Raw genomic sequence first — 57671 nt, forward strand, 5'->3', positions numbered from 1 at the left:
TCTATAATGGCGATGTGTTATGTTAACATGAATGTGCTGGTGCCCAGGATTTTTTTTAAGGGACGGTACGTAAGATACCTGATAGTGCTTTTTTTGCTGGTATCGGTGTTTGTAGTACTGATGGCTAATCTATTGAGTGCATTCTCCTCATCCGGGCGACTGCCGGCGCACCTGGTTATGCCCGACAGGAAAATGGGGTTTTATGAAGGAACGGTTATATTAGTCCCCATCATCCTGGTCACCACCATGATAAAGCTCTTCCAGCGATGGATGCGGGATAATGAAAGGATCGCCGAGTTAAAGAGCATCACCCTGACAATGGAACTGAACGAATTGCGGAACCAGATCAATCCGCATTTCCTCTTTAATATGCTCAATGGGATCAGGGCGCTGCTGCACAGCGATCCGGAGAAAGCAGACATGGTTATCATGAAACTATCCGAATTTCTTCGTTACCAGCTCTATGAGAACAACGAGACAAGAACATTACTCAGGTCTGAGATAAATTTTCTGTCCAATTTCCTTGACCTGGAAAAACTCAGGAGAGATAACCTAACCGTTAGTGTAGAAAGCCCTACAGCAGCCACGGTACTCAATCATATCTTTCTGCCGCCTAATCTTTTCACTACCTTTGTTGAAAATGCGGTGAAGCATAGTGTGAGTATAAGTGAGGCTGCGTCTTACATCAGGGTCAGCATAGCTGTTGACGTGAATAGGCTTTATTTCAGTTGTGTTAATTCCACAGATCCGGGATATATACCTTCTGATGAAAAGAACAGCGGATTGGGATTAGCGAATATTAAGAGGCGGCTTGAACTTTTATATGGCGCTGATTATGGTCTTGAGATCACTTCTTCCGGGAATGAATATAATGTAAAACTAACAATACCGTTATGAACTGTATTATTGTAGATGATGAGCCATTGGCAAGAGAACAAATGCAGTCAATGATCAAAGAAGTATCCCAGCTGGAGATATTGGGGAAATTCTCCAATGCCCCCACCGCACTGGACTTCTTAAAAGAAAATGAGGTAGATCTTATTTTCCTCGATATTCAAATGCCGATGGTAACGGGATTACAGTTTGCCGCACAATTGCCCAGGCAAACGCTTACCATTTTCACCACGGCCTATCCACAGTACGCTTTAAAGAGTTACGAGCTGGACGTTATCGACTACCTGCTTAAACCTATTGAAAAATCAAGGCTGGCGAAAGCGATTCATAAAGCGGAGACATACCGGAAGCTGCTTTCAGATGATACCGAGAAAAGCACTATTGAGTCCAACACCGTTGACTTCTTACTGATCAAATCAGAGCGGAAATTCCACAGGATTAGTTTTGCGGATATCAAATTCATTGAGGGGCTGAAAGACTATGTAGTCATGTATGTCGGTAACCAGAAACTGATTACTGCCATGAACTTAAAAACCATCCACCAGAAACTACCACAACAGCTTTTCCTGCGGGTTAGCAAATCCTACGTAGTGAATTCGAAGTATATAGATTCATTTGATCACCGAAGTATATTTCTCGGAGATGTAGAGATCCCAATAGGGGAGGTGTATAAAAGAGATTTCTTTTCCGTCTTTTCAGGCGGCTCGCTTAACCCGGAAGAGTAAACGGGGTTGCCGTGGAAACGGTGAATATTATACGAGGTTTTCCAGGCCGTAGGATGCCAGTTTATCAACGATGGGCAGTGCCTTTAAGCCTGTCTTAGTTAAACTGTATTCAACCCTTGGCGGAATTTCAGGATAAGCCGTTTTGGACACCAGTTTGTTTTTAACCAAAGCATTTAATTCCTGGATCAGCATTTTTTCGCTGATGCCGGGAATCGTTCTTTTTAGATCTCCATATCTTATTACCCTGTCATTGATCTGATACAATATTAGTAAAGTCCATTTACCACCTAGCAGTCCAAGGGTTCTCCTTACGGGGCAGTTTTCGTCGCTAGGATTAATTTTTGATTTTTTCTCCATTGATTTTCAATATTTCTTACCACAAAGTAAGTACCCTACCAGTTGGTAGGTATTTTCCTAAAGGTAAGCAATACATACCTTTACGCAATGCCTGCGATAAAAATGCCGGATTTTAAGCATCCGGCAAATACTCCTGGGATAGATAGAAATTATACACTTTTAAAACCGGTAAGAAATGACATCAAAAGAAATAATTGAAGGCTACTTTAAAGCGCTTGAAACAGGAGACGTTCCTAAAGCCTTTTCGGTTTTTGCGCCGGATGCCAGGTGGCATCAACCAGGAAACCATAAATTTTCGGGTGTTAAAAGCGGCCTGGAAGAAATAGGCAATATGCTTGGAACAATGATGGAGGATGTAGCAGGAAGTTTGGTTGTTAAACCGAATGGCGCATTGATGGCAAGCGACAATTTGGTAGCCTGCCCGGTTCGATTCACTGCCACGAAAGGAAGCAAAAGCATAGACATGAATGGGGTCGATTTATTTGAAGTTAAAGAAGGGAAAATTACGCAGGTCTGGCTATTTTCAGACGACCAGCAGCAGGAAGATATGTTCTGGCAGGACTGAGTAAACAGAGCCTATTTTGACTGGAAGTCCGCTATGGTAGCGGACTTTTTGTTTTTCTAAAGCCCTTTTAACAAATTAAATGGGCTGATGTTTTGGATACTTGAAGAAATAGAAGTAAGTTGGAAATCCGTTTATCCTGGCGAGTTTATTGCCTGGGCGCGCTTGTATCTATAAATAATAATAAAAGAAAGAATTATGGTAATTGTAAACAGTTTCGCAGAATATCAAGCGTATGAGGGTAAAGAAATAGGTAGCTCTGAGTGGCATAAAATAGACCAGGAACAGATCAACAAATTTGCGGATGCAACACTGGATCATCAATGGATCCATTGCAATGAGGAAAGAGCGAAAAATGAAGGGCCATTCAAAACGACTATTGCCCATGGTTATCTGACGCTGGCGCTGATTCCTTATTTATGGAAGCAGATTGCAGACATCCGGAATGTTAAAATGGAAATTAACTACGGCATAGAGCGGTTTAAGTTTGGTCAGGCGGTGTTTGTAAACGATGAAGTACAATTGAAAGCGAAACTCAATTCCATCGTCGATTTAAGAGGAGTTACCAAAGTAGTAATTGGCGCTACGCTTAGTATTAAAGGCAAGGCGAAGCCGGCTTATACAGGTGATGTGGTGTTTTTATACCATTTTTAATGGTAGTTTATCAAATCAAAATAATATGACGCAATGTGCCAGTGCCGGAAGCGGTGCCAAAAGATAATAATAGCGTAATATTCAGCCGTTATATTTGCATTTATGCAAATGGATGACTGGAATGATCAGGACTTATGGCAACGTATCCAGCAAGATGACAAGGCGGCGTTTGAATCCGTGTACCGTTGTTTCGTTGACGTAATCTTTGCCCTGGTATTTAAGCATATAGATAACCGCAATGATGCAGAAGATGTAACCCAGGACGTTTTTTTAAGCGTATGGGAACAACGGAAACAAATTGTATTGCAGAAAAAGATCTTCTCCTACCTGTATAGTGTAGCCCGTTATAAAACATTCCGTTACAACCGCGATAAGGGACGGACAGACCAGTACCAGCGGCAATGGGAACATTTCCTGAACCTGGACCAGTCGCCCGGCGCCACCCCCGAAGTTTTCGTGAAAGCAGAAATGCTCCGGCTGGAAGCCAATATGAGCAGGGAAATAGAGAAGCTGCCCCCTCAAATGAAAAAGATTTACCAGCTTAATTATGAAGAAGGAATGGATACAGCGCAAATAGCCACACAACTTATTATTTCAGAACATACTGTAAAAAAGCACCTCGTAAATATCAAAAAACGCCTGCATAGCATGGCGCTCCGTTTGTTCTGATCCTGCCTTGCCGCGTGCAATATTAACTTAATGTTAAGCCCGTTTCACCAACTACTTCAATTTCTTCTTTTCTACACTATTCTTTCAGGAAGGCACTTAATGTAATGAGCTTTTTCTGACACAGATAGTATGTATCAAAAAACCAGTTTTAAAACGCTGTTAGACCGTTACCTGGAAGGCAGCTGCACACCGGAGGAAGAGGCTTTGCTGGCCCGTTTCTTTGAGCAAAGCGGCGAGCAACAGAAACCGGCGCACCTTTCCGAGCAGGACCAGGCCCGCATGTTTATGGCCTTCCGGGACTCCCCACGTTTCAGCGGACAGCCTGTAAAAAGAAGCTTACTGGTAAGCATGTTCCGTTACCGGGTATGGAAGGTAGCTGTATGGCAGGCTGCGGCTGTCCTGCTGCTATTGCTGGGTTTCTGGGGCTGGGATAAGGTATCCCGTTCCGGGAAAATGATTGCCTATAAGCAGATCAGCAATCCCAAAGGAACCGTATCCAAAGTGATGTTGCCGGATAGTACTGAAGTGATATTGAACGCTAATTCCAGCCTCAGTTATGCGGTTGATTTCAGTGAGAACAGGGAGCTGCAGTTAACCGGTGAAGCCCTTTTTAATGTAAGTAAGGACGAGACGCATCCTTTTATTATACATACCGCCGGGGGAATACATACAAAAGTACTGGGTACCTCTTTTACTATACGCAGTTATGATAATTTGCCGGAAACAAGGATCACGGTTATAAGCGGCCGTATCCAGGTGCAACATGCAGATACGGTGCTGGGAATACTGAGTAGTAATGAGCGGGTTGTATACAACCGGCAGGGTGGCGGCAGTCGGCATGATATAGTAGCAGATGCCAATAAACAAGCGGGCTGGATCCGTGGGCAATGGGAGTACGAAAACATGTCGCTGCAGGAGCTGCAGGCTTTGCTGTTTAACTACTACAATATTCATGTAATTGCGCATGGGCCTGCCCAGCAGTATTTGATAGCTAATGCCAATATGAACTTTACGAGCCGCCAGTCAGCGGAAGACATCATTAATATTTTTTGTAACACAGCTAATTGCCATTACAAGTGGCTGAATCATGCCACCGTAGAAGTTTATTGACCATACTGATCTAAAATAGCAAAGCCCTGCTGTAACAGGGCGGTTGCTCTTCAATTAAAGGAAATAAAAAACAAATGTATGAAGAAGAGACGTTTACTCCAATACGTCAGGCTACGCTATGCGCGTTATTTATCCCTATGCTTATGGTTGCTGCTAATGCAGTTGTATCCGTTATTTTCCCAATCACAGGACAAACAGTTCAGCCTACGGGTTGAGAAAGGACCGCTGGAACAGGCCATCAGCAAAGTAAGAAGTGTATCCGGCGCCAGTATCGTTTTTCATAAAGAAGATGTAAGTGGCATTAATATTCCGGCACAGGATATTCGCCAGCAGCCGGTAGAAAATATTCTGAGAATGCTGCTGCGGGACCTGCCGTTTACCGTGGAAAAAAAAGGAGCTGGCTGGTTTATTGAAAAAGCAGTAAACAGTGGTAAAAAAGTACGTATTACCGGTCACGTTAGTGATGCACAATCCGGGCAGGCTATACCTGGCGCCAGCATTGCGGTGAAGGGTACTCCCGGCGGTACACAAACAGATAATGAAGGCAACTTTGCTTTGTATGCAGATGATAACGCTGTAATAACAGCATCTTTTGTGGGGTACGCTGTGCAGATGATTGCTTTAAGCGGTAAAACCCGGCTGGCCATCCGCCTGAAACAGGACACAAAAACACTGGGAGCTGTTACCGTGGAAGCCAGGCGCAGGGCTGGTACAGAAATGGCCTTACTGACGGAAAGAAAAAACAGCAGTGTGGTTTCTGACGCCATCTCTGCCCAGCAGATTGAAAAAACAGCCAGCTTAACTACAACACAGGCTTTGCAACGCGTTACAGGGGTTACCATTACGGATGAAAAATATGTAGCCGTGAGAGGATTAGGTGACCGTAGCGTGGTGGCAGAACTAAATGGCGCCCGCCTCTCTTCCTCCAACCCAGACCGCAGCGCTGTGCCGTTAGACCTGGTGCCGGCCGGCTTGCTCGAAAACCTCACCATTTATAAAACGCTCACACCCGACCGTCCTGCCGATGCCTCTGCCGGACTGATAGAGCTGAAAACAAAAGCAGTACCGGAAACACAGGTATTGGAATTTACTGCCCAGGTGGGATTCAATTCCAATGTAGGCATGAACGGACAATACAACGGTTTCTATAATAATGACCTCGGCTTCTTCGGACAAAAGGTAAGCAAGCATAACCTGCGCCCGGATTTTATTGACCTGGGTAAACAATATCCTGGCGGTTTACCGCAGATACAGAAAATGTTCATTCAGAGCCGTAACAGCCCGGAGCTGGCTGCAGAAGCCATGCGGGTAAGCAGGATTATGCAGAGCTTTGACCCGGTGCTTACTACCAAATACCAAAAGGCCAGTCCCAACCAGGTATATACTGTATCCTATGGCAATACTTTCAGGGTATTTCACGGGCACGTACTGGGGTTGATAGCCAGCGCCAATTACTACCAGCGCACCAACGATATTTATAATGCACAACGTAACCAGTACAGCCTTTTCCAGGGAGTAGTAACCGGTTCGCCCAGCATATTTAACCCGCTTTACATACCTGCTTTCGTTACACCCAACTATCGCCGGCTGAATAATTACTTAAGGTATACCGAAAATACGGGTACGCATACACTGAGCTATGGTGGACTGCTGGGACTTACCTACCAGTTCAATAAACGCAACGAAATTCAGGCTCAATACATAGGCAGCAGGGGTGCAGAATCCGAGGCCAATAATCTTACCGGCGCCTGGCAGAACACCGGCCTTAACTTTCCGGTGTACAACATCATCAACCAGCTCCGTATCACTTACCGCACTTTTGATACTTATAATTTTCAGGGGGAGCACCAATTCGTGGATAAGCCATGGTCGCCGCGTTTAAGCTACAACCTCAGTTCCTCCAGGAGTACACAAACGGACCCCGACTTCCGTTCCACCGACGTGGCGGACCTGCGTACTACCCGTTTCCAGGATCCTAACGGAGTAGGAGTAGGGCAGGATACCTATGCTTTCGTGAGTGGCCTGGTGCATGGAGTGGATAACGATAACAGCAACATTATTGTGGCAGACCCCAACGGCCGCCAGTACCGCAAGCTGAATGAAACCAACTACAACGTTAAAGCAGACCTGAGCTTTCCTTTTAAAACCCGCGGGCTTGATCAGCTATTGAAATTTGGCGCTAACTACCTCAGAAGACAAAGGGACTTCACCGAAAATATATTAGGTATCCCAGGTTCTACCCTGGGAGGTGGCGGTATACAACTGTTGAATGACGCCAGGGGAAATATAGATCAACTGGTATCTCCTGCCAACATAGGCTTGCAGAATCCCTCCCGGTATGATGGTGCAGGCGAGCCAAGAGTAGGTGGTTTCCTGTACCAGGTAAAGAAAGCACCAAATAACTATAAAGGATATTATGAAACACGCGCTTTTTATGGTATGCTGGATGCTCATGTGCAGAAGGACATCCGCATTACAGGCGGGGTGCGTTTTGAATCTACCGATATTGAAGCCAATGTAGATACGGCGGATGTATTTGTTCCGCAGAACCTGAATGCACTTACCGGTTTACCCAATGCCTCGGTGAGTTACAGCACCCAAACGCCGCATACCCGTTATGTGAGTACCTATAAACCTTATTATTCCGCCAACCTGGTATACTCCGGTATCCGGGATATGAATTTCAGGCTGGGCTACAGCACTTCGCTGGCAAGGCCGGAGCTGCGGGAGCTTACTAACGTATACGAGTTTGATCCTTTCCAGTTTGCCGTCATCGGCGGTAATCCGGGGTTGAAAAACCAAACCACCAGGAGTGCCGATTTCCGGTGGGAATGGTTCACGGCACCAGGCGAAGTATTATCCGCATCCCTGTTCACCAAAACCATTCTTAATCCTTTGCAGCGCGTATTCATTTACCAGTCACAAGGTAACCAGTCTACCGCTCCGGAGTTTCCGCTCATCATCTACCAGAACGATCCTAATAACGGTAAAGTATATGGTTTAGAGTTAGAGGCGAGGAGAGACCTGGGCAAATTATGGAGGCCATTGAAATACCTGTTTATCGGCACTAATATATTGCTGGATGTGAGCACGATTGATAAGAACCCCGAACGCCTGGATGCTTCGCGCATCAATGATCGGCGCTCCCCGGCCACCAGCCCTGTATTTGAACAGGCGCCCTATGCGGTGAATGTTTACCTGGATTATGCCAATACGCAGTCGGGCACCAACATCACCGGCAGCTTTAATATGGTTGGCGCAAGACTGATACAGGTGCAGCTCGATGGTACACCCGACTTGTATGACAGGCCCGCTCCGGTGCTCGACCTGGTGTTCAGCCAACGCCTGGGTAAAAAGTGGCTGGCCAAAGGTTTTGCCAAGAACATTTTTGATCCCGCATTTAAGCAGGTGTATACAAACCCGGGTAACTACGGGAAGTATTATGGCACTGAATATATCTATCGTCAATATCACAAAGGAGCAGAGTTTTCACTGGGCCTTACCTATAAATTATTCTGATGTATATGAAGAAGAATTTTACGCTTGTATCACTGCTACTGGTTGGTATGCTGGCAGGAGGGTGTATGAAAATAAAAGAAGATAGTAAGATACCCCTGCTGGATGTTACCAACAGCTCCGCTTCGAGTATCCGCATGTTCAACTTTGCCAGCGCAGCGATTGAAGGAACCGAAGTAGCCATCAATAATGTGCCGTTAACGGCTTTCAGACAAACCGGCGGCAGCGCCGGTGGCGGTACCACGCTGGGGTTATTGCTTTTTCCCTCCGGCATCTGGACCAGTGGCGATAACGGCAATCCCTTCTCAGTGCCTGTCAGCTTGCTGGATAAAGAAGGGAAAGCACACATCGTGTTGAGTAGTTTAGCCGGTACTCCCATTCTGGATACCGTTATTGCAGGCGATGTGGTGCATCCGAAGGATTACTACCTGATGAGAGACAACAGCCTGAAAGTGCTGGAACGGGATAACATACCGCCTGCCCGTGCAGGATATTTTAAAGTACGGATTATTAACCTGGGCAATCCGGCAAGCAATGTAACGGGACTTAATGGCGCGGTTTCTTTAACCTATGCGGATGGCACTGAGGTAAATCCCTTGTTGAACAATGTAGCCTCCGGCAAAATTACCGCCTATGCAGAGCTGCCTTATGGTGCCTACCAGTTTAAAGTATTTCTGGCCAGGGGCGCTGGTATAGATGTAACAAAGCAGCTGGCGGAAAGGCCGCTGCAGCCTTATTACAACTCCTGCAATCCTTCGGACAATATACAGCAGGGTATTATGCCGCAGCTGCGTACGTTTAAGGCCGGTGGTGTATACAGCATTGTTATTACGGAGAACTTCTACAAAACGCTTACCTGCGACCTGCAGAACGGTAGTTTAATCACAAACGGTTACCGGCTGATAACAGAGCTGAATCCGGGAGTAAATTATGTATATGCCCGTATGCAGGCTGTGAATGCAATCCCTGGTAAACAGGTAACAATATTGGTGGATGGCAAGCCGCTTGGCGGGCAGCTGGACTATATCGGGCAAACGACCCCTGAAAAAGCGGTACAGCCTCCGGGGGATATGTATGTACAAGGTAATCACCAGGTGCAGGTAATGGATGCATCCGGCAGGGAACTGGTTAGGAAAAGTATTAACCTCTACCCCGGAGATCATTACACCGTATGGGCTTACGAGCAGCCAAACGGTGAGCCGGGGTTGCTATTTGAAGCCAATGAAATGACAGGCACCGTCTATACCGCCACTTATCATCCCAACGGCGCTGGAGGCGGTGTTATTCCGGACGACGGTACCAATGGTACACCGCGCAGAACACGGTATCCATACGCCTGGGAGTCCAGATTCCTTAACCTGAGCCCTGATCTGCCTTATGCTACGTTCACCAACGATTACCAGCTTTTTTTACCCGTTGATGGCGTCAGCTTCCGGGATACCATGCGTTATCCCGCTGCTTATGTGAACCTGCCTTCCTGCGTGCAACCGCTTCAGGATGTGTCAATGATTTACTCCCTGCCATTCATTGCGCCTTATCAGCCCGATAATCCCAATGGCAATTCAGAGCTCGGCTATTTCCCGCGGCAGATCCGGGTTTACCGGTCGGTAGCTGGTCCGCTGCCGGAAGTACCCGGCACTGTGTTGCCGGATATAATGCCGCTGGACACCAGGCAGGCCTTTATTGCCAATGATCACTTGTATACCGACCCCCGCTTTAAACAACCGGAAACAGGTGTATACACGGTGGCTGTGGTGGGAAGAACGTCTAAAACTGCTCCTGCAGCTGAAAAGGCCAGGATCATCGTCATTAAACATAACAAGTAGTGTATATGAAAAGATATATCTCCATACTCTTCGCGGGCTTATGCGCAACCGCCTGGCCGGGGTGTAAGAAATATGAGATTGAACCGCAGGTAAAGGATCCTGCCTTTATACGGGTATTCAATAATCTTACACCAACCCTGGACTTTGCACATGGGCAGCAGGTGACGCCATTCCTTACGTTTTTAATGGATCCAAAAACAGATGCTGCCGGCATACCAACAGATGCTACTGTAGTAGGCGATTTCCTCGGTACCCGGCAATTGTTCAGCTTATCCTATGCCGCCAATGAAGCTAACAGCTCAGTGGGCAACAATACCACTGGCGGACCGCTTCCTCATCCTGACGCGCCTAATCTTACGCCGGTTAAGTATGAGTATCCGGGCAATGCGCACATACTTACCGCCCCGGTAATCAATGGCTTTGATTTATCGGCGTGGGCACAGGTGCCTTCCGGTAAACACAGGATCATGTTTGTGATAAGACCGCAGAACGGTATTGTATTTAAAGATTTGTCTGCTTCCATCCGCAGTGGTATCCTGCTGGATACAACCATCATGCTGGAGAAAGGAGAAGTATATACGCTGGAAGTGATTTCCCGGGATCTGGACAATGGCAAATATGGCCTTTATATCAGGAAGGAGCAGTTTATTCACCAGGCATTTGAACCCAATAAGCTCTATGTGGGCTTTGTGAATCTTTCCGGCGAAAAAACGGAAGATGCACGCAATGGTTTTATGAACGTTTTTCCGGAGAGGGTAAAAGTAACAGGATCCTACCTGCGTTATAATGACCCTGCGTCGCAGGCTTCAGGCAACGTGTTTTACACGCCGGTACCGGGGTACGATAATACCTATTTAACCACACTCAGTACCCGTATGGATACCACAATTTCCTATCACCCGCTGCCTATGTTGCCACAAAGCGACTTTTTTTACCAGGGTTTGCTGCGTACGTACGTTGACGTTATGACACCAGAGCCTGCCAGGCAGGGCACTTTGCCTTACTTCAGATTCCAGTACCTGGATGCTGATGTGCCGGCATATGGAAGCCTGTTTAAAACGAACTGCTCTGCAAATCCTGCTGTATATAATAACTATAACGTGGTTACTACGAACGTAAAGAATTATCTGCCTAATCTAAACCTGGTGGTAAATAACAAGGGGACTTACCATGTGTATCCCACGGTGAATATCATGGAAATTGTTTACGACCGCGTGTATATGATGCAGATAGTGCGGGGATTTGAACAGATACCTTAAAATGAATGATCATGAAGTACTTATATTTTTTATTCTTATTTTTTTTGATAACGGCCTGTGTAAAAGAACCGGCGGATGCGCCGCAGGCGACTGGTGGCGACAGGCCACTGCTCACCATTCTGAAGAACAACTATAACTTCAGCATGTTCTTTAGTGCCCTGCAACGAACGGGGCTGGACAAAACACTGGAGGGTGACGGGCCGTTTACTTTGCTGGTACCGGATAACAATGCATTTGCAGCTTCCGGCATCAGTGCCGATAGTCTCGCTGGTATAGATACGGCATCACTGGCAAAACTGCTGCGTTATCATATTATCCCTGCCCGGGTTAATTATACAGCCATACCTCAGGCCATTAACTTCCCATATGAAACATTGGCAGGGCTGCCGGTATATATGGGGGTGCCCATACCAGGCCCCAGGCAATTTCAAAGTCTTACCGCCAATATCCTGCACATTAATGGCGTAGCCGTCAGTAAAACCGATATACTGGCCAGGAATGGGCTTATGCATGCGCTTAGCCGTGTTTTATACTACCCGGCTGCTTCCGTGCAGGAAGTGTTGGATAAAGATCCGCAATACAGCTATTTCGTACATGCCCTGAAGGAATTTGGTATGTGGGAACAGATGGGAAAACCAGGGGCGCTTACTATAATGGCCCCGGCCAATGAGCTGTTTGATCAGTATGGTATTATTGAGGAAGAATTGAATCCTGCCCATTATAGGCAGACAATGGTGACTGCTTACATAGTAAAAGACCATCGCTTCTTTACTACTGACCTGCTGGATGCACCGCTCAGTAATTCACAGCCAGGTATTCTCACACCGGAGTTTCTTCAGGCAATAAACGCCGGCTCCTTTGGCATCTGGCCTCTTAGTTACAAACGGATACTGGACATTGTAGGACCGCCTTACTGGGGAGACCCTTATATCTATGGCCCTCCTGCAGGTTTCATTAACAGTGATCATCTCGCCGGCAATGGAGTAGTGCATGGCCTGAATGGTTTGATAATGATGCCGGACAGCGCAAGAATTAATCCTTAAACAATCAGAAAAAATACCATGACATCTTCATCTATTTATATAAAAATAAAACTGGTATTGCTGGCATGCTGTGTTGTTACTGCATTGAACGCCTGTTTAAAGGCTTCGGATGCACCGGTAACACCCGCCGTTTCCATTCCTTTTAAGGGAACAGACCTGGCAGGCACCCTGGCACAGGAAAACTCGCTTCAGCTGTTTAACCGGGCATTCAAACGCCTTTCCCTGGAGCAGGAAATAAATAACGGAAGCGGTTATACGATATTTGCGCCTACAGATGCAGCCATGAAAGCAGCGGGCCTGGATGAAACGGCGATTGATAAAATGAATATCGACAGCCTGCGCAGGTTGGTCAGCTACCAGGTAGTCTCCGGCTCATTGGACGATCAATCCCTTTCCCAGCCGGTAACAGCCACCTATTTGCTTACACTGAGAAAAACATTGATCACAAAACCTGGCGGGGCAGCGACTTACCAGTATGCGCCGCTGTATGTGAAGGAAGATGATCAGCTGTACTTTAATGGTATGCCGGTAAAAAAAGAAGGGACAGCGATACCGGCTACCAACGGTTATATTTATCCCGTGAACGCCCTGGCAACTGAGATTACAGGCAGCATTACCCTGCTGGATATCATTAAAAATGATCCGGATCTTAGCATGTATTACCAGGCGCTGTTATTGGAAGACAGTATACTAGCTGTCAATTACCTTTCGGGGGATATCGCTTTTTTTGGAGATAAGACGCTGACCGGCATGTATCCCACTATTTTGGCGCCTACCAACAAGGCGTTTGAAGATGCTGGCTTTCATACCACGGATGACATCCGCACCTATGCAAACAGCACTTTTGTGGGGCTTGATCCCAACGATTTTATCACCTTCTATTTTTCACCGCTGGATTCTGTCCTTAAAAGGCATATCATTTTTAACGGACCACTTGCCAGCAGCTTCTATTACACCCAAAGTACAGTAAGGATTTTTTACAACGACCTGTTGAATCCTGTATTCAATAACGGCAAACTGAACACCTACACAGGCGGAACAGGTGAAGTGCTGGATGCTGTTGTGCGATACAGGCTGCCGCTTACTTTTTCAAATGTTAATGGGGAAGCGCATGTGAAATACAGTACTGATCCTGCTGATCCTTCCTGGCCTTTGCCGCGCAATGGAGTCTACACGGTTGCCAACGGTTCATTGTGCAAGATCAATAAACTTTTTTATCCCATCATAAATTAAGCAGCATATGACTATTACAAACTGTTTACGCCGCCAGGTGTTTTTTATCCTGCTGCTGGCACTGGGGATCGCTGGCTGTGGTAAAGAAGATGCGCCTGCTCCCGGTACGGAGCAGGATGGCAGCACCATCAAATATATATTGAAAGATAACTTCAGCTTCGGGGTATTATACGCCGCCTTAAGCGCTACCGGAATGCTGGACACCGTGGCTAAGCCCGGTCCTTATACGGTACTGGCGCCCGATAATACGGCCTTTAGCCGGCAGGGAGTTAACTACCCTGTAAATCCCTATAGCTTTCAATTTTTTACACCCGGTTGGTTACAGCAGGCCATGCGTTATTCCATTCTTCCGGAACCTGTTGCCTTCGGCAGTCTTCCGTTGAATACAGTACAGGTATATAAAACAACCGGCGGCGGCAACGTATACGTGAAAACGTTCGAAGAAGCCGGCGATACAGTAGTAACCGTAAATGGTTTCCGGTTGGTAAGCCGGGATAATGCCGCTTCAAACGGTTTTATACAGGTGCTGCCGCAGCTGTTAAACCCTGAGCTATATGCTACCACCGCTGCTGCAATACGCAGTGATACTACTACCGCCTTATTCGCCGCTGCCATGCAACGTGCCGGTCTTACAGCGCTGCTTTCAGGCAGCGATGAATATACAGTGCTGGTGCCATCGAACACCGCTTTCCAGCAGGCTGTCATCGCAGGTATGAATATTAATACCCTGGATGGTATACTGAGCGCAGACCCGGTAAAGTTGTCCGCATTGCTGCAATATCACATTATCAAAGGACGGTATTTTGAAGGAGACCTTTACCGGCATGCCACTGTTCACCCGGATGGTATCAGTACGCTGAACGGAGGTAAAGTACAGATTGGAGGTAATCCCCCGGGGTTCAAAGCCGTTACCTTCCTGGGCGCCGGCAATAACGGCCAGCCCGCAGCAATAGCAATACCTCCGCAATATTCACCCGCTTCAAACAATGCCAACATGCCCTGCGGCAACGGGGTTATCCATATTATTAACCAGGTGCTTATTCCCTAAAATTTGCTTATTCATGAAAATGAAATACATACCACTGTTGCTGTGCTGCCTGTCTTTCCTGCTGGCGGTATCCTGCACCAAAGATAAGCCGGTATATACCAATGGCGCCGGCGCCTCCCTGTTTAAAGCGCTCCTGGAAAAAAAAGAGCTCAGTCTCTATCAGGCAGCCCTGAAACGTGCAGGTATGCTGGATGCTGCAACATTTGCTGATGGAGGACCTTATACGGTATTTGCACCCGTGGATTCCGCCTTTATCAATGCCGGGCTTACGCTCGACAGCATTAATAAATACAACCCCGATTCGCTGGCCCTGGTGCTGAAATACGGTATGTTGTACGGGCGCATTAGCAGCAGCACATTGATAGGGTTTTATTCACAGGATATGCTGACCAGGCATCCTTCATTAAGGCCGAGGCTCAATAAAAACTATTATGGCATTTTCTTCAATGGTATACCATTACTGCCACAAGGCAGCAGCACCCTGGCAGATGGCGTTTTACACGAGCTGGCAAGGGTACCTTTTCCCCAATCCACTAACCTGATGGATTGGATACGGCAGCAACCGGACCTCACTTTCTTTGCAGCCGTTCTGGACCGCACTGGTTATGCAACTCAGGTGGCTACAGCCGGTGATCAGCGGGGTCGCCTGGTGTTTGCCCCTGTAAATGATGCTTACCGGAAAATAGGATATGTGGACCTGGATGCCATTTATAACGCAGACCTTTCCCTGCTGCAGGCGCCACTGCAGAACATGGTGCGCAGCCCCCGGTTGTTTACCGCCGATTTCATAGGTGGATATTCATTCTGGTATGATGGTTTTTATGTGAATGCGGATGGATTTACCATGTTCGCCTCCGGCAACGTAGCACCTATACATATCATACAGCCGGATGTTATGGGTACCAATGGCGTATTACATGTAGTGGACCAGGTTATTTTACTCAGATAATAATTGATTGCAATGAAACACAACTACACTATAAAATATTTTATATGCAGCTGCCTTTGTTTGCTGTTTTGTTTTTACAGTAGCCGGGTGGCCGCGCAGGAAACCAGCGCAGGTTTACGCGGGCAGATAAAGGATGCTTCCGGGCAGCCGTTGCCCGGTGCTACTGTAAAAGCGGTGCATACCGCTTCAGGCACAAAATATGGCACCGTTACCAGCACCGATGGCCGTTATAACCTGCCCGGCATGCGGGTAGGAGGACCCTATGTCATTGAAGTAACCTTCCTCGGCATGAATAAGGAAACCAGTAACATTGCGCAAATTGCCCTTGGCGAAACGATGATGGTAAACTTTGTATTAACAGATAATGCCCGCAATTTATCCGGTGTAACCATCAAAGGGCAAAAGACGGGACCAAAGGCCAATAACTTTGGCGCAGGGCAGAATATCGGCCGCGACCAGGTTCGCAATCAACCCACCATTTCACGCAGCATTACAGATATTACAAAGGCAGTACCGCAAAGCACAAAGGACAACTCTTTTGCCGGCACCAGTTTCCGTTATAACAATGTAACAATTGACGGTGCTGTTAACAATGACGCTATTGGCTTTAGCCCTTCTATTGGCGGACAAACCGGTTCTTCCGGTATGCCTGGTTCATCCACCCGCACCAATGCTATTTCCCTGGATGCTATTGAAGATATGCAGGTATACCTGGCGCCCTATGATGTGAAGATTGGTAACTTCACCGGCGGCAGCATCAACGCCGTTAGCCGCTCCGGCAGCAATGAAGTGCATGGTTCCGTATACGCTTATGGCAGGAATGCCACGCTGGTAGGACCAGACCATACCGGCTCTGAACTTAATACAAAAATGCCATCAGATTTTCATGACTACCAGGCAGGGTTCAGGGTAGGTTTCCCCATCATTAAAAACAAACTGTTCTTTTTTACCAATGAAGAAATTACCCGCCGGCAAGACCCCATACAACAGGTAGCCGGCAGCCCGTCTGCCAACGGCATTCTCAGCATGGCGGATGCACAAAGCATTATCGACTATAGTGTTCATCACTATAACTTTGATCCCGGTACGGCAGGTATTTACAATGCATACGCCAACTCAGAGAAGTACTTTAACCGCCTTGACTGGAACATTAATGACCGGAACCAGCTGGCGATCCGCAACAATACTATACGCTCCAAAGCCATTAATATGGAACGCGACCAGTTTGATTTTCGCTTTGGCAGCATTGCGTATGAGCAGTTCAATAATCAGACCTCTACGGTAGCGGAGCTGAAGACACGGTTTAACAACAATTTCTCCAACAATGCCATCGTAGGATTTACCAGTATTCATGACTATCGTACACCGCTAAGTGATGCTTCGTTTCCGCAGGTACAGATCGTGGGCCGTACACCGGGAACCACTATTTTCTTTGGCACAGACAGGGAAGCTTCTATATTCAACCAGCGCCAGCGCACTATAGAGATCACAGACAACCTGGTATGGAACCTGGGTAAACACACCCTTACCATCGGTACGCACAATGAATTGTACCGGATTAATTATGGTTTTGTAAACTCATGGAATGGCAGGGTTACCTACCAAAGCATAGACGACTTTTTGAACAACAACCCTGAACGCGTACAAGGCAGCTACAACTATGTAAATAACAGCCGCGATTATATAATGGCAAACCCGGTCGCAGTGTTTAACGTTAATTTCTACAGCGCATATATCCAGGATGAAGTACAGCTTACAGACCGTTTTACTTTGACCAAAGGCCTCCGCTTTGACCTGGCAAACGTGCCCACTAAACAAATATTAAGCGATAAGACCCGCAATGCTTTTACGGATCCTTCATTTGGCACCACTTATACTTATACGCCGCTGAACCAGATAACCGGTGGCTACCTGGGCAAGATACAGATCTCTCCCAGGATTGGTTTCCGTTTTGATGCTTATGGCGACCAGTCGCTGGTGCTGAGAGGCGGTGTGGGTATGTTCACTTCGCGGATCCCGTTTGCCTGGTTAGGATATGCCTTTTATAACAATGGCGACACCTATGGCGCCTACGATCAGAAAACGGATGGCAACCCGCCTTATATTTTCCAGGGAGATCCCATGCAACACCAACCAGGCCACGGCATTGGTGATTTTGCGGGTAATAACGGGCAGGTGATAACGGATAAAAATGCCGGCAAAACACAGGTGGATGTGATAGATAACAGCTTTGTTATGCCAAAGGTATTGCGTGGAAGCCTGGCAGTTGATTTTAAGGATAAAAATGGTTTTAAATATACCCTTGAAGCGATTTATACCAAAACGATCAAGGATGTAATGTTCCAGCAAATTAACCTTACAGACCGTCCCACTTATGCCGTTTTTGATTCGGCCGTGAATCATCAGTATCAACCGGTATTCCCCGGGCAGAACAACCTGAACCCACAGTTTGCCAATGCGTATGAAATGTCCAATACTTCTAAGGGATACCGTTACAGTATTACCGGGCAGGTAGCCCGTGCTTTTCAATCCGGCTTCGGTTTTTCACTGGCTTATACCTATGGGCAATCCAAGGACGTGGCCAATGGCATCCGTAACTCTTTCGAATCTAACTGGCAACTGAACCAGGCACTGAATCCAAATGACCCGCAGTTGGCTTATTCCAACTTTGATATCCGCCACCGGATAGTGGGTAATATCAACTACCGCAAGGCCTGGAATAAAACATGGGTAAGCTCTTTTTCCCTGTTTGTATCTGCACAATCAGGATCGCCTTTTACTTATGGCTTCGTGAACTATACACCGCAGAATACACCACAGCAGGTATCACTGGCCTATATACCCGCAAAAGAGGAGACTATTAATTTCTTTGCGCCTACTGAAACGCAAACCGCGGGGGAGCAGGCGGCTGCCTTTGATGCGTTTATTGATGGCAACAAATATCTGCGCTCCCGGAGAGGATCATTCACCGAGCGAAATGCGGGCAGAACACCCTGGAATGCCAGTGCCGACTTTCATTTTGCACAGGACCTTCATTTGAATACATACGCTAATGATCCATCCAAAGTAAAGACCATCACCTTTAGCCTGGATATTATGAACGTTACCAACCTGCTGAATGCAAACTGGGGCAAAGCTTATTTTTCTCCCAATACCTATAACTCTACTTCAAGCGTAGGATTATTGCCTTATGTACCTGCCAAATCCTCCCAGAGTTACCCGATTTACCAGTTCGTAAATCCCGGTAAGCCTTATTCTGTGGATCCATTTGCATCGAGGTGGCAAATGCAGGTGGGCGCGCGGTATTCATTTTGATAAGCGCATGTAGTCCGTGAAGATCAGCAGCCAAAATGATAGACTTGCCTGACAGCAGCCCGCCGGTTCTTTACTAGTGGGCTGCTGTCAGGACGGGCAATGATGACTTTGTCTATTCCCTGTATCTCAGTTAATAACTGCATCCATATCACTTGGCAGTGAGTTGATCTTCGAATATAGAATCTCCTGCCTTGCCGGATATAACGGCTACTTTTCCGGGAACCATATTGTGGCGAAATAAAAGGTGAGATGATTAATGTCTGTTTGTTCGTATCAAATGATTGGTTTGGATATTTGTGCAAATATCTGGGCGTTAAACATGTTGTTAAAAAGTATATAAAATTGACTTATAATCAATGTGCAAAGAAGTGAAATTTATTTTTTTGAAAAATTCCGATCATTTCGCCGGGTTAACCGTCAAAAGATAAATTGAACAAAATGCAAAATTTAAAAGACAAAGTCGCCGCTGTATTTGCTGCATCCGGTGAGATTGCGGGAGCAGTAGCGCGATCGTTTTCCCAACACGGCGCAAAAGTGTATGTCACTGCCCGGAACCTCGATGCCGTAAAAACACTGGCACAGGAAATCAAAGCCAATGGTGGAAGTGCGGAAGCCGCCAAAGTGGATGCCTTAGATGAGGCTGGAATCGATAACTTCTTAAGAAAAGTCGTCGCAGACAACGGTAAATTGGATGTTGTCTTCAATGGTATCGGGGCAAACTACGACGAGATGGGAGGACGTCCGCCGACAACAGAGGCCACTTTTGCGCAGTTTATGGCTCCACTGGAGAAGCTTTGCGGTTCACAATTCCTCACTTCAAGGATAGCAGCGAGGTATATGATGCAAACCCGGTCCGAAGGAACTATCTTGCTGCTTACGGCTGCATTGTCCCGGTCCAAGCTTTCTAATGTGGCTGGTATTACGGCCGCCAGTGCCGCCATTGAAGGATTGACACGGGTGATGGCCGCTGAATGGGGAGGAGATGGTATCAAAGTGATCTGTATTTGTCCTGGCGCCCTGCTGGAAACCAGGCGTATCTCCGGGTGGATAAATGCTGCTGCGCAACAATACGGAATGCCTGTGGAACAGCTGGTAGCGCAGTACAAATCCCTGGACATATTAAAAACAAGTCCGACGTTGAAGCAAGTGGGTGAAACGGCAGCCTTCCTGGCGTCTGAAACAGGGGTAGCCTTTAACAGTCATATTGTAGATGTGGATTGCGGCAAGCTGAACATTTTATAGAATCCTTTTTGTGGTACATTAGTAGTTGCGGCCCGCCGAAGGGCCGCAACTATCTGTTATTGATTAATTATCTTAATGGAAAAAGAGGAACTTCTTTTGTCGGCAATAGCTGGCGATATCAATGCCTTCCAGGCGCTGTTTGCCGGATTTCAACATCAATTGAAATCCTACCTGTATCGTTTGGTTACCGACCGGGACGATGTAGATGACCTGACCCAGGATACTTTTGTCAGGGCCTTTACAAAAATCGGAACGTTTAATCGCAGATCATCGCTAAAAACCTGGGTATTCAGAATAGCCACCAACCTCGCCTACGATCACTTACGGAAATTAAAAAGATGGCAGGCAGATGCCCAGGACAGGGCGGCGGATCTGGCCATAAGTTCGGAGGAGATCCGGGAGGTCTTTTGGATGACGCACGATACGTCACCCGCCGGGGCTTATGAAATGAAAGAGCATATAGACTACTGTTTCACCTGTATTTCAAAAACCTTACCTATAGAAAAACAGGTGGCGCTGATCTTAAAAGACATTTACGATTTTCAGGTAAAGGAGATCTGTCTCATTCTTGGTAAAACCGAAGGTGTCATCAAACACCTGTTGAACGATGCGAGGAATACGATGACAAATATTTTTGAGCACCGGTGTGCGTTAATCAACAAGAATGGTATTTGCCACCAATGCAGCCATATCAACGAAATATTTAACCCCAAACAAAACCAGCAGGAAGAACTGATGAAGCTGGAATTGGTAAAGGCTTCAAAGAGGTATAACCGGGAGCAGCTTTTTGAACTGCGCACTTTACTGGTAAAAGCTATTGATCCCCTTAATGCAGCGGGTACTGATTTTCACGAGGAAATTATGAACTGTCTCAAAACAGCCATTGGTGAAAAAAGCAATTTTTTTGACAGAAAGCGGGATAAGGCAGAGTAATCCGTTCCCATGTAAAAAATGTTGGTAATCATCTCCCTGTCTCCCTGCGGAATTCCCCTGGCGGCATACCGGTAGTATTAGAAAACAGGCGTGAGAAGGAAGCCAGATCTTCATATCCCACCCGGTAACAAATTTCGGAGATACTGAGCTTAGTTTCTCCCAATAGTTTTTTCGCTATTTCCATACGTTTTTCCTGGATCCATTTGCCCGGACTGGTATTCAATTCTTCCCGGAACCTGCGTGATAATGTCCGGGAAGACATCCCCATCTCCTTGGATAGAAAATCGAGGCTTATGACTTCCATGTTGTCTTTTAGCAGTTTGCTGAGTTGTTTTTCAAAGCTGCCAATCATCTCTGTAACCGGAATCTCATAAGGACTTTGAAATTCGCGCGCAGGAGGGAGCAGCATTATTTTCCTTACACGTTTCAGCTCCTTTGCGAAACCAAGGTCCGTTAACAGGTTACTGATTAAATCCAGCCCGGCAAAACCTCCACCCGAAGTATAAATATTCCCCTGTTTCACTACAATCCGGGAGGGTTCCCAGCGCACTGCGGGAAACCGCTCCTGTACGGCTCCTTTCAACCACCATGAGATGGTGGCCCGCTTTCCATCCAGCAAACCATTGGCCGCCAGGAGATAGGAAGCCCCGCAGGTGGCCGCAATAATGGCACCATGCCGTTGAGCCGCCTTAATAAATGGTGCTGCCCTTTTTGCTTCCACTGCCAATAAGTTGTGTTCGGGAATAGCCTGTGCTCCCGCACCGGCCAACAGGATCAACACGTCGGCCTTTTTAGCAGGTTTTGTTGCCGCATTAAAAGAAATAGCAGAACGAGAAACCGCGTGTGTGTGTTTAGACACAAACTCAAAAGTAAAAATATCCGAGTCACTCAACACATTTATTGCCTGCAATATTTCTACCACACTGGAGGCAATCGCTGCATAAAAACCGGAAGGCAAATAGATGACGAAATGCATATGTCTATTTTTGCATAGTAATTGTCAGATAAGACATATCGAAGATAAGAAACGTCTGGTAATATTGCTATTCAAACAAAACAATGAAAGCAATAACATTTAATCGCATCGGCGCGCCGGAAAAAGTGCTCCAATTATCTGAAGTACCAGTACCTGCTATAAAAGATAACGAAGTATTGATCAGGACAACCGCAGCCTCTATTAACCCGGGTGATTTTCTATTTATTCAGAACCTGTACCCGGAACCCAAAAAGCCAGTATTCCCTCAGCAGATTGCTGGTAATCACGGCGCCGGTATTATAGAAAAAGCAGGAAAAGAGGTAGCGTTTCAACCGGGCGCGCACGTAGCATTCAGCTATTATAACTCCTGGGCAGAATATGTAGCGGTTCCGGCGGAATGGCTGATTCCTTTACCCGCCGGTTATCCTGCTGAACTGAGCAGCCAGTTTGTAAACCTGGTTACTGCATGGGACCTGCTGAAGCAGTCGGGTGTTCAGCCGGGTCAATGGTTGGTGTTGACTGCCGGCAACTCTGCGATATCAATATTGGTGACTCAACTGGCGAAACTACAGGGAATACATGTCATTTCTATTGTACGTCGTATAAAACAGGTACATATACTGGAGTCACTGGGCGCCACCGTGGTCATAGACCTTTCTGCGGAGCAGGGAAACAGCGTACAACGCATCATGGAGGTTACCGGAAACAAAGGCGTAAAGGGTATCATTGATAATGTGGGTGGCCCGGTTACCGGCGAATTGATCAGGTGCATTGACTTTGGCGGTAAGCTAATCATCAACGGCGGCATGAGTGCTGAGAAATATACACTCCATAATTTCGACATTCTATTAAGCGGTCTCCAGATTCAACCGCATGTATACCGGTACTTTTTCACACCACCACTTCCTGAAGATGTTACCATGCTGAAGGAAATTGCGGAAATATCTGCCGGTTTTGCTTCAAATGTTTCCGGCAGGCATGCACTGGAGGATTTTAAAAAAGCCATCGAAGAGAGTATATACTTCCCGGAAAAAGGAAAGCATATTTTTATCATGTAGTTGAATAACAGGGTAGCAGTGCCTGTATAATTGTTAAATTTGAGTGCTCATAACGCAGTTCACTAAGAGTATCTATACATGGCTATGAAAATAAAATTATGGGAATTGAGTTACCATGAAGTGGTACAGGCGTTAAAGCATATTGACCCGGTGCATGAAGTTGAAATCGTGGAAGAAGTCATGATCACAGAAGCAAATGTTCTTCTATGTAAGTTTAAGGGGAAAAGGTTTAATATCTATTTTGACATAGACTATGGGGCAGAAATAAAAGCAGTCGACAAGATAGAGCAGGAGGAGCTAAAGATGATGGAGGAATTAATTATCCGTCAATTCTCTTAGTTTATATATTTACAGTATAATAGTATCCCTGATGTTTTCACCATTTCAGCAGCTGGAAAAGGTAAAATATACCTACCTGCATAAGCAGGAACTGATTATTTGTTATGTAGATAATGGAATAACTGTTTACAAGGAGGAAGCCCTTGTCAGGCTATCGTCGGTTTCGCCATGGTACGCCTGTCTGTTTGGTGACTGGTTATTATTTCAACCGGAAAACGAAGGGCCGGTCCAGTACCTGCAGCTAGGCAGTCTGCAGCCGGCCAGTGGTACCCTGGAAGGTGATTTTTTATTATACAAGGCGCTGATCAACGGTAATACTATTTATATTCCGGCCGCTAATAAATTGCTGGCCTTTAATGAGCATCTGCATCCAGTTCGTACTTATATCGTGGGAAGAGCCCCGGTAGCCATTTTTAACGATAAGTATTTCAGGATGGTACCGCATTTGAGCGCTTTTTCTTTAGCAGATAATGCTAAAATATGGGAGCTTTCTGACGATGCGTTGCTGGAAGATAAGACCATGCTTGCCGGGAGCTTTTTTACTTTAAGAAACGGTGTTTTAATTATCCGCTCAAAGCTGGAATCATTTAAGAATTATCTGACTGGTTTTGACGCCGATACCGGTGAGATTTGCTGGCAGCAATACGGTTACTTTCCGGCTACCCAGCATATAGGTGATGAGATCTTTGTATTTTCTTACCTATTCATGCCGGAATTACAGGGCCGGCTTTGCATTATTAATAGTAAATGTGGGGAAATACTTAAAGACGTCGATATTACCGGCGAACTAACCAGCAAGGGCTTTCAACCATCAGATTTTTACCGCCTGGCTGTCCGGGATCATTACTTATATATTATGGCCGGTTATGGCAAAGCGTTGTATGCTTATAACATGAAAACCGATAAGATCGACTGGCTATATAAATTTGATATTGCGGCGGAATGGCTTACTGATATAATATACTGCAACGGTAATTTATTCATTACTGATGATCAGGGAACGCTGCATGTTTTCAGGCAAGATTGAAGACTTGTTATGGTTGCCGGGTCATTGGGCGGCAACCAGGATTTTACTGTATGGACTGCTGGCACCTACAGTAATAAACATTGTTTTCCAGGTGGTAAAAGGAGCACTTTCGCTCTGTTTGCCTGGCAGTACTTACAGCTTTTTCAAATATTTTATAGGCGGCCCCACCCGCTTGAAACCATGCTCTTCCCGAAACCTGTCCAGTTCCTCTTCACTCATATTTTTGGCGGCCCCTTCACTGAGTTTAATAAAGAATTCTTCCATTTTTCCCGCAGGTTGAAAGAACATCAATAACCGCGCTTCACCTTCACCCATCTTTGAAAAGCTATGGGGCACTTTTCTGGGCCCAAAGACGCTGTCGCCGGGTTTTGCCTTGTAGGTAACATCTCCGACTTTTATAAGGAATTCGCCCTTCAAAACATACCACCATTCATCCTGATCGAAATGGAAATGGAGAGAGGGCCTTCTTTCATACGTATTGATTCAAACACATAAATATCTCCGTCAGTATCTTTTGAAGAAACTTTTGTATAAAATGTGTCCCCCTCCAAGAGATTGATACTTTTATTGAAGCGGTCCGTGCCAGCCTTAACTGAAAAACCTTTTTCAATTCTTTTCTTTACTGATTGAGCAATCAGGTTAAATGGAGCATAAACAAAAGCCCCTACTGCTAAGCATTTTTTTAAAAATTGATCTCTGTTCATGTGCTTTTTATTTAATAATAACAGGATTTATTTTAGGATTGCAAGCGTTGTACTGATAAGTATAATGGAGCTTAATTGTTTTTGGGGGATTATACAGCAATATTTTACTTGTGAATAATATTATGGTAGAAATTACAATTAATGCATTCACTGAAAAGTGCCGGTTAGCCATTCGCGGAAATGAATGAGCCGGTGGTTGCTTCCCGGCCACGTCAATAACCGTTTATCACAAACCGCTCAGTCAATCCTACCAACCGCTCAACAGTCCTTTTTCATATTCTTTTTTAAGCAGTTCTTTAACGTGACAAAGATTACACCGAACATGCTTTAAACCTTTAAACAGATAATCATGAAAACAAAATTGCTATTAGTGGCAGGCTTGCTGATTATGTCGTGCCTTGCCTGCTCAAAAACCGGTCCTGAAGGCCCGCAGGGGGCACAGGGAACACAGGGAACAAAAGGAGATAAAGGAGATACCGGAAGCCGGGGCGCCACCGGCACGGATAATGTGATCTATTCCACCTGGAGGTCTTTTACCGGGAAGGTTGCGCAATGGCCTATACCGGCCATAACAAAGACGGTTCTTGATAATGGGATTATATTGGTATACGTTGATTTTGGCTCTACGGTATTACTTGTACCTTATGCCTCCAACGCCGGCGACATAAAGATGTATCCTCAGTTCTATGTAGGCGGTCTTAATGTTATCAGCAATATTGAACTGAACGTTTTTCGGTTCCGTTATGTCATCATTCCTGGTGGTGTTGCAGCAAGGAGTGCGTCAGGCGCGGACTACAGTGATTACCAGAAAGTTTGTGCAGATTATCACATCCAACCCTGAGAGGTAGGGGGCGGAAACTGTTCAGCAGGAAAAGGAATCCCACTAATTTCATTACATGCGTCTAAAAACTGATTCTGCAATGAAAAATTGTTAGCTTCCTTTTTGTAACTTCTTTCTTTTTGATGATAGAAATAACGGCCGGTTACTTTCGCCTTTTCATCATTGCTTGCAGCCAGCCAAACCTGGGTTTCGTATCCTTTTGCCAGATCTCCGGGTGCCGAGCTGCCACCCATTTTTGTTGGCACCCAACCCGGATCAACGGTATTGGAATAAACATCTTTCCATTTTCTTGATACAGCAAGTGAAAGCAATAAAACATAAAATTTGGAGTCGGAATAAGTGACATGATCAAATCCGTTTCTGGAAAAACCAATACTTGCATCAGCATGAGTGTGCATATCCGAGCTTAAATAGATTAATCGTTTGGGTCGTTGCATCAAACTGGTCAGAATATAAGGAGCCAGGGTATTCACTTTAAATATCTGCTCCGGTGCAGCGTTATATACTCCGGCATTATGGATGACTGCATCAAACTTTCCCAGGGAATTTAACTGTTGCGCCAGTTCCTTTGTTTCTTCGATATTAGAAAGATCGCCGGTCACAATGCCGTCAGCACCTTTCAGCTTGCCGGTGATGTCAAGTTTTCTATTTTCATCCCGCGCATGTGCAACTACCTGATGTCCTTTTTCTATTAGTGATTTTGCTGCTAATAACCCTAGTCCGTCGGCAGACCCGGTGATAAATATCCGTCCCATATATTTGGTTTAATACTTATGTAAATTAACGTTCCTGATCGGGACGTTACAAACGTTTATCCTTTTTCAAATACATGTAAGGTCTGTTCTGAATCCAGCACATACATGCGGTTGTCAAATACATGAAATACATCTTCGGCTGCGGGGATCATAGTACCCCTGCGGCCTGTTTTATTGGCATCGTGTATCCGGTAATGCCATAAGAGGTCGCCGGTTTGTATATTCCATTCACTGATAGTCGTATCCAGGATACCTGCCAGGTACATTTTATCCTCTCTGAATATTACGTTGGAATAAGGATCGATACCTGCTGACTTAATATGCGCTGACAGGTCCACGCCGTGAAGGCGGGCGCCATCCGCGGCATTGATCTTCCATATTTCCGTATTCACAAAGCATAGTACGGTCTGATCCGCGGCCTGGAATCTCATGCCAGCGCCCTTCAACTGCCAGCATAACTGGCCGTTACCGGCATCGAGGCAGAGTAGGTAGTCTGTATGCCCGTTGGTAACACCTGCGTATATTCGTCCTCCTTCCAACTGCGGACGCACGATGATCTCATAACTACCTGCAGGCAGTCCCAGTTCATTTATGTTTACTTCCCACAGAAGGTGACCGTTTGTTTCGCTCAAACAGGAGAGCTCCTGCTTTTTCTCAGTATGCGTAGCCACCAACTGATCGCCGTTGCCGGTAAAAAGGTGGGTATAGGCGCCATCAGCTTCCCAGATAAGGTTGGAATCCCGGAAATTATATTTGCTCAGCTTCCAGCCGTCAGCCGTTTTATTGCGGATGATCATATTATCACCATACAGCAGCTTGATCTGCAGGCTGCCTGTATAATTGAATGGATATTCCTTTTTGACGTTGCTATCTGTATCCCAGGCGATGATCTTGTCCTTTGTCCGGATGATCACTTCCCGGTTCACCATTGCGGTAAGCACAAAAGGTGCTGTATCTAATGCGCTTTCAGTAACCGAAAGATGGTTGTCTATCCGGATAATAGCATTATCGCTGTTTTTATAAACAACGCCTGCTGCTGTAATGAGCGGTTCCGTTACCTGGTTTATCTGGCGGACTAATTGCATCATATTATTATGGGACTAAAATTTTCTGCTATCCTTTGTATTTGGAAATCGGGTGCCAGGGAAACCGGGCCCGGGTCCCTGAAATTATTTTTTATCGGGCATAGTCATCAGGTAGCTCGTCAGCTTTTTTATCAACCCGTTTTCCATTTCAAAAACATCACAGAATACAAGGTTGACAATAATTCCATTTTTCGTTTTGGCCTGAACGGTGCCTTCTGCGATGACTACATTTTCCTCTTCTGTCATCCTGGATACTTTAATAACAGGCTTGCCTGTAAACCCTTCGTTTTCAATTTCCTTGTCAAAAGCAGCTTTCCCTTTATGCAGATAAACACCCGGAAGCACCCAGGTTATATCGTCAGTTAAGCAGGCAAGTATTTTAGCATGGTCTTGCTGGTTGAAAGCTTCCATGTATTTGGTAACCGTTTCTTTATTTTTACTCACGTGGTTTGATTTTGAAACATAAGTGAAGCTGCTGAGCAGACATATTATAAGAAACAGCCTGGCAGACTTTAAGCAGTGCATCATTTTGATATTATTTACCGGTTGATAATAGCGCATTCAAACGGTCAAACATGCTGAACCAGCTTTGGTAGGCGCCGGTTTTCCTGGCTTCTGCTTCTGCAACAGTTTGGTGTAGGGTAAGTTTCGTTTGCGTACCGAACGACTCGAAAGTCACCGTGGTAATAGTTACCGCTGGCCAGTCTTTTGACTTTCCAGCTTCGGTTGCGCTGAGTGGGGTGCCTTGCTCATTACTCAGCTCCATTGTGAAAACGAGTTTTTCCGGAAAAGTTATTTCCTGGTATACTCCTGTAATCCAGCACTCTCCATGCACAGGATCGTGAATAACAGAATGAAATGTACCACCAACTTTAACATCTATCGACTTAAATACTATAGTGCATCCATCCGGTGCATACCAGTGTTGCAGATGCCTGGGATCTGTCCATGCCTCAAAAACAAGTTCACGCGGCGCATTAAACTGATACGTAATAAAAAGATCTTCTTTATTAGTCTTCATTTACCTTTGGATTTTTGTTGTTGTAAGTATTTATCTAATTTTTCAAACCTCCTGGTCCATAATTTCCTGGATTGATCTATCCAGGTTACTACCTCATCAAGTTGATCCAGCTGTACCTCGCAGAATCTTTCTCTTCCGCTTTGTTTGATAACCAGCAGCCCACATTCTTCCAGTATTTTCACGTGCAGGGATATGGCCTGCCTGGTCATATCAAACTTTTCTGCGATGGTGTTTACGTTGTACGACTGTGCTGCAATGAGGTTAATGATTTCCCTCCTGGTAGGATCGGCGATGGCCTGATAAACATCTCTCCTGACTTTCATAAATGCAAGTATGTGCTTGCAAATATAAGCGCAAGTATTTACTTGCCCAAATATTTTTTAGAATATTGATTTTATCGTGTAAAAGCAAGGCGCGCCTTTTTTAGTGAGCGCCTTGTTTTAGGGTAAGTTTATGGCATCGCCTATATCGCGTATTCTCTTATGCGGTCGTGATTTTTTCAGGTCTTAACAAGATGTTGTGCTCTATTTCTGTCATCCTTATGCTTAAATGGTTAATCCTGGTTGGGCATTTTGGTGGTGTCCATGAAAAATATTTCCCAGGTGTGTCCATCAAGGTCCTCTATTCGCCGCTGTTGCATAAACCCGTAATCCATCATAGGCGTTGGCTCTGTTCCTCCTGCTTTTAATCCATGCGCCACAACTTCATTCATTTTATCAACACTTTCAACGGATAAGGCAAACAGGCCTGCAATATTGCTTTTTGTATCAGCTATTGGCTTTTTCGTAAATGTCTGGAACCTTTCGTGGGTCATAATCATAACGAAAATTGCATCGCTCCAAACCATGCATTTTGCCTGGTCGTCAGAAAACTGCGGATTGATTACAAACCCAATTTGAGTGTAAAAGTCCAGTGATTTTTGAATGTCTTTTACTGCAAGATTGATAAATACCTGTTTCATTTTTTAATTTTATTATTGGTTACAGATGCAAAGATGAAAAGACAAAAATGAAAAAACCTTTACAAATGTTGAGAAAGTAAAAATTTATTTGCTATGACTAAAAATCAGGCTTAATGGAGTAGACTAACTGACCCTATTTTCTTTTATCCCTGCAAAAATAAGCCATAAACAAACCGCAGCCTCTCCAATGAAGGATGGGAACAGAATATAAGGGAACAAGGGATTAGCAAAGCCGCGTGAAAGGAACATTATAAAGCTGTTAAGGATATAACATAACCCCGCAACGGCATACAATATGCCCAATACCTTTGGGATATGCCATGATTTAAAGATAAGCCAACCGATTATGATGCAGTAAAATCCAAAAAATACCAGCCCGATGGCATATCCTTGTGATTGAAAGTCCAGGGCCATGGCAGATAACGCTGCCAATTGATCAGGTTGAAAAATGCCCGGGTACTCTTTACCGCCCAGAATTATCAATGGATATAACTGGTATAAAATATTCATCGCAAATATTGCATTTGAGATGATCACAAAAAAGATCGCAAGGATGGTGCTCCCTTTGTAGATCGGGCTAAATAAAAGGTAAAAGAATAATATCACCGGCAACCCGCAAATAAAGTTTAGCAGGTCGGCGGAAAAGCCCAAACGATAGAATAGCTCATGGGATTGTATGTTCCTGGCCGTTGCCATAGCATCATTGGGAACAGCCAATGCCTGGCGGACAAACACCTGTGCGAACAGCCCGGCGGCAATAACTACCAAATAAAGAAAACCAGCAATTCGCGCATTGCTTTTTAAGGAAGGGAAGGAGCTGTCCTGCATTGGGATAAATTAATATAGCCTGTTGAATGAGACATAAAGCTATTCATTTACAATGATTATTTCAGGAAAAGCCTCATATTTACAATTAACTTACATTCCAAATTATATGAAATCCGGTTTCCTATTTTTTATTATACCGTTATTTTTTTCATTTAAGGCAATTGCCCAAACGGTAGAACCAATTAAGTCCGGTCAGGGAGAAGTGGTGACGATGCATTCCGGCATCCTTAAAGAAGATCGAAAGATAATGATCTACACACCAAAGGATGCTGACAATCGGGAGAAAAAATATCCGGTAGTCTATATACTGGATGCCGACAATCATTTTACCCAAATAGTAGAATATTCTAAATACCTCAGCCGGCAGGATGTGTATGTTATTCCGCCACTGATTATTGTAGGAATAACAAATACAGACCGTAACCGTGACCTCACTCCATCTCACAGCAATATTGATTATTATGGAAAACCGGATACCACTGCTAATTCCCCGTATAAGAACAGCGGAGGGAATGAGCATCTTTTTCAATTCATTCAGAAAGAACTTATACCTTATATCGATTCAAATTACAAAACTCAACCTTACCGCATTTTTGCGGGACACTCATTCGGGGCGCTGACAGCCATCAATTGCCTCCTTAATTATCCGGATATGTTTGACGCATACATTGCCGTGAGCCCATCCTTCTGGTGGGATCAGAAATTTTTGCTGAAGCTCGCGGATAAAAAAATGAAAGCAGGATCAACTTTATCGAAAATACTTTTTTTTAGTGATGGCAATGAAGGTTCTTCACCTGGATCAACATTTCATACCGATGTTTTAAAGTTTGATTCCCTGCTCAAAAAGCGGAACATCAAAGGATTGGATTTTGAATATATGAGCTATCCGGTTGAGAGTCATATGACCGTTACTATCAAATCATATTATGATGGACTTCGGTTTATCTATCACCAGTGGCCACTACCTCCGGTAAGTGATGAGGAGATCAATCCCGAGATCATTATGAGACACTATAAAGAATTATCACAAAAGTTTGGTTATCCGATTTTGCCTGACGAAGCATATGTCAATGGATGGGCACAATGGATAGTAAAAAATCCGGCAACCCTGAATAATGGCATTAAGCTACTGGAGATGAATACAATTAACTATCCGTCTTCTTCAAAAGCCTTTGCGGCTTTGGGCGCAGCATATGCTTTGAAAGGAGAAAAGCAGAACGCTATCGCTTCGTACAAAAAGGCCAGCGAATTGAATCCTGCCTCAAATGAAATTAAATCGCGCTTGTTGGAGTTGCAGAAATAACATAGATATGCCTTCTACCAATCAGGTTTTTCAAATCCGCTAATATAGACAACTAAGTAACCTTCACATGTAAGCCTGTTGGACTTACATGGTTCCTTTTTGCAAACTCCGATGGTGCAATTCCAAAATGTTTCTTAAATGCAAAAGAAAAGTGCGACAATGCTTCAAAGCCTAACTCAAGATAAATGTCGGAGGGTTTTGCAGCCTCTTTTTCCAGGAGAAAACGGGCTTCGCCCAAACGTTTTTGCACTAACCAGCGATTAGGCGTGTCGTTAAAGATCGCTTTGAAATCCCGCTTGAAGGCAGATAAGCTACGCCCGGTTAAGTAGGCGAACCGGGCAACACTTACATTGAATTTGTAATTTCGGTTCATAAATTCTTCGAGATCTATTTTCCCGGGAATACCGTAATCAAAGAATAGTCCCGATAATTCTGGCTGCAGTTGCAACAGTATTAGGAGCAGTTCTTCCCGCTTTACATCAAAAAATGCTTTGTCCATTTCTCCACGACTATTGTAGTAAGGAGTTAAAGATCGAATAAACGCAGGAATCAGCTCATTGCTTGCCGGGCGTATAAAGTTTTCAGCAGATCGGAACTTTACGGCATTTATCCGGTGTTTGTCCTGGAATTGTTTTAAGAACGGTTCATCGAAAACAAAAATGATTTTCTCAATCACATACTGCTTTTTGGTAGCGGTCTGCCGGCCCAAACGGTTTTTACGGGCAATGCCATATTCGCCCGACTTCAAGGTGTAATTTTTATCGCCGTAATAACCGTTCACACACCCTTTCACAACATAGAAAAAGAGATGCTCGCCAATGAATTGTTCTCTTGCTATTGCAGGACCAACGAGAGTCGTTTTGTTGACAGAAGCTTTCATCTTGATCTCCCTAAGTTAATCATACTTATCTTAACAATAATAATTAAACCCTTGACAATAGGGTGCGCGTCTCCGCAACAACGAGCTCCTGAAATTTTGGATCCTGCACCAACATGGAGCCGAGCATGGGCAGTCCTTTTTCGTCGTAATAAATGCCTGTTTTACCAGACTCGCTGGTTAGTAATGCTGTCTCCAGGCGTGCCGCCCGCTTTGGGGTGCTCCAGTATTTAATATATGGAGCGACCAGCGGGAGCAAATAATTTCCTATAAAACGAAGGAAGCCATTGGCGTCCCTGCCTAGTCCCGTGTTCGGAATGAAGCCCGGTTCGATGGCATTGATGTGCAACCGTGGCGTTTCACGGGATAGAGCCAGGGCCGCGGCAAGGATACATTGCTTGGATGTTGCGTATGCGTCTGCCCCCGGCATTTTAGAGCCGCCGGGCTCCCATTCACCGCGGGCGCCCGCCTCTACAGAAATAAAGCGGCCACCGCGGAAGCCGGCGGCTTTCGCAGGTTTCCGCCCGGGATCTTCTACTCCCGAGGCAACAAAAGCGATATTTGCGCCATCAGGCAGATATGGTATAAGTTCCTCGGTCAACGCAAATGGCCCCAGGTGGTTCGTAGCGAAGGTCGTGTCCCAATCCTGCGCACTCCTTGTGGCACGCATTTGCATGATACCTGCGTTGTTAAGTAGCCCGGTAATCGGGATATCGAGCGAGATGATTGCTGCTGCAGCATGGCGAACACTAATAATATCAGACAGATCGCAAACGACAGGGACCGCATCCTGCCCCTTTTCTTTAATAAGCCGCTGCATTTGTTCCAGCTTTTTAAGGTCCCGGCCCACTAACACCACAGTACCATACTTTGCAAGCTCAAGTGCCGTAAGGCGACCAATACCGGAGGTTGGACCCGTAATAATGAACGCCTTCTTATTCTTCAAAACAGTCTTTGACATGATTTTATCTTTCTTTTAAATGATACTGCAAAACTCGCCATTAATATGCGCGGCAGTTTTCTTCAAAAGCCCAAATTTGTTGTATTGAAAAGTCCAAATTGGGGAGACCGTAATCATTTTGGTAGCCGGTTAGTTTTTGAAAGACTGTCTGAATGCAAGGGGAGAAAGTTGTGTTTTGGCTTTAAACAACCTGCTAAAAGATTGCAAATGTTCAAATCCCAGTTCATAAGCGATCTCGCTTATGGACAGGTCGGTGGTGGAAATTCTTTCTTTGGCCCTTTCTATCAGCTTTTCATGGATGTAATGCTGTGGGTTTTGCCCTGAGTAAAATCTATTTTACACCACAATGTTACTGAGTTACACCGATGTTACTGTTATTTTTCAGTACTAAGTTACTTTAGATAACTTAGCTGGTCTACCTTTGTTGCTCAATCTTTAAAAAAGGAAATAATGAGCAGATTAAAGAACAAAGTAGCAGTTATTACAGGTGGTAATAGCGGCATTGGATTTGGCATTGCCCGGGAATTTAAAAATGAAGGTGCTAAAGGAGCTATTGTTGGGAGAAATAAGGAAACTTTGGATAGTTCCGTAGCTCAACTTGGAGATAATTTCATCGCCATAAATGCCGATGTAACCAACATCGCCGACCTGGAAAGAGTCTTTAAAGAGACATCTGAAAAATTTGGTAAAATAGACGTGATTGTAGCCAATGCAGGTGGTGCCGTTACTGGGGCAACATTTGGTTCTGTGGCAGATATTGGCGAAACCGACTATGACAAGACAATGGATTTAAATCTGAAAAGTGTTTACCTCACTGTTCATAAAGCACTGCCCTATATGAATGATGGGGGTTCGATTATTCTTATCGCCTCAAATGCGGCGCATCGGGCATATCCGTCTTTTACGCTTTATGGCGCTGCGAAAGCCGCTGTAATCCATTTTGCAAAAGGATTTTCAAACGACCTTTTAGCCAGAAAGATCAGGGCAAATGTAATATCACCAGGTACAACAGATACACCGGTATTTGACAGGTTTGTTCCGGTAGAACAACTTGAAGCAGTGAAAAAATACTGGGCAGATGTAATGCCGATAGGCAGAATCGGGCAGCCATCTGACATTGGTAAAACAGCGGTTTTCCTGGCTTCTGATGATTCTTCGTTCATGCTTGGTGCTGAACTTCTTGTTGATGGTGGCCTTAGCTATTTATCTAAATAATTGACCCGCGCGGGTTTGCAACCCGTGTCAATAAATAATTTTCAAAATGAGTAAATTAAAAAAAGAAGTGGCGAGCTACGCAATTATCGGCTTCGGCAATATTGGCCAGGCCCTGGCCAAGGCGTTTGCCCGCAACGGCATCGAAGTATCCGTTGCAACCACGCGCAACCCGGAAAGCTTTGCAGCCGCCGCGGCAGCGATCGGGCCGGAGATCCTTCCCACAACATTGGCGGAAGCTGTGAAGGCGGACGTCATCTTTTTAGCTGTCCGTTTTGAGTCGCACCCGGATGTGGCGAAGGCGCTGCCCAACTGGCAGGGGAAGATCATTGTTGATGTGACCAATGCCTATGGTGTGCCCCCTGAGAAACTTGGAGGGCAGCCTTCTTCCAGGTTCGTGGCCCAGGCATTCACTGGTGGAAAACTCGTTAAGGGCTTCAACCATTTGATTGCTGCCATTCTTGATCAGGATCCCACCGTACATGGTGGCAGGAGAGTTGTGTTCCTGGCGGGCGACGATGAGGGCGCAGTAGCGGAGATTGGTGCGCTCGCTGAGAATCTCGGTTTTTCACCCATCAAACTTGGAGGGCTTTCGGAAGGAGGACTGCTTGTGCAGGCGCGCGGAAATAGTTGGGGTCAACTGATATTTAAGGACCTGGTCAAGTTCGATTGATCATTCTTGATCGCAAATTTCGATACGATCCTTCCTCATGGACAAAGAGAATCACAGTTTGATTGAAGGAGGTCGACGTCCCGATCTGGCGTACGCTCATTTATAGGTCTGCTTGACGCCTTCCAGCCCGGGAGGCGTTTCGCTTGACCGGGATACAATAGCTAAGCAGGCGGCAAATGGTCTTGACCTGCTTTTTTTTCTAGAAAATCGTTTGTTTTTATAGGGGCTTTTAATAAATTTATTTAGCCCAATAGTACGCCAAACCTATTTTAAAAAGGGAAAAATAGCCCCTGTTACAAAATCTCAATGCAGGAATTTAAACTTGAGTAGACACTGCCTTAGAGAATGTGTCAAAGAATGGCGGCACAGTTCCAAATAAAGCAACAATTGAGGATGGTGCCGGAAATCAGCGGATAGTCATTTGGGTCACATCACATTTTCTTGTTCACAAAAAAGTTGCCGGCTCAAGGTTATGGTTTAATGAAATATGTTCCTTCCCAATTGCATCAGAGATAGAAAGTGGCGGCATTCTTGTTGTGTACTCCGTCATAATTTATGCTTATGCAACCCCGTAATAAAGACCTGATCATCATAAAAGGCGCCCGCGAAAACAATCTCCGGAATATTAATGTAGAGATACCCAAGAAAAAGATCACCGTGCTCACTGGTGTTTCCGGTTCAGGAAAGTCGTCACTGGTATTCGATACCATCGCTGCGGAAGCACAACGGCAGTTGAATGAAACCTTCAGCAGCTTTATCCGGCATCGCCTGCCACACTATGGTCAGCCGGATGCCGACCTGATGCAGAATCTAAGTCCTGCCATTATTGTTGACCAGAAACAGATCAGGGGAAATGCCCGCTCTACCGTTGGCACCATTACTGATATTTATTCGTTGCTCCGTTTATTGTATTCCAGGATAGGAAAACCTTTTGTGGGCTATTCTAATGTTTTTTCTTTCAACCATCCGGAAGGCATGTGCCCGGTGTGTGATGGTATTGGTACCACAACAACCATTGACGTGGAAAAATTGTTCGACCGCAGCAAATCCCTGAACGAAGGCGCTATCCTGTTTCCTTCTTTTGCTCCGGGAACAGCATTGTGGAAACGCTTTGTGATGTCGGGATTTTTTGACAACGATAAAAAACTAAAAGACTATTCTGAAGAAGAATGGCAATTACTTTTATACCAGGAAGAAATTAAACCCAAACACCCAGCGCCGGGGTGGTGGCCTTCTGCGAAGTATGAAGGCGTAATGCCACGGTTCGCCAAAAGATTCCTGGCTAAAGAGCCGGACGACAGCCAGAAGTCGTGGCAGCAACCACTGCGGAGGGTGGTAACCAAAGGGCCCTGCCCCGAATGCAAGGGAGCGCGTCTCAATGCCAGAATACTCAGTTGTAAGATTCATGGAAAGAACATTGCGGAAAATGCGGCGTTGCAGGTAAGCGATCTTATAAAAGAAATAGCACGCATCAAAGAACCCATGGCGGCTACTATGGTGGCCGCCATCATCGAAAGACTTTCACACCTGGATGGTATCGGGTTAGGATATCTGAGCCTGAACCGTGAAACCTCCACACTTTCCGGCGGCGAATCCCAACGGGTGAAAATGGTACGGCACCTCGGCAGCAGTTTGTGTGATATGATGTACATCTTTGATGAACCCAGCACTGGTCTTCATGCGCGTGATGTGCATCAGCTCAATTTGCTGATGAAGGGTTTGCGCGATAAAGGAAATACCGTATTGATAGTGGAACATGATCCCGATGTAATCAGCATCGGCGACCATATCATAGATATGGGGCCGGGAGCAGGAAAGCATGGCGGGCAAATAGTATTTGAAGGCACTGTAAAAGGTTTGCTGAAATCGGGTACATTAACGGGAACGGCCCTGCGCAAACAACCACAGCTTCGGGCAAAGGTGAGAGCTGCTACCGGCAGCTTGCGTGTACGCAATGCCACATTACACAACCTGCAAAAGGTAAGTGTAGACATTCCCAAAGGCGTGTTAACGGTGGTTACCGGCGTAGCCGGATCGGGAAAAAGCAGCCTGATCAACGGTGTGCTGCCCCGTTTGTACCCAGATATTGTTTGTATTAACCAGCACGCACTGGCAGGATCTGTGCGATCGAACCCCGCTACCTACACCGGGATATCGGATGTTATCCGGCAGCTGTTTGCCCGCACCAATAAAGTAAGCGCCGGCCTGTTCACTTTTAACGGTGAGGGCGCATGCCCGGCGTGTAAAGGACTCGGCGTAACCTCGCTCGACCTGGCCTTCATGGATGCCGTAGTAACCACCTGCGAAGTATGCCACGGCAAACGTTTTACAGATAACGTGCTGGGCTATACGCTGCGCGGCAAAAATATTGATGAGGTATTGAAGCTGAATGTAGAAGAAGCGATACAGTTTTTTACAGAAGAAGAGGTCGTGCGCGTGTTGCATCGTTTACACGAAGTAGGGCTGGATTACCTCACCTTGGGTCAGCCACTGGACTCCCTCTCCGGCGGCGAAAGGCAACGGATCAAGCTGGCTGCCGAGCTTGAGAATACAGGCAATATTTATATTTTGGATGAACCCACCACGGGGCTTCATTTGTCGGATGTGGCTAATTTAACAGGACTCTTGAACCGGCTGGTCGACAACGGCAGTACCGTAATAGCTATTGAGCATAACCTGGACGTGATCAGCCAGGCGGACTGGATTGTTGACATGGGTCCTGGCGCCGGCCGCCAGGGCGGCAAAGTGATCTTTGAAGGCACACCCGCTGATCTTATCAAAGACAAGTCTTCACAAACAGGCATCTTCCTGAAAAAATATATTCATCCCCGTTAGTACCTGAAAAAAATACTATCCTGCAGTGTCCTGCTATTATGTAAATTGTTAATTAAGTTTGATGTAAACATCGCCATTGATAATTTTGTGAATTACACGGCTTTTATTATCTGATAAAAATTTCCTTTTTATATGGTTCAATTTAAACAACTTTTAATTCTTTTTTTGCTAACCGGCACTGCAACAATTGCGCAGGTAAAACCTGAGGAAATAGCCGATAGTCTTTATAAAGCTAAAAATTTCAAAGAAGCCGGTAAGTATTACTTAAAAGCGACGGAGAAAGTAGATTTTAAGGTCCTGAAATCAGATAATTATTATAACGCAGCATGTTGTTATGCCTTAAACGGTCAAAAAGATAGTGCCTTGGTTTTACTTACGAGTGCTGTTAATAGCGGTTATAAAAATGCCGATCAAATAAAAAAAGACACTGATCTTGAATCTTTGCATTCCTTGCCGGGCTGGCCGGAACTTATCAATAACATTAAGACAGCGAAGAACAGCACAACAGATCCGTATAAGGCTAAACTGATCACCAGCGATGTAAAGAACTTTTGGAAGGCATACGAGCTGGCTAAAAAAGATACGGCTCACGCCCTTGATCTTTATAAGAAATACTATGTGGAACCCGCTTCAAATGGACTTGAGGATTATCTGGGTTATAAAGTCAAAAGCCTGAATAATTTTGTAAAATCCGTAAACACCAAGCCTCAATTTTACGCTGCTGTACGTAAAAATACTTTGGCCGTTGATCAGCAGAAACCTCGAATGATTCGAAGCTTTGTCAAGTTCAAACAAATTTACAGCGAGGCTCAGTTTCCTGATATTTACTTCGTGATAGGCGCATTTAATTCAGGAGGAACCAGTACTGACGCAGGCTTATTAATTGGCTTGGATCAATCCGCCCGGACTGCAGAAGTTCCTGTTAAAGAACTGAACTTATGGCAGCGGAATAACTTCGCAGACCTGGAAGCTTTACCACACCTGATTGCTCATGAGCTCATTCATTTTAACCAGGGCGGACTTAAGGGCGACACCACCCTTCTTGCCGGGGCACTCACCGAAGGCATGGCCGATTTTATTGGCGAGTTGATATCAGGGCACACGGCTAATGAACGCCTGTTTATTTGGGCTAAAGGCAAAGAAAAGCAGATTTGGGCAGATTTCGAGAAGGAAATGTATTTGAACAAGGCCCGCAACTGGATAGCTAATTCCGATCAGGAAACTGCAGATAAACCTGCTGACCTGGGCTATTGGGTGGGATATCAGATCTGTAAAGCCTACTATGACAAAAGCACCGATAAAAATAAAGCCGTAAACGACATACTTAACATAAAAAATTATAAGGAGTTTTATATCAAAAGCGGCGCAGGGGGGATTTTTAGGTAACCTTTTTAATAAAATTTGGAAAATTTTTCAAATCATAAACTGGACCCCTTTATATTTTAAAACTGGACTGTTAGGGTAACCAAACTAAAAATTAATTTTATGATGACCCAAAAAGGAGGTGTGTTATGAAAGCAATTATAGTGACGGATCAAGCTGCAGGAAAGGCAGGAATGCAGCTTGTGGAGCGCCCTGAGCCGCAGGTAGCGATAAATGATGTTATAGTTCAGGTTCATGCATCGGCAATGACAGGGGACGAGCTGTCGTGGCCCTCGACCTGGACCGATCGAGCCGGCCGTGACAGGACGCCGTCGATCCCCGGTCATGAGCTGGCCGGTATTGTCACGTCTCTTGGCTATGGAACGACAGGGCTATCCGTAGGACAGCGCGTGTTCGGCCTCACGGACTGGTACCGCGACGGTACGCTGGCGGAGTATGTAGCTGTTGAAGCGCGCAACCTCGCGCCACTGCCGTTCGATGTTGATTTCACAGTTGGCGCAGCCCTCGTAATGCCGGGCTTGACCGCATGGCAGGGGCTGTTTGAGCACGGCCGCCTTCGGGCGGGGCAGACTGTTCTTGTACACGGTGCTGCCGGGGTAGTGGGTTCAATGGCGACACAACTCGCACGTGCTGCCGGTGCTTATGTCATCGGCACAGGGCGCGCAGAAGGCCGTCAGAGGGCGCTCGATTTCGGTGCGCTGGAGTACCTCGATCTTGAAAACGAAAAGCTGCAAGACGTCGGTGAAGTCGACTTGGTTTTCGATATTTTCGGGGGCGATATTGCCAATCAGTCCGCAAGTTTGATTAGATCCGGAGGAAGGCTGGTGACCATCGCAGGTCCGACCGGGGCCCGGCCTGCTAACGGATTGGCCATTGATTTTGTTGTCGAAGCAATCCCAAACCAATTAAATGAGATCGTCCAGCGGCTGCGCGAGGGACGTCTGCAGACGAACATAGGTAATACATCTACGCTCAACGACGCCGTTGCCATCTTCAATTCGACCAATCGGGTCAATGGAAAAACGATTATCCGCGTCCAGCCTTAAGTACTCCGGCCGGCAAAATTCGTTTTGAGTTGCCTTCAGAACTTAGGCACGGCCCCAATTTGTTGCAGCAAGCTAAGTAAATCCGGTTGTCCGTATTCTTCAATAATCTGGTTAAGCGCCAATCGGTAAAAGTTCATTGCCTGAACTTTGATGGATTTTCCGGTTGGTGGAATACCATAAAATGTTCCGTCATGTGTACCCCGCATGGTAAACCAAATGGCTGCTTTATCCTCTTCAGAAACCATTTCTTCCAACGTCCACTGAATGTCGGAGAATCCCGAACGCATCATGCCTATAATCGTTAAATAACCGTTTGGACCTCTTAATGGCTCTGATTGTCCGGGAACATAAAACTTTGCCTCGGGACTTATAAGTTGCTGTGCCAAAGTTTCATCAGCAGTATTGATAAATTGTACGAACTGTTTGAAAAAATCTTCATGATATTTCATGGCGTTATTTTTTAGCAAAATTGATGCACAACTGAATGCTAACCAATAAACAAGATTAAGAAATAGCCTTAATGTAGGTTAAGGTATGAATTATTTCGGCGGCTTCTGTGCACGGATTTTACTAAGAAATTCGGGAGTAACTCCTAAATAAGAGGCTATTTGAACATTGGATAATCGCATGGCAAGGTTCGGGTATTGTTCTAAGAATACGGTATAGCGCTGCTGCGTGTTGGAACTGAAATTTAGTAATAAGCGATTCTGAAGTTCAATCAACTTTTCTTCAACAATTACCCTAAAGTTTCTGTCAAACTTTGGAACGTTTACAAATAAATATAACAAGTCCGTTTTTTCAATCTGCAGAATTGTTGAAGGCTCAAGCGCTTCAATAAAAAGTTTACTTGGTTTTTCGGAATAAAAACTGCCTAAGTCAGCAATCCAATCATTTTCTGCTGCAAAGCTTATATTATGCGCATTGCCTTTTTCGTCAGTTCCATACATTTTAAAGCAACCTGTTACCACAAATGTATAATGCTTGCAAACAAAGCCTTCTTGCAAAATCATTTGCCTTCGCTTTATTAAACGCTGTTTCGTTCGTTCGTTCAACAGTTTGATTTCTTCTTTGTTTAAAGGAAGATAGTTTTTAAAATATTCAACAATGGGTTGTGCTGTCAATTCTTTAAGTCGTTTTGAAAGTTTATGCTGTTTGTTATAGCTTGCCGCTATACCTTTTATTAGTTATCGAGCATTGAGCGGTTAATATTTTACCGGCATGATCGGCCCTTTTCTCTGGGTGTAACCATTATAGATTTGTAATTTAATATAATCCGATGGAAATTTTATTTCCGTTTGGCTCCGTGTAGTCACGAAAACGTTTCTTTACCGTTGTAGTATGGCGATTTTCATGATTAACTTAATGTAAACAAATCTTAATTACATTATTTCGTGTTTACCTTTGCCTCAACTGTAAATAAAATGGAGTCTATTTCATCTGAACAACACTTCAGGGACATCTATAATCAATATTGGGAGGCGCTGTATAAGATAGCCAATAAGAAGACCAATGCTCACGAAGATGCCTTGGATATAGTGCAAGATACCTTTACATACGTCTGGGACAATGTTCACATACTCCGGCAGGTTGAAACCGGTAAGGTTAGGGCATACCTGATTACCTGCCTTTATTACAGAATTTTTAGCTTTTTTAAGGCGAAAGGGCTCAGAAACAAACACTTACAGTTTTTTCAGGTACAAACTGAACATCATTTTGAGCAAACGGCTTCATATGGTACTGCTGAGGCAGACGAAGAGCTAACCGCTATTAATCTGGCGATAATGTCAGAGCTGGATAAAATGCCAGAACGGATGAAAGAGTTATTTCTTCAGAATCATCTATATGATAAATCCATCCATGAGCTGGCATGTGAGTACCGCATTTCTGATAAAACAGTCAGCAACCAAATAAGTATAGCAAGAAAAAGGCTCAAAGGATTTGCGCGTTCTTATCCGACCACAGAACTTGTCCCACTGATTATTTTATTCCTCACAAAGAATTGATTAATACAGGTAACAATTTGTTAACACAACAAGGCCGGGAAGTTTTACAGGTCGGTATCTAACTGGCTGTATGAATCCGGAAAAATTTCAAATCGACGCACTTCTTGCCAAGGTTGCCAACGGTCAGGCCGATGAGTCAGAGAAAGAAATCGTTCGTCGCTGGTTATATTCCCTTGATATGCCCGATAATAGCGTATCACCAGAGGACCTGTCACAGGCAAAGAAATTAATGCTCGAAGGCATTTTAGGTAAGCCAACCGAAGGCACGCTTCCGGGGAAAAGTACGTATGGTAAATCTCGTCCGGTCTGGAGAATGGCGGCGGTAGCTGCGGCAGTGTTTACGGCTTTACTACTCGGGCGTGTTTGGCTTTATCCCTATCGGGGGGGCATAAATTCATCTCAGGCATATGCCAGCAACGTACTCATTCAATCCGACAGTACCGTTATTTATGTCCGGCTGCCCGATAGTTCCGGTGTATGGGTGAATGCCCATTCCAGGTTGTCGTATGATGCTGTAAGTTTTGCTGCTAAGGAAAGAAGGGTAAGTTTGCAGGGTGAAGCCTATTTCGAAGTAACAAAGGATCCAACCAGGCCTTTTGTGGTTATTTCAGGTGCTATAGCGACCCGGGTGCTAGGTACCGGGTTTAATGTGCAGACCTACCAACAGGACGAATTGATCAAGATCACGCTCATCCACGGCAGCATTTCAGTAAATGATTCTTCTGCCGGTAAATCAACCTTACTCCAGCCTCACCAACAGTTGCAATATCACAGGAAAAGCAAAACATGGAATGTTATGGCATTTAACCATAATCCCGCACAAAACTGGATGAATGGAGGATTGTCTTTCCGGGATGCAACGCTATCTGAAGTGCTGGATGATGTTGCGCACCAATATAATGTGACTATTGGATATGATCACCAGACAGTGGTCAATAAAAGAGTAACCATAGATATTAAAACACATAACAATATCGACACTGTGCTCAAAAGTATCCTGTTCGTGCATCGTTTACACTATACCTATAAGGACAGCCAGGTGTTCATCTACTAACAAGGGATGTTCCAAAACGATCTAATTATCATTTCTAAACATAATTTAGTGAAGCCGTTATTTTATTCTTCCGCCAGGATAATTGCCATTGTATTATTTGTGCTAACAGGTTTGCACAACTCAGCTCGTTCACAAAAATTACCTGTGCCTATTGTTATCAAGGTAGAAAACGCCTCTGTGCCGGATATACTGGAAATAATTAAACGGCAGTCCGGCCACGACATGTCCTATTCCGCCTCCGAATTGAGGTCTATATCCGTCTCTCAATTTTCTGCAAGCGGGAGCATAGCTGAGGTAATGACTAAGCTAAAGCAAAAAACGGGTATCGAGTTTGAAATACTGGGCGGTATCATCTCAGTCAGGCCCGGCGCGAGGAAAAAAACGAGCAATAGCACATCGTCTTTTAAATTCAGTGGTGTTGTCACAGATTTGAAAACAGGGAAACGGCTGGACGAAGTAGAAATTTTTCTTCTTAACGCAGTATCCAGGCTTATTGACAAAACGGCAAGTGATAAAGATGGCAACTTTACGCTAACAGGGCGTGATTCAGTCGGCATGCTGATTTTTACAAAGAATGGCTATCTCGGACAAACAATTACTGTCATAGCCGAGAAGGTGCTACAGGTACGAATGAATGCTAATACGAAACTTATATCTGAGGTGGTGGTGTCGGCAAAAAGAAAACTTAATACACAATCAGCATTACTGAATGATCGTAAGAATGCAGCAACTATTTCTGATGGGATCTCAGCAGAAAATATAGAAAAAACTGGCAGTATTACTACTTCCCAGGCATTACAAAGGGTGGCCGGTGTAACAGTGACGGATGACAAATATGTTGCAGTCAGGGGGCTTGGTGACAGAAGTGTGATCGGTCAGCTGAATGGAATCAGGCTTTCTTCGTCAGATCCTGATAGGAGTGCGATACCATTGGACCTGGTGCCTGCTAATCTCCTTGATAATATCGTAGTGTTTAAGTCAGTTACACCTGATAAACCGGCTGATGCGGCAGGTGGAATCGTGGAATTGAAAACGAAGTCAATTCCCACTATCCAAACCCTGTCAATCACCATTCAACAGGGAAGTAATACCAGTGTTGGATTGGGAGGAAAGGTAAATAGCTATTACAATGGTGATATGGGATTCCTGGGACAAAAAATAAATGATCATAATTTAAGTCAGGAGTTCAAGGCACTAAGTACGCAATATCCTGGGGGACTGGCATCTATTCAGCGTTTGATTGCCGGAGCCAACAACGATCCGTCCTTATTACAGGAAGTGAGCCGCATCAACAGGATTATGCACCAGTTAGACCCGGTGCTTACCACGAGGTATAAACGTGCTCCCCTGGACGGTATTTATAGTATTTCTTATGGTAACTCTTTTACGATTGCAGGGGTACAAAAAATTGGTGTAATATTGGGCGCAAGTTATTATAACCGGTCTGTTGACATTACCGGTGGCACACTTAATCAGTATAGTATTTATGAGGGTGTCATTACCGGAAGCCCCTACATTCACCAGCCCAGAAATATCCCTGCCTATATATCACCTAATAATCCCCGCTTGGGTAAATACCTTTCCTACAAAGAAAATACAGGCACGCAAACATTGAATTATGGTTTTCTGGCCGGGCTTGCGTACCGGATTAACGCAAATCATGAATTCAGTTTTCAGTATATGGGCAGTAGAGGAGCAGAAACACAGGCTTCGCATTTAAACGGCTCTTATAGTTATACAAGCGGTTTTAGCGGTCCTATTTATAGCACCATTTACTCACTTAAGCAAACCTACCGGGTATTTAATACCTATAACCTGCAGGGAGAACATAAGTTCGGAAGGGGTGAATTAGCCCCACGCCTCAGCTATAACCTGGCCTCTTCAAAAGCCTCCCACAATAACCCTGACTATCGCTTTACTAACCTGGTAGAATACTATCCCCAGGGAGGTGGTTACTACCCTGTGCCCAATAATGGTGGCGGAGGCGATCCACAATACATAGGAAGTCCGGCACATTACAGTCTGGTATCCGGTTATGTAACCGGCTATGGTACTTATGGGCTTATACAGGCAGATCCGAATGGCAGGCGTTTTAGGAATATGAGTGAAGTGAACTACAATTATAAAGCTGACGTAATTATTCCTTTTAAACTTTTTGGCAATACGCAAGAGTTTAAAACGGGAGCCAATTATTTATACAGGGAACGTGATTTTTCAGAGTATCAGATGGCTTTGCCGGGGGCTAACGCTTCAGCCAATGCACAATATCCATTGTACGCGGTGAGGGGTAATCTGGATCAATTGGTAGGCTACAATAATATTGGCGTACATCCTTCTTCAGCTAATACTCCGGAAGGTGCACCGCTGGTGAATGGTTTTCTCTACAACAGCCGCCGCTCGCCCAATAATTATATTGGATTTTACGAGACCAATGCACTTTATGGAATGTTAGACCTGCATCCTCTTTCTAAATTGAGAATGGCAGGCGGTGTTCGTTTTGAGAAGACAACTATTCAGAGTAAGGTGGATACCGCTAATGTATTTGTCGATCCTGCTATTACAAAAGGCAATGTGGCACCGATTTTCGTTAACCCGGTTTCCCGTTATGCAGTGAAGTATAAACCGTATTATTCTGTAAACCTGACCTACAATCTTACATCTCTTATGAATGTGCGGCTGGCTTATAATACCACACTGGCAAGACCAGAAATAAGGGAAATGACCAACATATTTGATTTCGACCCTTTTCAGCAGGCTTTGGTGGTAGGTAATCCCTCATTAATTAATCAACATACCAGGAGTTATGATTTCAGATGGGAATGGTTTCCACATACAAGAGAGGTGCTGGCTTTCTCTCTCTTTGGTAAACAAATAGATAACCAGCTTGAGAAAGTTTTTGCGCTCAATACTGCCGGTACCAGTGCTGCTTTCCCTGAATTCCCGACAATAGCCTACCGCAATAACCCGAACCGGGGTAAGGTATGGGGCATTGAACTGGAAGTTGTAAAAGACCTGGGTCGTATCACATCAGTACTGCAGAATTTTTACACCGGCACAAATATATCATTAGTACAAAGCGATGTCGTAAAGACAGATGAGCGTTTGGAAGCAGCCAGGATCATTGACCGCCAATCACCCAAAAATTCACCGCTATTTGAACAGGCTCCATATTCAATCAATGCTTATATCAACTATACAAATCAGAAGTCTGGCAGTGACGTAAGCATCAACTTCAATATGGTGGGAGAGCGGTTAATCCAGATTAGTATGGATGGTACTCCTGATGTATACAGCAACCCGGTTGAGATGCTGGACCTCGTATGGAGCCAAAAGATAACACGGCGTTTGTTATTCAAGGGTTATGCAAAGAACTTATTAAATGCCGCCTTTGAAGAAACCTACAATAATCCTGGTACTGGCAGCACTTTTTATGGAGATAAATATATCAGGAGAAGTTATAAGCGTGGAACAGAATGGATGGCAGGCTTTACTTATCAATTGTTTTAAGGTAAGAGAATATAGTATTATGAAAACGAAGAGAATATTCTGTAAGGCGCTTTGTTATAGCCTGCTGTTGGCAATCGTATTATTATCATCCTGCAGTAAGGAAAAAGAAGAGGCTGGTCGTAAAGATCCCTATAGCGAAAATATCACGCCCTCGCGCACCAGGGTGGTACTGGCAGGAGGAATGGATATCATGGTAAATGGGAAAAAATTATCTAATTGGGGGGCTGGTCTAACAACAGTAGGTGGACCGGACAATCCTCCTTATCCCACCCCATATTTTCCCACTACAGGCAAACTGGGGAGCACTTATTTTATTCCTGCTGAATTTATAGATGCCAAAGGAAAAGCGCTGGTGGAATTGGGCGGAAGTGGCCCGGGAATAACAACAGAAATAGAAGACAGTTATACTAATCCGCTGGATTATTATTATAACGTGCAGGATTATACAGCACCAGGTTTGTTGACTCCCATACCCCGACCAGTAGCAAAACCATCACAGCCGCAAAATATACTCATACGGGTAGTGAACCTGGCCTCTGACGCTGTTGCTGGTAGTGGTACAGATGAAACGCTTAGTCTTGGCTATGCAAATGGCCAGCCGGTAAGTGCTGCCACTTCCGGCATTGCTAAGGGACATTGGTCTGAGTACACTGAGATACCCTATGGTACCTACGAATTCAGAATGCTGATAGATGGAACAGCCAGACAATATCCGCTGGCTTCCTCCCTGAACATTTACGGTGCAGAAGATTTCAGAATAGCCAATACGCTTTTCTATTATACCCAGCGTCGCGTATTCCAGCCGGGGGGTGTTTATACTATTGCAGTATCTCTAAAGATGGCCAGGGATCCTTTTGCAGTGCCCTACCCGGTAAATATGTTCACAGTGATAACAGATCTCAACCCTGCTGTAAATCTATCTTACGCAAGGATACAGGTTGCAAATGCTTTCCCCGATGAAGTGCTCAATGTGTTTGTAGATGAAAAACCGCTACCGTCCATCCTTTTTGGGCAGGCAAGTGATTATGTTATTCTTACCACCGGTGTACACATGATAAAATGGGTGAATGGAAGCGGCACCGTGGAAAAAGAACAAAAAATAAGTGTAAAGGGAGGCGATAATTTCACGGTAGCATTTTATCCGGCGGCAGACAAACAGATTGCCACTACGATCCTTCAAAATAACATGAGCGGAATTATTAATAATGCTTCCAATGAAGATGGCTCCGATGGTAGTACAGCAGTATTTGACCCGGTTTCAATAATGGCCATGAATTTGCAGACCCGTTTTATGAATTTTTGTCCTGAGCTTCCTTATGTGAGCTTCACTGCCAGGAACGGGGCATCACTTACTTCCGGAACAACGGGTTATCCTTCCGCTGCAGTTAACCTGAAGTATGGAACAGCTCCTGATGCCGTGGCATTACCTTATCCTTATATCAGCCTGAATAATACGGTAATAGAAGCTTATGCCTCCCGGCCCGGGTTTATTCCAGGCAATCGGTTAGAAGGGGTATCACCACTTTCACCAACAAACTTTATTCATCTTCCTGCTGAATTTTACTCAGATGGGTTGCCGGTTGGCGAAGCAGGTGTGTATACCGTAGCACTTGTTGGTCATTATGATAATGTGAATCAACCTAAGCTGATTGTTATCAAACACAATAAATAGAAAGTAATGAATAGGATTATACGTCATTTATGTTTGGCTACCGGTATATTATTGGTTGCCACAGGTTGCAGAAAATCAGACTACAACAAGGTGGACAACGCTTCCTATCTGAGGGTGTTTAATACATTGAGTTACGAAGTAGATCTTACCACAAAGGGTAAGAAAGTACCTTTTCTAACTATGATCATAGATCCGCAGATAGATAAAGATGGAGTAGTTACAGGCGGAGCTATCATTGCTGATTTTTTAGATGTAAGAAAGCCTTATGCAGCTCCAGCTTCCAATGCGGCGGGTACGGATTACAAAAACACGGAGTTTCCGGGAAAACTGAAAGTTCCGGTTGCACCCGTTATTAACGGATTTGATTTATCTGGCTGGGCACAGGTACCTGCCGGTCGGCACCGTTTTGTATTTTACATCAGACCTATTACCCCCGTACCCTTTTTAACGCTTCCCGAAACGGAAAGAACGGTCAATGCGCTTATTGCTGATTCAACGCTAGAGATTGCAGCAGGAGAGGTATATACTATGAACCTGTTGGAGAAAGATGTAAGAAGTCCGCAGCTTTCCACGCTGGTTTATTTGCGTCACGAAGTCTTTACAAATATACCTTTTGCCGATTCGTTACTGTACATAAACTTCTATAATCTTAGTGCCAGAGGTTATGCAGAGGCACATCCTGAAATTTCCAGGAGTATTCTTGGCACCAATACGGCTACCGGATGTGCTATTGCAGACAACGTAAATCTGTATTACTTTCTGTATACCCCTGATGTACCTTATCCTTATACCTTAGTGAACAATCAAAGGCCTGCTATTGGACAGACGTCTGTACCAGGTTACAACAATGTGCCCTTGCAGAACCTGCAGTGGTCGCAGGCGCCAACGGTGGCCGCTTACAACGCTATTCCTTTATTCGCAGGGAAAGACACCTCAAACGGTATCATGTCGCGTCAATGGATGCAACTGGCAGTAGCGCCGTCCGGAGTGGGAGGAGCAGGGGGATCGCCATCTCCGGCTAACGGGATGTCAGTTTCTTTTACAAATGAAAGTGACGAGGGACGCGTCCAAATATGGAACAATGACCTCAATCATGCTGCAGGGTTTTTGCTGCCCAGCTTAATCAGGCAGGCGGCTTCAGGCCCTTACCTGCAACGTTCTTTTGCCACTGTATCCAGTATGGAGTTTATTAATAAAAAGATATACCTCACCAGTATTCAGCGCGTCTATGAACGACCGCTGTCCAGGTAAAATATGAAAATGATGAAAAGTAATATACTATTTGTAACCTGCTTGTTCTTAGCGCTGGCAGGCTGTCAGAAACCGGATATGACTGTAAAAGTGGCGCCAGGTACTGCTGCGGTAAGTACTACCGCCAATTATTTAAACAATAATCTCGATTTTTCCATCTTTGCTGCGGCCCTGGCCCAAACTGATCTGGCCGATTCTCTTAACAGCCAGAATGGACTGTATACTGTCTTTGCTGTAACAAATGCAGGTTTTAAGGCAATGAATATTTATACCGTAGCGGAACTGGATAAATGGAGCACCGACAGTTTGAGGCATTTCATTAAAACACATTTGATAGCAGGCAGGATTTCTTATGAGGATTTCCCCAGCGCACTGGATACGCGATATACGAACCGGAACGGGGATGCCTTGTTTATATCATTGTTTGAAAGCGACCTGGCAGTAAACGGTGTGAGAGTAAAAGCGAATCCTACGATTAGTGGAGGGAGCACCGGATATGGTATCAGCTTGTTAAACGGTGTTGTTTATCCGGTAGATGTACCGATTAAGGCTAGTTCAGCCAATATTCAGGATTTTCTGTCTGCAAGGCCGGATATGACCATTTTCGTGGCTGCGCTAAAAAAGTTTGGGTTGTGGAATGTTATGATCAAGGAGGATGGTCTCACCGTGTTAGCTGTTCCGGATTCTGTTTTCTTACGCTATGGCCTTACGGCTGCCTGGATCAATGCCCTGGATACAAACCACTATAAAAAGGTGTTTATGGACTGCTATATTTTAAGGATTAGGGTCTTCCAGTCAGATCTTTATTCTTTTGTGGATATGGTTAATGCTCCCCGCATTCCCGTTACCTTTCCTCCTGAGTTAATGATATCAACTACTGAACCTGGGCTTGCATTGTGCATGCGGGGTTATTACCACATTGATTATCCTTTTGGGTGTTTTGTTTTTGACCTGTCAAAAGAGGTGGCAATGCCCGATGGAAGTGGATCCTCATTCTGGTTTTACCAGATATTAGGCCCTTATGCCACAAATTATCCAAACTACGGCGATCCAATGTCTGGCTATCAGGTTCCCTATATCGGAGAATCAAACACGTCCGGCAGTCTGAAAGGTACCTATATCAACTATACATTGAACAACGGTGTGGTTCATTTGCTGTCCGGATTGCTGTTGACGCCGGACGATGTCAAACGCTAGCGAACATTAAACAATTACTAATGAGAATAAGAAATTTAGCTGTATTAATAATCCTGGTATGTACCTGCTATTCCTGCAGCAAAGTAAAAGAGGTAGTACCTTCTGCAGGTGCTTCTCTGCCTTATGGGGAAAAGATCCCGGTGTCAACCGCCAGGTTAATTGATTCTATTCCGGATTTAAGTATTTTCCGGGTGATATACCGGAATTCTGATGCCATACACTATTTAGACAGTGCCCGTACGGCATCAGGAAAAACTGATCAGCCTTTCACCTTGTTTGCCCCGAAAGATGCAGCATGGCAACAGGCAGGTTATACTCTTGCAAGCGCTGCTGCGCTTTCAAGAGAACAGTGTAATGCGCTGGTGCTTTACCTCCTGGTGCCTGGCCGGTTGTTGGCAGACAGCTTGATGCCCACTGTCGGGGGAACTATGCTTTACCCGGTAATACAAGGGATCAATGTGCCTTATGAAGATGAGTGGGGTACTGTATATAACGGGAAATACACTTATAGCCTTGACCTTGCCTGGCATGAAAGAGAGGTAGTGTTGAACGGCAATCATGCAGGGACCATTTCCTCGATGATCAACGCTTCTGATGGCGCACTATACCTGCTGGATACTGTAATCCGCAAACCAGAGCGTTCAGTGTATGAAGAACTGGTCGCTGATACGGCTTATAGCTTTTACCTGGCTGCATTGGAAAAAAGTAGTGCTATATACACCGAATACAAGGCGGGTATCAGCCCCGGCGATAGGAACGAAGAGATTTTTTTCACAAATGCTGAACCTTTCAATAACTATCTGTCAACGTTAAAGAAATTCATTCCTACGCCAGCCGGTACCAGCAATAAGTTTGCTAATACCTATATTGTTTTTGCGCCTGATAACAATGCATTCAGAAAAGCAGGTTTCAATGATATTGATGACATTGAGCGATTTATTAATAAATCCTATGTAACCACTGATACTTACAAGGATGTAAGTCGCGGCTATCCGATGTACACCAATATGGATTCAGCTTTGTCTTACAGTTTCATTGTGCCGGCTTACACCAGAACTGCCGGATTCGGTGTAGCCTTCAATTATGAGCAAACACTCAAAAATTTATTTAGAACGTTACCATATACAGCTAATCTCGAATCGTCCACGGTGCAACAGGGAGGGATAACAACAGACACTAAGATAGACTTTTATGACTGGGCCACTTTTGATGAAAATACATATGAGTTTGCAATCAATGCAAGCAACGGCAGCATGAAGTGGTTATTTGGAAAGGAAAGCGGCAGAATCTCCCTGCGCAGAGGCGATATACCTAATGGCCGGGTCGCCTACATCGTACCGGCGCATTCCAACATCACCGCTTTGAACGGTGTGATACATCGTATCGACAACCTTTTATTAAACCCACAATGATAATCCCGATTTTAATGAAACGTATATATATCAATTTACTGGTGATATTGCTGTTTTCTGCCTGTTCGAAAGATCCCATAGTGCAGGAAGATATCTATAATACCAGAGGTATCGCAGCGGTAGCCAATAACAATTTTAACCTCACCTTGTTTGCCATGGCAATGCAATCATCCGGTTATACCGCCATTTTGAGCCAGCGGGGTCCTTTCACAGTACTGGCCCCGTCCAATGCCGCATTCAACCTGATGAACATTCGTAATGCGGTCGACATCAGAAATGCCAGCGGTCTCCTTTCAGAAATAATCCCATATCATGTAATAAACCAACAGATTTCATTTGATACGCTTGGGATATCAACTGTTCATACATTTCTTATGGACAACGGGTTGCCCGTGTATATAAGCCGCCGGGAGAATAGCAGGGATACAGCTATTACCGTAAATGGTGTCCGGCTTCCAGGTAACGCACTGCCAACACCAAATGGGAATATGTATTTGCTGGATCAGGTACTGCTTCCATCAACCAGTGGGAATGTGCAGGAGGTAGTTGGCAATGAATCGACGCTTACTTTCTTCAACGCCGCAGTAATGCGCAGTGGTCTTTATAAGATACTAACCTCGTCTGATATCTTTACTGTTTTTGCACCTTCAAACCAGGCGTTTGTTAATGTTGGTATCACCACTACGGACAGTATTTATCGTATGGATCCGGCGTTGCTCGAACATTTGCTGAAAGCGCATATTACAACCGGACGGCGTTTTATCAATGACTACATCTTTATGGCGGATGTTGCGACAGATAACTACACCGAAACGATGATAGATAATGGTGATATACAAATGCAGTTGTTGCCCATGCCCGGTGCTCCTGGCCGTTTTCGCAGCATCCGTTTAAGCAGGTTAAACAACAGCACCGGAATGCTTTGGAGTGCCAGCCTTGTAAAAGAAAATCTTGCAGCCTCCAATGGGGTAGTCCATATTGTCGACAACATTTTTGTTCCATAAACTTACCAACTCATGAATTTTATATTCAGTCTTTGCCGGGATAAAGTCCTGGTCGTATTCCTGTGTTTAATTACCATAGCGTTGCATACAGTGGCGCAACAAACAGATGGAAGTATTTCCGGTACGGTTCGCGATAGCCTGGGGAGTCCGCTGGAAGGAGCGTCGGTCTTAGCATCACATACGTCTTCAGGTACCAGTTTTGCTGCCCGGACTGATAAAAGAGGAGCTTTTTATATACCTAATCTTCGCATTGGCGGACCTTATACTGTCACCGTTTCTTATACAGGAATGAAAGCGTACCAGCAGAATGAAATTACAGTGCGATTGGGAACACCGCTTGAGTTGCAGGTAGCATTGATGCCACAGCATGCGGTTTTGAAAGAGGTTGTGATCAGTACAGGAAAGGCAAAGGTTCCCGCGGCAAACCGACATGGTTCCGGAATGAATATATCCCGTGCCCAGATTGGCAACACTCCAATGATTAGCAGAAGCCTGCAGGATGTTACGCGGACAGTGCCGCAGTCTTCCAAAGACAACTCTTTTGCAGGCACCAATTTCAGGTATAATAATATTACGATAGATGGTGCTATCAATAATGACGCGATAGGTTTCAGTCCTTCTGCAGGAGGAATTACCGGATCTTCCGGTACACCCGGATCCGGCACCCGGAGTAACGCCATTTCATTAGACGTTATAGAAGACATGCAGGTGTACCTGGCGCCTTTTGATGTAAAGATTGGTAATTTCACAGGTGGCAGTATTAATGCCGTAACACGTAGTGGTACTAACACAGTAACAGGTTCCGTATATGGCTATGGCCGCAATGCAGGTATTACCGGAAAAGATAAAGCTGGTACACTGGGTAGCATGGATAAGGATTTCTATGACTGGCAAACGGGTTTTAGAGTTGGGTTCCCAATAGTCCATAACAAGTTGTTTTTTTTCACCAGTGAAGAAATTACCCGGCGGCAGGATCCCGCTCAATTGATAGCTGGTCAGCAGGAAGTGGCGGGTATTCTTAGCAGTCAGGATGTAGCGCTGATAGAGGCGGAGACGGAAAAGCGTTATGACAGAGGCTTTTTTGGAACAGCAGGGGCATTTAACACCAGTTCCGAATCTGAAAAGTTTTTTAATCGTATTGACTGGAACATCAATGAGCGTAACCAGCTGTCCGTACGCAACAATACTATTCGCTCCCGGTCTTTAAATCTTGACCGGGACCAGTTAGATTTTCGTTTTAGTTCGATGGCGTATCAGCAGACCAATAACCAGGTGTCTACAGTAGCTGAGCTTAAAACAAGATTGTCCAACGGCTGGTCAAACAGTCTTATTGTTGGCTACACTACAATACATGATTACCGGATGCCTACTGCTGATCCTTCCCTGCCACAGGTGCAGATACGGGGTCGTACACCGGGTACAACCATCTATATGGGAACTGACAGAGAAGCTTCCGTATTTGATATGAAACAAAAAACATGGGAAATTACCAACAATCTTACCTGGCATACCGGCAAACATACCTTCCTGTTTGGTACCCACAATGAGTTATATCACATCAACTATGGGTTTGTTAATGCCTGGAACGGACGGGTAGACTATCTTAGTATTGAAGATTATCTTGGTAACCGGCCTTATCGTGTAAGAGGAAGTTATAGCTATACAAATAACACAAGATCATATCTTCAGAATAACCCGGGAGCTGTTTTCAACGTTGACCTGCTGAGTGCTTATGTGCAGGATGAAATTAAAGTAACTGAACGATTTCAAATCACACCTGGCATAAGGGTTGACTATACATTGTTGCCGGACAAACCGGATATAAGCGAAAGGGCTGTGGAAAGTATGACAGATGAATATTTTGGCAATACTTATTACTATACGCCTCTGAACAGGATTGACAATAATTATCTGAACAAATTACAGATATCGCCCCGCATTGGCTTCCGTTACGATATCTCCGGCAACAGGAAGTGGATCCTGCGTGGAGGCGCAGGATGGTTTACCGGCCGGATACCCTTTGCATGGCTGGGTTATGCCTACTATAACACAGGCATCCACTACGGGGCCTACGATCAGCGGGCGGACAAACAACCTTTTGTGGCGGGAACGGACCCCATTAAACCTTCTGTAAATGGTATCGCTGATTTCATCGCACAAAACGGCCATGTTATCAATAACGCCGCTGTAGGCGTCACTCAAATTGATGTTATCGACAATCAGTTCACGATGCCGAAGGTGCTACGTACTAACCTGGCTCTGGAACATACTACGAATAATGGCTATGCACTTGGTGTGGAAGCGCTGTATACAAAAACGATAAAAGATGTTTTCTTTCAACAGATCAATGTAAAGGATGCTCCTCTTTATTACGGCTTTGACAAAGAGCATCAAATGCCTGTATATCCAGGTTCCTCAGATCCAGGGTTTACCAATGTTTACCAGCTTTCCAATACCGGTTTAGGGCACCGTTTCTCTTTCACCGGCAGTATCAGGAAGCAATTTAAACAGGGAGGTAATTTCTCTCTGGCCTACACATATGGTCAGTCTAAAGATGTTTTCAACGGTATTCGTAACTCAATGGAGAGTAACTGGCAATTAAACCAGGCGCTGAATCCTAACAATGCCGGGTTGGCCTGGTCCAATTTCGATATCAGGCATAGGATCGTTGGAAACATTGGCTACCTGAAAGAATGGCCTAATCGCTGGGTCACTATAATGAACCTGTTTGTGAGTGCACAGTCGGGAAGTCCTTTTACCTACGGCATCGTCAATTACAGTCTGCAGGGATTATCACAGCAGGTGAGCCTGGCCTATATTCCTGAATCAACGGAAGCGGTGCGGTTTTTCCAGGACGTGCAACAAGGTAGTACGGTTGTCACAGCAGAACAACAGGCGATGGCCTTCAACAGTTATATAGATGGAAATGCTTACCTGCGGTCCAGACGGGGTAATTTTACAGAACGTAATGCTGGTCGTACACCCTGGAACGTTAACGCAGACCTTCACCTGGCGCAGGAGTTTCATTTTGGGGAAAGCAAACAGTTCGTTACACTTTCTTTTGATATTATGAACGTAACCAACCTGATTTCCAGCAATTGGGGCAAAGTCTATTTTTCACCAAATACATTCAATTCCACGGCAAGCGTTGGACTGATACCTTCGCAGTTTCCTGAAAAACAAAATCAAGGTCAATACCCTGTATTTACTTTCAGAGAACCGGGAAAACCTTATTCAATAGACTATTTTGGTTCAAGAGCACAAGGGCAGGTGGGCTTGAGATATAATTTTTAAATCCCTTTTTATTTAGTAATCATGGACCTAGTTCACCACTTAGTTCCTCAACGAGTT

The 57671-nt window shown here is 45.0% G+C and carries 50 protein-coding genes and 1 pseudogene (1 of these 51 only partly in view); 35 read left to right on the forward strand and 16 right to left on the reverse strand.

The annotated features are described in order from the left end of the window. Together ACLHR0_RS19055 and ACLHR0_RS19060 are read left to right on the forward strand one after the other, a co-directional pair. On the forward strand, positions 1-897 hold the 3' portion of the coding sequence (locus ACLHR0_RS19055) for a sensor histidine kinase (protein WP_436488716.1). Its footprint begins 183 nt before the window's first position; the window shows 897 of its 1080 coding nt (coding positions 184-1080); its start codon lies off the left edge, out of view; it ends in the stop codon at positions 895-897. Next, a complete protein-coding gene (locus tag ACLHR0_RS19060) occupies positions 894-1619 on the forward strand; it encodes a LytR/AlgR family response regulator transcription factor (RefSeq protein WP_436488718.1) in 726 nt (241 codons plus the stop codon). The genes ACLHR0_RS19055 and ACLHR0_RS19060 overlap by 4 nt, the downstream gene beginning before the upstream one ends. 27 nt (positions 1620-1646) lie before the next feature. On the opposite strand, the gene ACLHR0_RS19065 is transcribed toward ACLHR0_RS19060, so the two are convergent. After that, on the reverse strand, positions 1647-1976 hold the full coding sequence (locus ACLHR0_RS19065; RefSeq protein WP_436488719.1) for a winged helix-turn-helix transcriptional regulator: 330 nt from the start codon (positions 1974-1976) through the stop codon (positions 1647-1649). A 175-nt stretch (positions 1977-2151) separates the two neighbouring features. Between ACLHR0_RS19065 and ACLHR0_RS19070 the strand changes: the two genes are divergently transcribed. From ACLHR0_RS19070 to ACLHR0_RS19135, 14 genes are all read left to right on the forward strand, one after another. Further along, positions 2152-2541, forward strand: coding sequence for a nuclear transport factor 2 family protein (locus ACLHR0_RS19070; protein ID WP_436488721.1), 390 nt, complete (start codon positions 2152-2154; stop codon positions 2539-2541). A 195-nt stretch (positions 2542-2736) separates the two neighbouring features. Further along, positions 2737-3192 carry a MaoC family dehydratase gene (locus ACLHR0_RS19075; RefSeq protein ID WP_370911817.1) on the forward strand — a complete coding sequence of 152 codons (456 nt, stop codon included), beginning with the start codon at positions 2737-2739 and terminating at the stop codon, positions 3190-3192. Positions 3193-3294: 102 nt separating this feature from the next. Continuing rightward, positions 3295-3861 carry an RNA polymerase sigma factor gene (locus ACLHR0_RS19080; protein WP_436488723.1) on the forward strand — a complete coding sequence of 189 codons (567 nt, stop codon included), beginning with the start codon at positions 3295-3297 and terminating at the stop codon, positions 3859-3861. 129 nt (positions 3862-3990) lie between these two features. Continuing rightward, positions 3991-4971, forward strand: a complete 981-nt coding sequence (locus ACLHR0_RS19085; protein ID WP_436488725.1) for a FecR family protein — start codon at positions 3991-3993, stop codon at positions 4969-4971. A 78-nt stretch (positions 4972-5049) separates the two neighbouring features. After that, on the forward strand, positions 5050-8490 hold the full coding sequence (locus tag ACLHR0_RS19090) for a carboxypeptidase-like regulatory domain-containing protein (RefSeq protein ID WP_436488727.1): 3441 nt from the start codon (positions 5050-5052) through the stop codon (positions 8488-8490). Positions 8491-8495: 5 nt separating this feature from the next. Next, positions 8496-10313, forward strand: a complete 1818-nt coding sequence (locus ACLHR0_RS19095) for a hypothetical protein (RefSeq protein ID WP_436488729.1) — start codon at positions 8496-8498, stop codon at positions 10311-10313. Between the two features lie 5 nt (positions 10314-10318). Beyond that, positions 10319-11572, forward strand: coding sequence for a hypothetical protein (locus tag ACLHR0_RS19100; protein ID WP_436488731.1), 1254 nt, complete (start codon positions 10319-10321; stop codon positions 11570-11572). A gap of 11 nt (positions 11573-11583) precedes the next feature. Further along, positions 11584-12615, forward strand: coding sequence for a fasciclin domain-containing protein (locus tag ACLHR0_RS19105; protein WP_436488732.1), 1032 nt, complete (start codon positions 11584-11586; stop codon positions 12613-12615). An 18-nt stretch (positions 12616-12633) separates the two neighbouring features. Then, positions 12634-13848: a fasciclin domain-containing protein gene (locus ACLHR0_RS19110; protein WP_436488734.1), complete on the forward strand. Its 1215-nt coding sequence runs from the start codon at positions 12634-12636 to the stop codon at positions 13846-13848. A gap of 7 nt (positions 13849-13855) precedes the next feature. Next, positions 13856-14896 carry a fasciclin domain-containing protein gene (locus ACLHR0_RS19115; protein ID WP_436488736.1) on the forward strand — a complete coding sequence of 347 codons (1041 nt, stop codon included), beginning with the start codon at positions 13856-13858 and terminating at the stop codon, positions 14894-14896. Positions 14897-14909: 13 nt separating this feature from the next. Next, positions 14910-15845, forward strand: coding sequence for a fasciclin domain-containing protein (locus ACLHR0_RS19120; RefSeq protein ID WP_436488738.1), 936 nt, complete (start codon positions 14910-14912; stop codon positions 15843-15845). 12 nt (positions 15846-15857) lie between these two features. After that, the gene (locus tag ACLHR0_RS19125; RefSeq protein WP_436488740.1) at positions 15858-19160 is read left to right on the forward strand and encodes a carboxypeptidase regulatory-like domain-containing protein; all 3303 of its coding nucleotides are present in this window, start codon (positions 15858-15860) and stop codon (positions 19158-19160) included. Positions 19161-19598: 438 nt separating this feature from the next. Next, the gene (locus ACLHR0_RS19130; protein ID WP_436488741.1) at positions 19599-20402 is read left to right on the forward strand and encodes an SDR family NAD(P)-dependent oxidoreductase; all 804 of its coding nucleotides are present in this window, start codon (positions 19599-19601) and stop codon (positions 20400-20402) included. Positions 20403-20477: 75 nt separating this feature from the next. Further along, positions 20478-21335 (forward strand): RNA polymerase sigma factor, encoded by an 858-nt coding sequence (locus tag ACLHR0_RS19135; protein ID WP_436488743.1) that lies wholly within the window; start codon positions 20478-20480, stop codon positions 21333-21335. 28 nt (positions 21336-21363) lie between these two features. Here ACLHR0_RS19135 and ACLHR0_RS19140 read toward each other — a convergent pair whose 3' ends face one another. Then, positions 21364-22311 carry a GlxA family transcriptional regulator gene (locus ACLHR0_RS19140; protein ID WP_436488745.1) on the reverse strand — a complete coding sequence of 316 codons (948 nt, stop codon included), beginning with the start codon at positions 22309-22311 and terminating at the stop codon, positions 21364-21366. An 83-nt stretch (positions 22312-22394) separates the two neighbouring features. Between ACLHR0_RS19140 and ACLHR0_RS19145 the strand changes: the two genes are divergently transcribed. The 3 genes from ACLHR0_RS19145 (at position 22395) to ACLHR0_RS19155 (ending at position 24735) form a co-directional block, all read left to right on the forward strand. Next, positions 22395-23369 carry a quinone oxidoreductase family protein gene (locus tag ACLHR0_RS19145; RefSeq protein ID WP_436488747.1) on the forward strand — a complete coding sequence of 325 codons (975 nt, stop codon included), beginning with the start codon at positions 22395-22397 and terminating at the stop codon, positions 23367-23369. Between the two features lie 78 nt (positions 23370-23447). Then, positions 23448-23708, forward strand: coding sequence for a hypothetical protein (locus ACLHR0_RS19150; protein WP_436488749.1), 261 nt, complete (start codon positions 23448-23450; stop codon positions 23706-23708). 31 nt (positions 23709-23739) lie between these two features. Next, positions 23740-24735 (forward strand): outer membrane protein assembly factor BamB family protein, encoded by a 996-nt coding sequence (locus ACLHR0_RS19155; RefSeq protein ID WP_436488751.1) that lies wholly within the window; start codon positions 23740-23742, stop codon positions 24733-24735. 132 nt (positions 24736-24867) lie between these two features. Here ACLHR0_RS19155 and ACLHR0_RS19160 read toward each other — a convergent pair whose 3' ends face one another. Continuing rightward, positions 24868-25152: a cupin domain-containing protein gene (locus ACLHR0_RS19160; RefSeq protein WP_436488752.1), complete on the reverse strand. Its 285-nt coding sequence runs from the start codon at positions 25150-25152 to the stop codon at positions 24868-24870. Next, on the reverse strand, positions 25149-25439 hold the full coding sequence (locus ACLHR0_RS19165) for a hypothetical protein (protein WP_436488753.1): 291 nt from the start codon (positions 25437-25439) through the stop codon (positions 25149-25151). Before ACLHR0_RS19165 ends, ACLHR0_RS19160 begins: the two co-directional genes overlap by 4 nt. A gap of 349 nt (positions 25440-25788) precedes the next feature. Between ACLHR0_RS19165 and ACLHR0_RS19170 the strand changes: the two genes are divergently transcribed. Beyond that, positions 25789-26280 (forward strand): hypothetical protein, encoded by a 492-nt coding sequence (locus tag ACLHR0_RS19170; protein ID WP_436488755.1) that lies wholly within the window; start codon positions 25789-25791, stop codon positions 26278-26280. Here the strand turns inward: ACLHR0_RS19170 and ACLHR0_RS19175 are convergent. From ACLHR0_RS19175 to ACLHR0_RS19205, 7 genes are all read right to left on the reverse strand, one after another. Next, positions 26265-27035, reverse strand: coding sequence for an SDR family NAD(P)-dependent oxidoreductase (locus tag ACLHR0_RS19175; protein WP_436488757.1), 771 nt, complete (start codon positions 27033-27035; stop codon positions 26265-26267). The genes ACLHR0_RS19170 and ACLHR0_RS19175 overlap by 16 nt on opposite strands. A 56-nt stretch (positions 27036-27091) precedes the next feature. Next, positions 27092-28123, reverse strand: a complete 1032-nt coding sequence (locus ACLHR0_RS19180) for an outer membrane protein assembly factor BamB family protein (protein WP_436488759.1) — start codon at positions 28121-28123, stop codon at positions 27092-27094. Positions 28124-28204: 81 nt separating this feature from the next. Then, positions 28205-28564, reverse strand: a complete 360-nt coding sequence (locus tag ACLHR0_RS19185) for a nuclear transport factor 2 family protein (protein WP_436488761.1) — start codon at positions 28562-28564, stop codon at positions 28205-28207. A 91-nt stretch (positions 28565-28655) separates the two neighbouring features. Further along, the gene (locus ACLHR0_RS19190; protein ID WP_436488762.1) at positions 28656-29141 is read right to left on the reverse strand and encodes an SRPBCC domain-containing protein; all 486 of its coding nucleotides are present in this window, start codon (positions 29139-29141) and stop codon (positions 28656-28658) included. After that, on the reverse strand, positions 29138-29464 hold the full coding sequence (locus ACLHR0_RS19195) for an ArsR/SmtB family transcription factor (protein WP_436488764.1): 327 nt from the start codon (positions 29462-29464) through the stop codon (positions 29138-29140). The genes ACLHR0_RS19190 and ACLHR0_RS19195 overlap by 4 nt, the downstream gene beginning before the upstream one ends. Positions 29465-29694: 230 nt before the next feature. Next, entirely contained in the window at positions 29695-30102 is a 408-nt protein-coding gene (locus tag ACLHR0_RS19200) for a VOC family protein (protein ID WP_436488765.1), read from the reverse strand. 123 nt (positions 30103-30225) lie between these two features. Continuing rightward, on the reverse strand, positions 30226-30930 hold the full coding sequence (locus ACLHR0_RS19205; protein WP_436488767.1) for a DUF4386 domain-containing protein: 705 nt from the start codon (positions 30928-30930) through the stop codon (positions 30226-30228). A gap of 106 nt (positions 30931-31036) precedes the next feature. On the opposite strand from ACLHR0_RS19205, the gene ACLHR0_RS19210 reads away from it, so the two are divergent. Then, positions 31037-32233: an alpha/beta hydrolase gene (locus ACLHR0_RS19210; RefSeq protein WP_436488769.1), complete on the forward strand. Its 1197-nt coding sequence runs from the start codon at positions 31037-31039 to the stop codon at positions 32231-32233. Between the two features lie 52 nt (positions 32234-32285). Here ACLHR0_RS19210 and ACLHR0_RS19215 read toward each other — a convergent pair whose 3' ends face one another. The 3 genes and pseudogenes from ACLHR0_RS19215 to ACLHR0_RS19225 all read right to left on the reverse strand — a co-directional run. Further along, positions 32286-33113: a helix-turn-helix domain-containing protein gene (locus ACLHR0_RS19215; RefSeq protein ID WP_429046495.1), complete on the reverse strand. Its 828-nt coding sequence runs from the start codon at positions 33111-33113 to the stop codon at positions 32286-32288. A gap of 43 nt (positions 33114-33156) precedes the next feature. Beyond that, complete coding sequence (locus tag ACLHR0_RS19220; RefSeq protein WP_436488771.1) at positions 33157-34071, reverse strand: SDR family NAD(P)-dependent oxidoreductase; 915 nt, start codon at positions 34069-34071, stop codon at positions 33157-33159. A gap of 129 nt (positions 34072-34200) precedes the next feature. After that, positions 34201-34395, reverse strand: a pseudogene (locus ACLHR0_RS19225) (helix-turn-helix domain-containing protein); the annotation flags it as partial. 126 nt (positions 34396-34521) lie between these two features. Between ACLHR0_RS19225 and ACLHR0_RS19230 the strand changes: the two are divergent. The 5 genes from ACLHR0_RS19230 (at position 34522) to ACLHR0_RS19250 (ending at position 41220) form a co-directional block, all read left to right on the forward strand. Next, on the forward strand, positions 34522-35286 hold the full coding sequence (locus tag ACLHR0_RS19230; protein ID WP_436488773.1) for an SDR family NAD(P)-dependent oxidoreductase: 765 nt from the start codon (positions 34522-34524) through the stop codon (positions 35284-35286). Between the two features lie 46 nt (positions 35287-35332). Beyond that, positions 35333-35956 carry an NADPH-dependent F420 reductase gene (locus ACLHR0_RS19235; protein ID WP_436488774.1) on the forward strand — a complete coding sequence of 208 codons (624 nt, stop codon included), beginning with the start codon at positions 35333-35335 and terminating at the stop codon, positions 35954-35956. Positions 35957-36517: 561 nt separating this feature from the next. Continuing rightward, positions 36518-38791 (forward strand): ATP-binding cassette domain-containing protein, encoded by a 2274-nt coding sequence (locus tag ACLHR0_RS19240; protein WP_436488776.1) that lies wholly within the window; start codon positions 36518-36520, stop codon positions 38789-38791. 132 nt (positions 38792-38923) lie between these two features. Further along, the gene (locus tag ACLHR0_RS19245) at positions 38924-40177 is read left to right on the forward strand and encodes a TPR end-of-group domain-containing protein (protein ID WP_436488778.1); all 1254 of its coding nucleotides are present in this window, start codon (positions 38924-38926) and stop codon (positions 40175-40177) included. 125 nt (positions 40178-40302) lie between these two features. Continuing rightward, complete coding sequence (locus ACLHR0_RS19250) at positions 40303-41220, forward strand: NADP-dependent oxidoreductase (protein ID WP_436488780.1); 918 nt, start codon at positions 40303-40305, stop codon at positions 41218-41220. Positions 41221-41255: 35 nt separating this feature from the next. Here ACLHR0_RS19250 and ACLHR0_RS19255 read toward each other — a convergent pair whose 3' ends face one another. After that, a complete protein-coding gene (locus ACLHR0_RS19255; protein WP_436488781.1) occupies positions 41256-41669 on the reverse strand; it encodes an ester cyclase in 414 nt (137 codons plus the stop codon). A 90-nt stretch (positions 41670-41759) separates the two neighbouring features. Continuing rightward, a complete protein-coding gene (locus tag ACLHR0_RS19260; RefSeq protein WP_436488783.1) occupies positions 41760-42341 on the reverse strand; it encodes a Crp/Fnr family transcriptional regulator in 582 nt (193 codons plus the stop codon). Positions 42342-42641: 300 nt separating this feature from the next. Here ACLHR0_RS19260 and ACLHR0_RS19265 point away from each other — a divergent pair, with 300 nt between their 5' ends. The 9 genes from ACLHR0_RS19265 to ACLHR0_RS19305 all read left to right on the forward strand — a co-directional run bounded on the left by ACLHR0_RS19265 (position 42642) and on the right by ACLHR0_RS19305 (position 57614). Further along, positions 42642-43223 (forward strand): RNA polymerase sigma factor, encoded by a 582-nt coding sequence (locus ACLHR0_RS19265; protein ID WP_436488785.1) that lies wholly within the window; start codon positions 42642-42644, stop codon positions 43221-43223. A gap of 178 nt (positions 43224-43401) precedes the next feature. Continuing rightward, on the forward strand, positions 43402-44277 hold the full coding sequence (locus ACLHR0_RS19270) for a FecR family protein (protein ID WP_436488787.1): 876 nt from the start codon (positions 43402-43404) through the stop codon (positions 44275-44277). Positions 44278-44574: 297 nt separating this feature from the next. Beyond that, positions 44575-47784, forward strand: coding sequence for a TonB-dependent receptor plug domain-containing protein (locus ACLHR0_RS19275; protein WP_436488789.1), 3210 nt, complete (start codon positions 44575-44577; stop codon positions 47782-47784). Between the two features lie 19 nt (positions 47785-47803). Further along, positions 47804-49456 carry a DUF4397 domain-containing protein gene (locus ACLHR0_RS19280; protein ID WP_436488791.1) on the forward strand — a complete coding sequence of 551 codons (1653 nt, stop codon included), beginning with the start codon at positions 47804-47806 and terminating at the stop codon, positions 49454-49456. 6 nt (positions 49457-49462) lie between these two features. After that, positions 49463-50707, forward strand: a complete 1245-nt coding sequence (locus ACLHR0_RS19285; protein ID WP_436488793.1) for a hypothetical protein — start codon at positions 49463-49465, stop codon at positions 50705-50707. Between the two features lie 9 nt (positions 50708-50716). Further along, entirely contained in the window at positions 50717-51904 is a 1188-nt protein-coding gene (locus tag ACLHR0_RS19290) for a fasciclin domain-containing protein (RefSeq protein WP_436488795.1), read from the forward strand. A 20-nt stretch (positions 51905-51924) separates the two neighbouring features. After that, positions 51925-53316, forward strand: a complete 1392-nt coding sequence (locus ACLHR0_RS19295) for a fasciclin domain-containing protein (RefSeq protein ID WP_436488797.1) — start codon at positions 51925-51927, stop codon at positions 53314-53316. 14 nt (positions 53317-53330) lie between these two features. After that, on the forward strand, positions 53331-54320 hold the full coding sequence (locus ACLHR0_RS19300) for a fasciclin domain-containing protein (RefSeq protein WP_436488799.1): 990 nt from the start codon (positions 53331-53333) through the stop codon (positions 54318-54320). 12 nt (positions 54321-54332) lie between these two features. Next, a complete protein-coding gene (locus tag ACLHR0_RS19305; protein WP_436488801.1) occupies positions 54333-57614 on the forward strand; it encodes a TonB-dependent receptor in 3282 nt (1093 codons plus the stop codon). The last annotated feature ends 57 nt before the right edge of the window (positions 57615-57671 follow it).

The organism is Chitinophaga sp. ARDCPP14 (assembly GCF_051362515.1).
Lineage (GTDB): Bacteria > Bacteroidota > Bacteroidia > Chitinophagales > Chitinophagaceae > Chitinophaga.

What these genes read in the sequence shown, in the direction of transcription:
- ACLHR0_RS19205 (WP_436488767.1), bottom strand. Translation starts at nt 30,930, where the DNA reads ATGCAGGACAGCTCCTTCCCTTCCTTAAAAAGCAATGCGCGAATTGCT.
- ACLHR0_RS19140 (WP_436488745.1), bottom strand. Translation starts at nt 22,311, where the DNA reads ATGCATTTCGTCATCTATTTGCCTTCCGGTTTTTATGCAGCGATTGCC.
- ACLHR0_RS19220 (WP_436488771.1), bottom strand. Translation starts at nt 34,071, where the DNA reads ATGTCAAAGACTGTTTTGAAGAATAAGAAGGCGTTCATTATTACGGGT.
- ACLHR0_RS19280 (WP_436488791.1), top strand. Translation starts at nt 47,804, where the DNA reads ATGAAAACGAAGAGAATATTCTGTAAGGCGCTTTGTTATAGCCTGCTG.
- ACLHR0_RS19305 (WP_436488801.1), top strand. Translation starts at nt 54,333, where the DNA reads ATGAATTTTATATTCAGTCTTTGCCGGGATAAAGTCCTGGTCGTATTC.
- ACLHR0_RS19100 (WP_436488731.1), top strand. Translation starts at nt 10,319, where the DNA reads ATGAAAAGATATATCTCCATACTCTTCGCGGGCTTATGCGCAACCGCC.
- ACLHR0_RS19175 (WP_436488757.1), bottom strand. Translation starts at nt 27,035, where the DNA reads ATGGGACGGATATTTATCACCGGGTCTGCCGACGGACTAGGGTTATTA.
- ACLHR0_RS19195 (WP_436488764.1), bottom strand. Translation starts at nt 29,464, where the DNA reads ATGAAAGTCAGGAGAGATGTTTATCAGGCCATCGCCGATCCTACCAGG.
- ACLHR0_RS19235 (WP_436488774.1), top strand. Translation starts at nt 35,333, where the DNA reads ATGAGTAAATTAAAAAAAGAAGTGGCGAGCTACGCAATTATCGGCTTC.
- ACLHR0_RS19130 (WP_436488741.1), top strand. Translation starts at nt 19,599, where the DNA reads ATGCAAAATTTAAAAGACAAAGTCGCCGCTGTATTTGCTGCATCCGGT.
- ACLHR0_RS19125 (WP_436488740.1), top strand. Translation starts at nt 15,858, where the DNA reads ATGAAACACAACTACACTATAAAATATTTTATATGCAGCTGCCTTTGT.
- ACLHR0_RS19070 (WP_436488721.1), top strand. Translation starts at nt 2,152, where the DNA reads ATGACATCAAAAGAAATAATTGAAGGCTACTTTAAAGCGCTTGAAACA.
- ACLHR0_RS19300 (WP_436488799.1), top strand. Translation starts at nt 53,331, where the DNA reads ATGAAACGTATATATATCAATTTACTGGTGATATTGCTGTTTTCTGCC.
- ACLHR0_RS19180 (WP_436488759.1), bottom strand. Translation starts at nt 28,123, where the DNA reads ATGATGCAATTAGTCCGCCAGATAAACCAGGTAACGGAACCGCTCATT.
- ACLHR0_RS19150 (WP_436488749.1), top strand. Translation starts at nt 23,448, where the DNA reads ATGGCTATGAAAATAAAATTATGGGAATTGAGTTACCATGAAGTGGTA.
- ACLHR0_RS19075 (WP_370911817.1), top strand. Translation starts at nt 2,737, where the DNA reads ATGGTAATTGTAAACAGTTTCGCAGAATATCAAGCGTATGAGGGTAAA.
- ACLHR0_RS19105 (WP_436488732.1), top strand. Translation starts at nt 11,584, where the DNA reads ATGAAGTACTTATATTTTTTATTCTTATTTTTTTTGATAACGGCCTGT.
- ACLHR0_RS19085 (WP_436488725.1), top strand. Translation starts at nt 3,991, where the DNA reads ATGTATCAAAAAACCAGTTTTAAAACGCTGTTAGACCGTTACCTGGAA.
- ACLHR0_RS19060 (WP_436488718.1), top strand. Translation starts at nt 894, where the DNA reads ATGAACTGTATTATTGTAGATGATGAGCCATTGGCAAGAGAACAAATG.
- ACLHR0_RS19110 (WP_436488734.1), top strand. Translation starts at nt 12,634, where the DNA reads ATGACATCTTCATCTATTTATATAAAAATAAAACTGGTATTGCTGGCA.
- ACLHR0_RS19200 (WP_436488765.1), bottom strand. Translation starts at nt 30,102, where the DNA reads ATGAAACAGGTATTTATCAATCTTGCAGTAAAAGACATTCAAAAATCA.
- ACLHR0_RS19215 (WP_429046495.1), bottom strand. Translation starts at nt 33,113, where the DNA reads ATGAAAGCTTCTGTCAACAAAACGACTCTCGTTGGTCCTGCAATAGCA.
- ACLHR0_RS19250 (WP_436488780.1), top strand. Translation starts at nt 40,303, where the DNA reads ATGAAAGCAATTATAGTGACGGATCAAGCTGCAGGAAAGGCAGGAATG.
- ACLHR0_RS19115 (WP_436488736.1), top strand. Translation starts at nt 13,856, where the DNA reads ATGACTATTACAAACTGTTTACGCCGCCAGGTGTTTTTTATCCTGCTG.
- ACLHR0_RS19210 (WP_436488769.1), top strand. Translation starts at nt 31,037, where the DNA reads ATGAAATCCGGTTTCCTATTTTTTATTATACCGTTATTTTTTTCATTT.
- ACLHR0_RS19190 (WP_436488762.1), bottom strand. Translation starts at nt 29,141, where the DNA reads ATGAAGACTAATAAAGAAGATCTTTTTATTACGTATCAGTTTAATGCG.
- ACLHR0_RS19255 (WP_436488781.1), bottom strand. Translation starts at nt 41,669, where the DNA reads ATGAAATATCATGAAGATTTTTTCAAACAGTTCGTACAATTTATCAAT.
- ACLHR0_RS19270 (WP_436488787.1), top strand. Translation starts at nt 43,402, where the DNA reads ATGCCCGATAATAGCGTATCACCAGAGGACCTGTCACAGGCAAAGAAA.
- ACLHR0_RS19265 (WP_436488785.1), top strand. Translation starts at nt 42,642, where the DNA reads ATGGAGTCTATTTCATCTGAACAACACTTCAGGGACATCTATAATCAA.
- ACLHR0_RS19275 (WP_436488789.1), top strand. Translation starts at nt 44,575, where the DNA reads ATGACTAAGCTAAAGCAAAAAACGGGTATCGAGTTTGAAATACTGGGC.
- ACLHR0_RS19245 (WP_436488778.1), top strand. Translation starts at nt 38,924, where the DNA reads ATGGTTCAATTTAAACAACTTTTAATTCTTTTTTTGCTAACCGGCACT.
- ACLHR0_RS19120 (WP_436488738.1), top strand. Translation starts at nt 14,910, where the DNA reads ATGAAAATGAAATACATACCACTGTTGCTGTGCTGCCTGTCTTTCCTG.
- ACLHR0_RS19090 (WP_436488727.1), top strand. Translation starts at nt 5,050, where the DNA reads ATGAAGAAGAGACGTTTACTCCAATACGTCAGGCTACGCTATGCGCGT.
- ACLHR0_RS19240 (WP_436488776.1), top strand. Translation starts at nt 36,518, where the DNA reads ATGCAACCCCGTAATAAAGACCTGATCATCATAAAAGGCGCCCGCGAA.
- ACLHR0_RS19165 (WP_436488753.1), bottom strand. Translation starts at nt 25,439, where the DNA reads ATGAACAGAGATCAATTTTTAAAAAAATGCTTAGCAGTAGGGGCTTTT.
- ACLHR0_RS19295 (WP_436488797.1), top strand. Translation starts at nt 51,925, where the DNA reads ATGAGAATAAGAAATTTAGCTGTATTAATAATCCTGGTATGTACCTGC.
- ACLHR0_RS19135 (WP_436488743.1), top strand. Translation starts at nt 20,478, where the DNA reads ATGGAAAAAGAGGAACTTCTTTTGTCGGCAATAGCTGGCGATATCAAT.
- ACLHR0_RS19080 (WP_436488723.1), top strand. Translation starts at nt 3,295, where the DNA reads ATGCAAATGGATGACTGGAATGATCAGGACTTATGGCAACGTATCCAG.
- ACLHR0_RS19145 (WP_436488747.1), top strand. Translation starts at nt 22,395, where the DNA reads ATGAAAGCAATAACATTTAATCGCATCGGCGCGCCGGAAAAAGTGCTC.
- ACLHR0_RS19290 (WP_436488795.1), top strand. Translation starts at nt 50,717, where the DNA reads ATGATGAAAAGTAATATACTATTTGTAACCTGCTTGTTCTTAGCGCTG.
- ACLHR0_RS19095 (WP_436488729.1), top strand. Translation starts at nt 8,496, where the DNA reads ATGAAGAAGAATTTTACGCTTGTATCACTGCTACTGGTTGGTATGCTG.
- ACLHR0_RS19285 (WP_436488793.1), top strand. Translation starts at nt 49,463, where the DNA reads ATGAATAGGATTATACGTCATTTATGTTTGGCTACCGGTATATTATTG.
- ACLHR0_RS19155 (WP_436488751.1), top strand. Translation starts at nt 23,740, where the DNA reads ATGTTTTCACCATTTCAGCAGCTGGAAAAGGTAAAATATACCTACCTG.
- ACLHR0_RS19065 (WP_436488719.1), bottom strand. Translation starts at nt 1,976, where the DNA reads ATGGAGAAAAAATCAAAAATTAATCCTAGCGACGAAAACTGCCCCGTA.
- ACLHR0_RS19170 (WP_436488755.1), top strand. Translation starts at nt 25,789, where the DNA reads ATGAAAACAAAATTGCTATTAGTGGCAGGCTTGCTGATTATGTCGTGC.
- ACLHR0_RS19230 (WP_436488773.1), top strand. Translation starts at nt 34,522, where the DNA reads ATGAGCAGATTAAAGAACAAAGTAGCAGTTATTACAGGTGGTAATAGC.